The sequence below is a fragment of the Gilliamella sp. X-57 genome, from assembly GCF_057063565.1.
In genome coordinates, this window is sequence record NZ_JBXSQI010000015.1 from 1 (window position 1) to 57,671 (window position 57,671).

The 57,671-nt window shown below is 37.2% G+C and carries 64 protein-coding genes, 2 tRNA genes and 1 pseudogene; 27 read left to right on the top strand and 40 right to left on the bottom strand.

The genetic code is table 11. From position 1 onward, the window contains the following. A partial coding sequence (locus tag ACYIAL_RS08005) for an IS3 family transposase (protein ID WP_483751382.1) occupies nt 1-739 on the bottom strand: 739 nt, incomplete at its 3' end. 343 nt (nt 740-1,082) lie between these two features. Between ACYIAL_RS08005 and ACYIAL_RS08010 the strand changes: the two genes are divergently transcribed. The 13 genes from ACYIAL_RS08010 (at nt 1,083) to ACYIAL_RS08070 (ending at nt 13,052) form a co-directional block, all read left to right on the top strand. Further along, nucleotides 1,083-1,403, top strand: coding sequence for a hypothetical protein (locus ACYIAL_RS08010; protein WP_065591031.1), 321 nt, complete (start codon nt 1,083-1,085; stop codon nt 1,401-1,403). A gap of 701 nt (nt 1,404-2,104) precedes the next feature. After that, nucleotides 2,105-2,575, top strand: a complete 471-nt coding sequence (locus tag ACYIAL_RS08015) for a NanQ anomerase/TabA/YiaL family protein (protein WP_174796864.1) — start codon at nt 2,105-2,107, stop codon at nt 2,573-2,575. 25 nt (nt 2,576-2,600) lie between these two features. Next, complete coding sequence (gene kdgK, locus ACYIAL_RS08020) at nt 2,601-3,545, top strand: 2-dehydro-3-deoxygluconokinase (protein ID WP_483751383.1); 945 nt, start codon at nt 2,601-2,603, stop codon at nt 3,543-3,545. A 243-nt stretch (nt 3,546-3,788) separates the two neighbouring features. Beyond that, nucleotides 3,789-6,617 (top strand): excinuclease ABC subunit UvrA, encoded by a 2,829-nt coding sequence (gene uvrA, locus ACYIAL_RS08025; protein ID WP_174796997.1) that lies wholly within the window; start codon nt 3,789-3,791, stop codon nt 6,615-6,617. Nucleotides 6,618-6,797: 180 nt separating this feature from the next. Beyond that, nucleotides 6,798-7,388, top strand: coding sequence for a glycerol-3-phosphate 1-O-acyltransferase PlsY (plsY, locus tag ACYIAL_RS08030; protein ID WP_483747817.1), 591 nt, complete (start codon nt 6,798-6,800; stop codon nt 7,386-7,388). A gap of 208 nt (nt 7,389-7,596) precedes the next feature. Beyond that, entirely contained in the window at nt 7,597-8,202 is a 606-nt protein-coding gene (gene recR, locus ACYIAL_RS08035; protein ID WP_483747735.1) for a recombination mediator RecR, read from the top strand. A 66-nt stretch (nt 8,203-8,268) separates the two neighbouring features. Then, nucleotides 8,269-9,087 carry a pyridoxal phosphatase gene (locus tag ACYIAL_RS08040; RefSeq protein WP_483747736.1) on the top strand — a complete coding sequence of 273 codons (819 nt, stop codon included), beginning with the start codon at nt 8,269-8,271 and terminating at the stop codon, nt 9,085-9,087. A 22-nt stretch (nt 9,088-9,109) separates the two neighbouring features. Next, nucleotides 9,110-9,820, top strand: a complete 711-nt coding sequence (truC, locus tag ACYIAL_RS08045) for a tRNA pseudouridine(65) synthase TruC (RefSeq protein WP_483751384.1) — start codon at nt 9,110-9,112, stop codon at nt 9,818-9,820. 141 nt (nt 9,821-9,961) lie between these two features. After that, entirely contained in the window at nt 9,962-10,378 is a 417-nt protein-coding gene (locus tag ACYIAL_RS08050; protein ID WP_483747738.1) for a DUF4878 domain-containing protein, read from the top strand. Between the two features lie 72 nt (nt 10,379-10,450). Beyond that, a complete protein-coding gene (locus tag ACYIAL_RS08055) occupies nt 10,451-11,062 on the top strand; it encodes a C40 family peptidase (RefSeq protein WP_483747739.1) in 612 nt (203 codons plus the stop codon). A gap of 431 nt (nt 11,063-11,493) precedes the next feature. After that, nucleotides 11,494-11,567, top strand: a tRNA-Cys gene (locus ACYIAL_RS08060). 396 nt (nt 11,568-11,963) lie between these two features. Further along, nucleotides 11,964-12,161, top strand: coding sequence for a hypothetical protein (locus ACYIAL_RS08065; RefSeq protein ID WP_296301966.1), 198 nt, complete (start codon nt 11,964-11,966; stop codon nt 12,159-12,161). A 711-nt stretch (nt 12,162-12,872) separates the two neighbouring features. Then, nucleotides 12,873-13,052, top strand: coding sequence for a ribbon-helix-helix domain-containing protein (locus ACYIAL_RS08070; RefSeq protein ID WP_483751385.1), 180 nt, complete (start codon nt 12,873-12,875; stop codon nt 13,050-13,052). Between the two features lie 34 nt (nt 13,053-13,086). Here ACYIAL_RS08070 and ACYIAL_RS08075 read toward each other — a convergent pair whose 3' ends face one another. The 22 genes from ACYIAL_RS08075 to ACYIAL_RS08180 form a co-directional block, all read right to left on the bottom strand. After that, on the bottom strand, nt 13,087-14,781 hold the full coding sequence (locus tag ACYIAL_RS08075; RefSeq protein WP_483751386.1) for a hypothetical protein: 1,695 nt from the start codon (nt 14,779-14,781) through the stop codon (nt 13,087-13,089). A gap of 8 nt (nt 14,782-14,789) precedes the next feature. After that, the gene (locus tag ACYIAL_RS08080) at nt 14,790-15,374 is read right to left on the bottom strand and encodes a baseplate complex protein (RefSeq protein WP_483751387.1); all 585 of its coding nucleotides are present in this window, start codon (nt 15,372-15,374) and stop codon (nt 14,790-14,792) included. Further along, on the bottom strand, nt 15,352-16,011 hold the full coding sequence (locus ACYIAL_RS08085) for a hypothetical protein (protein ID WP_483751388.1): 660 nt from the start codon (nt 16,009-16,011) through the stop codon (nt 15,352-15,354). Before ACYIAL_RS08085 ends, ACYIAL_RS08080 begins: the two co-directional genes overlap by 23 nt. 6 nt (nt 16,012-16,017) lie before the next feature. Next, on the bottom strand, nt 16,018-16,359 hold the full coding sequence (locus ACYIAL_RS08090) for a tail fiber assembly protein (RefSeq protein WP_483751389.1): 342 nt from the start codon (nt 16,357-16,359) through the stop codon (nt 16,018-16,020). 4 nt (nt 16,360-16,363) lie between these two features. Further along, nucleotides 16,364-18,004 (bottom strand): phage tail-collar fiber domain-containing protein, encoded by a 1,641-nt coding sequence (locus ACYIAL_RS08095; protein ID WP_483751390.1) that lies wholly within the window; start codon nt 18,002-18,004, stop codon nt 16,364-16,366. Next, nucleotides 18,001-18,579, bottom strand: coding sequence for a phage tail protein (locus ACYIAL_RS08100; RefSeq protein ID WP_483751391.1), 579 nt, complete (start codon nt 18,577-18,579; stop codon nt 18,001-18,003). The genes ACYIAL_RS08095 and ACYIAL_RS08100 overlap by 4 nt, the downstream gene beginning before the upstream one ends. Before the next feature lie 26 nt (nt 18,580-18,605). Next, nucleotides 18,606-19,781, bottom strand: a complete 1,176-nt coding sequence (locus ACYIAL_RS08105) for a baseplate J/gp47 family protein (protein WP_483751392.1) — start codon at nt 19,779-19,781, stop codon at nt 18,606-18,608. Beyond that, nucleotides 19,774-20,100 (bottom strand): DUF2590 family protein, encoded by a 327-nt coding sequence (locus ACYIAL_RS08110; RefSeq protein WP_483751393.1) that lies wholly within the window; start codon nt 20,098-20,100, stop codon nt 19,774-19,776. The genes ACYIAL_RS08105 and ACYIAL_RS08110 overlap by 8 nt, the downstream gene beginning before the upstream one ends. Next, entirely contained in the window at nt 20,090-22,141 is a 2,052-nt protein-coding gene (locus tag ACYIAL_RS08115; RefSeq protein WP_483751394.1) for a phage tail tape measure protein, read from the bottom strand. Before ACYIAL_RS08115 ends, ACYIAL_RS08110 begins: the two co-directional genes overlap by 11 nt. A gap of 3 nt (nt 22,142-22,144) precedes the next feature. Further along, nucleotides 22,145-22,291: a DUF6890 family protein gene (locus ACYIAL_RS08120; RefSeq protein ID WP_483751395.1), complete on the bottom strand. Its 147-nt coding sequence runs from the start codon at nt 22,289-22,291 to the stop codon at nt 22,145-22,147. Between the two features lie 44 nt (nt 22,292-22,335). Beyond that, complete coding sequence (locus tag ACYIAL_RS08125) at nt 22,336-22,593, bottom strand: putative phage tail assembly chaperone (protein ID WP_065575933.1); 258 nt, start codon at nt 22,591-22,593, stop codon at nt 22,336-22,338. A gap of 128 nt (nt 22,594-22,721) precedes the next feature. Continuing rightward, nucleotides 22,722-23,069: a hypothetical protein gene (locus tag ACYIAL_RS08130; protein ID WP_483751396.1), complete on the bottom strand. Its 348-nt coding sequence runs from the start codon at nt 23,067-23,069 to the stop codon at nt 22,722-22,724. Continuing rightward, on the bottom strand, nt 23,062-23,421 hold the full coding sequence (locus tag ACYIAL_RS08135; RefSeq protein WP_483751440.1) for a D-Ala-D-Ala carboxypeptidase family metallohydrolase: 360 nt from the start codon (nt 23,419-23,421) through the stop codon (nt 23,062-23,064). Before ACYIAL_RS08135 ends, ACYIAL_RS08130 begins: the two co-directional genes overlap by 8 nt. 6 nt (nt 23,422-23,427) lie before the next feature. Further along, nucleotides 23,428-23,709, bottom strand: coding sequence for a phage holin family protein (locus ACYIAL_RS08140; protein WP_483751397.1), 282 nt, complete (start codon nt 23,707-23,709; stop codon nt 23,428-23,430). Nucleotides 23,710-23,721: 12 nt separating this feature from the next. Continuing rightward, nucleotides 23,722-24,180, bottom strand: coding sequence for a phage protein (locus tag ACYIAL_RS08145; protein WP_065581743.1), 459 nt, complete (start codon nt 24,178-24,180; stop codon nt 23,722-23,724). 10 nt (nt 24,181-24,190) lie between these two features. Further along, entirely contained in the window at nt 24,191-25,303 is a 1,113-nt protein-coding gene (locus ACYIAL_RS08150; RefSeq protein ID WP_483751398.1) for a DUF2586 domain-containing protein, read from the bottom strand. Beyond that, nucleotides 25,304-26,020: a hypothetical protein gene (locus ACYIAL_RS08155; RefSeq protein ID WP_483751399.1), complete on the bottom strand. Its 717-nt coding sequence runs from the start codon at nt 26,018-26,020 to the stop codon at nt 25,304-25,306. After that, nucleotides 26,010-26,486 (bottom strand): phage tail protein, encoded by a 477-nt coding sequence (locus ACYIAL_RS08160; RefSeq protein ID WP_483751400.1) that lies wholly within the window; start codon nt 26,484-26,486, stop codon nt 26,010-26,012. The genes ACYIAL_RS08155 and ACYIAL_RS08160 overlap by 11 nt, the downstream gene beginning before the upstream one ends. Continuing rightward, nucleotides 26,483-26,935 carry a head completion/stabilization protein gene (locus ACYIAL_RS08165; protein ID WP_483751401.1) on the bottom strand — a complete coding sequence of 151 codons (453 nt, stop codon included), beginning with the start codon at nt 26,933-26,935 and terminating at the stop codon, nt 26,483-26,485. Before ACYIAL_RS08165 ends, ACYIAL_RS08160 begins: the two co-directional genes overlap by 4 nt. 25 nt (nt 26,936-26,960) lie before the next feature. After that, nucleotides 26,961-27,728: a phage terminase small subunit gene (gene gpM, locus ACYIAL_RS08170; RefSeq protein WP_483751402.1), complete on the bottom strand. Its 768-nt coding sequence runs from the start codon at nt 27,726-27,728 to the stop codon at nt 26,961-26,963. Between the two features lie 14 nt (nt 27,729-27,742). Next, entirely contained in the window at nt 27,743-28,762 is a 1,020-nt protein-coding gene (locus tag ACYIAL_RS08175) for a phage major capsid protein, P2 family (protein ID WP_483751403.1), read from the bottom strand. A 62-nt stretch (nt 28,763-28,824) separates the two neighbouring features. After that, entirely contained in the window at nt 28,825-29,664 is an 840-nt protein-coding gene (locus ACYIAL_RS08180) for a GPO family capsid scaffolding protein (protein WP_483751404.1), read from the bottom strand. A 137-nt stretch (nt 29,665-29,801) separates the two neighbouring features. Between ACYIAL_RS08180 and ACYIAL_RS08185 the strand changes: the two genes are divergently transcribed. Genes ACYIAL_RS08185 through ACYIAL_RS08195 form a run of 3 tightly spaced genes read left to right on the top strand, consistent with a single transcriptional unit; the run spans nt 29,802 to nt 32,926 of the window. Continuing rightward, a complete protein-coding gene (locus tag ACYIAL_RS08185) occupies nt 29,802-31,565 on the top strand; it encodes a terminase large subunit domain-containing protein (RefSeq protein ID WP_483751405.1) in 1,764 nt (587 codons plus the stop codon). Between the two features lies 1 nt (nt 31,566). Next, nucleotides 31,567-32,625 (top strand): phage portal protein, encoded by a 1,059-nt coding sequence (locus ACYIAL_RS08190; protein ID WP_483747348.1) that lies wholly within the window; start codon nt 31,567-31,569, stop codon nt 32,623-32,625. Between the two features lie 49 nt (nt 32,626-32,674). Continuing rightward, nucleotides 32,675-32,926, top strand: a complete 252-nt coding sequence (locus tag ACYIAL_RS08195; protein WP_483557976.1) for an ogr/Delta-like zinc finger family protein — start codon at nt 32,675-32,677, stop codon at nt 32,924-32,926. On the opposite strand, the gene ACYIAL_RS08200 is transcribed toward ACYIAL_RS08195, so the two are convergent. From ACYIAL_RS08200 to ACYIAL_RS08255, 12 genes are all read right to left on the bottom strand, one after another. After that, on the bottom strand, nt 32,913-33,083 hold the full coding sequence (locus tag ACYIAL_RS08200) for a hypothetical protein (protein WP_483751406.1): 171 nt from the start codon (nt 33,081-33,083) through the stop codon (nt 32,913-32,915). The genes ACYIAL_RS08195 and ACYIAL_RS08200 overlap by 14 nt on opposite strands. Nucleotides 33,084-33,267: 184 nt before the next feature. Further along, on the bottom strand, nt 33,268-33,465 hold the full coding sequence (locus ACYIAL_RS08205; RefSeq protein WP_065581732.1) for a hypothetical protein: 198 nt from the start codon (nt 33,463-33,465) through the stop codon (nt 33,268-33,270). A 369-nt stretch (nt 33,466-33,834) separates the two neighbouring features. Then, on the bottom strand, nt 33,835-34,677 hold the full coding sequence (locus tag ACYIAL_RS08210; protein ID WP_483751407.1) for a protein kinase domain-containing protein: 843 nt from the start codon (nt 34,675-34,677) through the stop codon (nt 33,835-33,837). 1 nt (nt 34,678) lies between these two features. Continuing rightward, on the bottom strand, nt 34,679-36,928 hold the full coding sequence (locus tag ACYIAL_RS08215; protein WP_483751408.1) for a replication endonuclease: 2,250 nt from the start codon (nt 36,926-36,928) through the stop codon (nt 34,679-34,681). 4 nt (nt 36,929-36,932) lie between these two features. Then, entirely contained in the window at nt 36,933-37,118 is a 186-nt protein-coding gene (locus ACYIAL_RS08220) for a hypothetical protein (protein WP_483751409.1), read from the bottom strand. A 28-nt stretch (nt 37,119-37,146) separates the two neighbouring features. Further along, nucleotides 37,147-37,962 (bottom strand): DNA adenine methylase, encoded by an 816-nt coding sequence (locus ACYIAL_RS08225; RefSeq protein ID WP_483751410.1) that lies wholly within the window; start codon nt 37,960-37,962, stop codon nt 37,147-37,149. 50 nt (nt 37,963-38,012) lie between these two features. Then, nucleotides 38,013-38,438 carry a hypothetical protein gene (locus tag ACYIAL_RS08230; protein WP_483564189.1) on the bottom strand — a complete coding sequence of 142 codons (426 nt, stop codon included), beginning with the start codon at nt 38,436-38,438 and terminating at the stop codon, nt 38,013-38,015. Then, complete coding sequence (locus ACYIAL_RS08235) at nt 38,422-38,646, bottom strand: TraR/DksA C4-type zinc finger protein (protein WP_065585295.1); 225 nt, start codon at nt 38,644-38,646, stop codon at nt 38,422-38,424. The genes ACYIAL_RS08230 and ACYIAL_RS08235 overlap by 17 nt, the downstream gene beginning before the upstream one ends. Then, the gene (locus ACYIAL_RS08240) at nt 38,646-38,858 is read right to left on the bottom strand and encodes a DUF2732 family protein (protein ID WP_483751411.1); all 213 of its coding nucleotides are present in this window, start codon (nt 38,856-38,858) and stop codon (nt 38,646-38,648) included. The genes ACYIAL_RS08235 and ACYIAL_RS08240 overlap by 1 nt, the downstream gene beginning before the upstream one ends. A 2-nt stretch (nt 38,859-38,860) precedes the next feature. Beyond that, the gene (locus ACYIAL_RS08245; protein WP_483751412.1) at nt 38,861-39,205 is read right to left on the bottom strand and encodes a hypothetical protein; all 345 of its coding nucleotides are present in this window, start codon (nt 39,203-39,205) and stop codon (nt 38,861-38,863) included. Beyond that, on the bottom strand, nt 39,174-39,350 hold the full coding sequence (locus ACYIAL_RS08250) for a hypothetical protein (protein ID WP_483751413.1): 177 nt from the start codon (nt 39,348-39,350) through the stop codon (nt 39,174-39,176). Before ACYIAL_RS08250 ends, ACYIAL_RS08245 begins: the two co-directional genes overlap by 32 nt. A gap of 3 nt (nt 39,351-39,353) precedes the next feature. After that, nucleotides 39,354-39,599 carry a regulator gene (locus tag ACYIAL_RS08255; protein ID WP_483751414.1) on the bottom strand — a complete coding sequence of 82 codons (246 nt, stop codon included), beginning with the start codon at nt 39,597-39,599 and terminating at the stop codon, nt 39,354-39,356. Between the two features lie 142 nt (nt 39,600-39,741). On the opposite strand from ACYIAL_RS08255, the gene ACYIAL_RS08260 reads away from it, so the two are divergent. The 4 genes from ACYIAL_RS08260 (at nt 39,742) to trhP (ending at nt 44,549) form a co-directional block, all read left to right on the top strand. Continuing rightward, nucleotides 39,742-40,107: a helix-turn-helix transcriptional regulator gene (locus ACYIAL_RS08260; protein WP_483751415.1), complete on the top strand. Its 366-nt coding sequence runs from the start codon at nt 39,742-39,744 to the stop codon at nt 40,105-40,107. A 15-nt stretch (nt 40,108-40,122) separates the two neighbouring features. Next, nucleotides 40,123-41,199, top strand: coding sequence for an SHOCT domain-containing protein (locus ACYIAL_RS08265; protein WP_483751416.1), 1,077 nt, complete (start codon nt 40,123-40,125; stop codon nt 41,197-41,199). Continuing rightward, entirely contained in the window at nt 41,196-42,203 is a 1,008-nt protein-coding gene (locus tag ACYIAL_RS08270; protein ID WP_483751417.1) for a phage integrase, read from the top strand. Before ACYIAL_RS08265 ends, ACYIAL_RS08270 begins: the two co-directional genes overlap by 4 nt. Before the next feature lie 1,002 nt (nt 42,204-43,205). Then, entirely contained in the window at nt 43,206-44,549 is a 1,344-nt protein-coding gene (trhP, locus tag ACYIAL_RS08275) for a prephenate-dependent tRNA uridine(34) hydroxylase TrhP (protein WP_174796934.1), read from the top strand. 58 nt (nt 44,550-44,607) lie between these two features. Here the strand turns inward: trhP and proA are convergent, their stop codons facing one another. From proA to gpt, 4 genes are all read right to left on the bottom strand, one after another. Further along, nucleotides 44,608-45,861, bottom strand: a complete 1,254-nt coding sequence (gene proA / locus ACYIAL_RS08280) for a glutamate-5-semialdehyde dehydrogenase (RefSeq protein WP_483747809.1) — start codon at nt 45,859-45,861, stop codon at nt 44,608-44,610. 173 nt (nt 45,862-46,034) lie between these two features. Then, nucleotides 46,035-47,144, bottom strand: coding sequence for a glutamate 5-kinase (gene proB / locus ACYIAL_RS08285; protein WP_174796936.1), 1,110 nt, complete (start codon nt 47,142-47,144; stop codon nt 46,035-46,037). Between the two features lie 28 nt (nt 47,145-47,172). After that, nucleotides 47,173-48,429 (bottom strand): alpha/beta hydrolase, encoded by a 1,257-nt coding sequence (locus tag ACYIAL_RS08290; protein WP_483751418.1) that lies wholly within the window; start codon nt 48,427-48,429, stop codon nt 47,173-47,175. 23 nt (nt 48,430-48,452) lie between these two features. After that, complete coding sequence (gpt, locus tag ACYIAL_RS08295) at nt 48,453-48,989, bottom strand: xanthine phosphoribosyltransferase (RefSeq protein WP_174796938.1); 537 nt, start codon at nt 48,987-48,989, stop codon at nt 48,453-48,455. A gap of 146 nt (nt 48,990-49,135) precedes the next feature. Between gpt and ACYIAL_RS08300 the strand changes: the two genes are divergently transcribed. The 6 genes and pseudogenes from ACYIAL_RS08300 (at nt 49,136) to serC (ending at nt 56,843) form a co-directional block, all read left to right on the top strand. Continuing rightward, nucleotides 49,136-50,599 (top strand): aminoacyl-histidine dipeptidase, encoded by a 1,464-nt coding sequence (locus tag ACYIAL_RS08300; protein WP_483751419.1) that lies wholly within the window; start codon nt 49,136-49,138, stop codon nt 50,597-50,599. A 237-nt stretch (nt 50,600-50,836) separates the two neighbouring features. After that, complete coding sequence (argC, locus tag ACYIAL_RS08305) at nt 50,837-51,847, top strand: N-acetyl-gamma-glutamyl-phosphate reductase (protein ID WP_483751420.1); 1,011 nt, start codon at nt 50,837-50,839, stop codon at nt 51,845-51,847. A 76-nt stretch (nt 51,848-51,923) separates the two neighbouring features. Next, entirely contained in the window at nt 51,924-52,703 is a 780-nt protein-coding gene (gene argB, locus ACYIAL_RS08310; RefSeq protein ID WP_483751421.1) for an acetylglutamate kinase, read from the top strand. 88 nt (nt 52,704-52,791) lie between these two features. Continuing rightward, a pseudogene (locus tag ACYIAL_RS08315) lies at nt 52,792-54,009 on the top strand (argininosuccinate synthase); the annotation flags it as partial. 214 nt (nt 54,010-54,223) lie between these two features. Then, entirely contained in the window at nt 54,224-55,597 is a 1,374-nt protein-coding gene (gene argH / locus ACYIAL_RS08320; protein ID WP_483751422.1) for an argininosuccinate lyase, read from the top strand. Nucleotides 55,598-55,757: 160 nt separating this feature from the next. Then, a complete protein-coding gene (gene serC, locus ACYIAL_RS08325) occupies nt 55,758-56,843 on the top strand; it encodes a 3-phosphoserine/phosphohydroxythreonine transaminase (RefSeq protein ID WP_483747814.1) in 1,086 nt (361 codons plus the stop codon). Between the two features lie 75 nt (nt 56,844-56,918). On the opposite strand, the gene ACYIAL_RS08330 is transcribed toward serC, so the two are convergent. After that, complete coding sequence (locus ACYIAL_RS08330) at nt 56,919-57,278, bottom strand: DUF4156 domain-containing protein (protein WP_483751423.1); 360 nt, start codon at nt 57,276-57,278, stop codon at nt 56,919-56,921. Nucleotides 57,279-57,494: 216 nt separating this feature from the next. On the opposite strand from ACYIAL_RS08330, the gene ACYIAL_RS08335 reads away from it, so the two are divergent. Beyond that, nucleotides 57,495-57,571: transfer RNA gene (locus ACYIAL_RS08335), tRNA-Ile, on the top strand. Nucleotides 57,572-57,671: the final 100 nt, after the last annotated feature.

Here is a 57,671-nt window from a genome sequence, read left to right on the forward strand (position 1 = left end):
CATGCGGTCTTTCGGTATTATAAATCGTTAACCATTCTTCGGTTATTCTCCTTGCTTGTGCTAAGTTGTTAAAAAGATATAAATCGAGTACTTCAGTACGATAGGTACGATTAAATCGTTCAATATAGCCATTTTGATAAGGACTACCGGGCTGGATATAATCAATGGCTATATCATGTGATTTAGCCCAGTTTATAAAGGTTTTTCCTGTAAATTCTGGCCCATTATCGACCCGTATTTTTAATGGATACCCATGATATTCGGCCAGTTTATCTAAATAACGGGTAATTCTCCCTGCCGGTAAGCTTACTGCAATATCAATGCCTAGCGCCTCACGATTAAAGTCATCGATGACATTGAATGTCCTAAAGCGACGTTGATTACAACTACTGTCACTCATAAAATCCATTGACCAACATTCACCTTGTTTATTGGGTGCTGATAGCCTTTCTGGGTTTCGTGGAGGAATGCGTTTTTTACGCTTTACCCTGAGATTAAGCTTTAATTCACAATACACCCGATACACTCGTTTATGGTTCCATTTATAGCCGAGCTTTCTGATACGATTAAAGCATTTAGGAAAGCCCCAGCGTAAATGCCGGTCTGTGATAGCATTCAACACCGAAACAATCACCGAATCATCCAGTAACTTAGGTTGATAATAGTAAGCACAGAGGCTTAAGCCAACGATAGCACAGCTCATGGCAATAGTAACAGAATGACTTTCTTGCAATTGCACTGCCCAAGCTTTATTTTTGCTGTACTATTTTAGGGGATAGTTACAAAGTGATAACCAACAAAATCGTAAAGATATCGAGGGTTCTTGGGATAAAGGTACCTTTGATTCTCCAGAAGGCTCATTAAAATATCATTTCGATAAACACGGTAAAGAAGTTGGCGCTTTAACTCCTGAAGAATATTTACATAAAGCCAAAGTATTTTCCCAGAATTTAAAAAGTGCAAGAAAGGTAAAGATTAATACACCAACATATGGAGTGATCAGATATTATAAAAATGGAAGATATATCGATAAACTAGGTGATAAAATTATCTCATTTGGTAAACAATAAAGGAACTTAAATATGTGGCATGATTTAGTTATTGATAATGTGGTAAAAATTGAAAAAAATGTTGCAGAATTCGTTATTTGGATGCCTATTTTACCGTATGCAAAAATGAAAATTAAAATTTATGAAAGTCCCTCAAGACGATACACAGGTATGACTGATTTAGCTATAAAGCGTAAATTTGATGGATATCCTGAGAATGGCTTAGGAAGTGGGGATACAATTGAAGAAGCTTTAAAAAATACCATGAAAAATTTTAATGCAATGTTAACAGAAGATGGCTTCGAAGAGTTAACACCTGAAGATATTGAATATTCAGAGTGGTCTGATTTTTAGACCCCATCCTAGATTTTGTGTATTTTCAGTCAAAGGTGACAGTTAATTCTGTCACCAAATTCTATATTTAACACGCCCGATCTTGAAATCTCCTTTAACCGATTCATCTTGCGTACTTTCCAGCAAATAATCGCAGATGACATTCAATGATTAGTTATTCAATTTAGGATCTCACAAGATTATAAAACTATACCGTACTTTATTTGTTCCATCCCTCCTGTCAAGTGATAAGCCGTTATTGAATTCTAATAAAATGAAACGGTATAGAATCCTGAATTATTTTTACAAAACTAGTCACCTAAGTTAAAAAGCAAAAGGTAAAAAAGCGTGTCGGGGGAAAAATACGTTAGAATAACGAACTAAGGCAAAGTTATTTGTAACAAATTGATATATAATGAAAAATATTAAAACGGTCGGGCGCTGGATATAATACTGGAAAGGGAGCATATAGTACTAATAGCCTTGATTTTTTTCTAAGTTCATTACAAAAATCTTCAATCTGTTTACTTTTTTTTTGTAATGATCTCCAAGTTATATTATACCGATAAAAACATAAAAACTTATTAACAAATGATCTACAAAAACAGATTACTTAAGTATATACTCTTTATCAATTAAATTAGATTATCATGGTGTATGTTAGTCGTGGGTAATTTAATTGTCGGTATGTATTTTCGTCAATATTTTAAGGATCTTTTAGTATGATTTTAGGTAATATTAATCATTTAAGGTTAGTTCCTTATTTACCTTCCAAAATAAAACAATCTATTGAATATATTCAAGACAACGTTAATATTAATACACCTATAGGGCGCTATGATATTGATGGGGATAAGATGTTCTTTATGGTGTCTGATAGCCGAACGCGTCATATTTGTGATGCTAAGCCGGAATATCATGAAAAATATATCGATGTTCAGATTGTATTGGAAGGGCAAGAGGGGATGGCTGTGAGCACATTACCACCCTATACCAAAGTGTTAGACAATAAATTGGCAGAAAACGATATTGCTTTTGTTGAAACACCAAAAGAAGAAACCATGTTAATATTACAAGAAAATGATTTTATTGTGTTTTTACCCAATGAGGTACATAAGCCGCTTTGTGCAATTGATAGTAAGATTGCAACTGTCCGAAAAGTTGTGATAAAAATCGCATTGGATTATTTATAATCTGATTAAGGATAATAGTTATAATATGACAACTAAAATAGCGGTTATTGGTGAATGCATGATTGAACTGGCGATCAAACAAAATTCGACTGAGCGTAGTTTTGGCGGCGATACACTTAACACCGCTATTTATTTGTCACGTTTACTTAAAGATAATGATTTTGCAATTCATTATGTAACGGGAATTGGCACTGATCCTTTTAGCCAAGAGATGTTAGATAATTGGCAAAAAGAAAATATTCAAACTGATTTAGTGCAAAGAATGTCAGATAAGATGCCTGGTCTTTATACTATTGTGACCGATGAGCAGGGTGAGCGTTCTTTTTATTATTGGCGTAATGACGCTGCAGCTAAATTTTGGTTGCAAACAGCCGAAACAGATAAGATAACGCAGCAAATTGCTCAGTATGATTATGTGTATTTGAGTGGTATTAGTATCGCTATTTTAGATGCTGAAAGCATCCTTAAATTATTAGAACTTTTAAAATGTGTTAAGGCCAATGGTGGTAAAGTTATTTTTGATAATAACTTCCGTCCACGTTTATGGCGTAGCCTTGATTTGGCTCGTAGTGTTTATGCCGATATTCTTAGCCTTACTGATATTGCATTTTTGACGCTAGATGACGAAGATTTGTTATGGGGCAAATTGCCTTATGATCAAGTTATTGAACGTACAAAAAAATTTGGCGTAACTGAAATTATTATTAAACGAGGCAGTGATAGCTGTATTATTGATTCAGCTGAAGGTCGTTTTGACGTTCCGGCTAATAAAATAGCTAAAGACAAAGTGATTGATACTACCGCTGCAGGAGATTCTTTCAGTGCTGGCTATCTTGGTGCGCGTTTACATGGAAGCAGCCCATCACAATCAGCATTACAGGGTCACTTGGTGGCTGGTACGGTTATACAATATCGCGGTGCAATTATCCCTGTCGAAGCCACGCCGAAATTAATAGAATTAAGTCAATAGATTAAGTTTATTCAGCGAAAAACGGTTAGTCATGGCCGTTTTTTGTTCTAGTTTTAGAAACTAATATTTTCAGTTTATATTCTTGTCAAAAAGTTTCAGAAAAGACCATGTTTTAATATAAAATTGGTCAAGTAATAGATTCATTTATATAGTTGTATATTTCATCAAATGTTACTGGTATAATATACAGTTGATTTTCTATTCATTTAGTTTAAAAACACACATAAGAAGAGATCTATGTCAATCAAAGATATCGATATTCGTGGCGCTCGCACGCACAATCTAAAAAACATTAATGTAACCATTCCAAGAGATAAGTTAGTTGTTATCACCGGTCTTTCGGGATCAGGTAAATCTTCGTTAGCATTTGATACTCTCTATGCTGAAGGGCAACGACGTTATGTTGAATCGTTGTCGGCGTATGCTCGTCAGTTTTTATCATTGATGGAAAAACCTGATGTCGATCATATTGAAGGTTTATCGCCAGCTATTTCGATTGAGCAAAAATCGACTTCACATAATCCTCGCTCGACAGTTGGAACTATCACTGAAATTTATGATTACTTACGTTTGCTTTTTGCCCGAATTGGTGAACCTCGTTGCCCTAATCATCATTTACCATTAGCAGCACAAACGGTATCACAAATGGTCGATAGTATTATGGGATTACCTACTGAAAATCGTTATATGCTGCTAGCACCTGTGGTCACCGAACGTAAAGGTGAATTTGTTAAATTATTTGAGCAACTAGCAGCTAGTGGTTATATTCGGGTAAGAGTAGATGGTGATGTCTATGATCTTTCTGATCCACCCATTCTTGAACTGCAAAAAAAACATACCATTGAGGTTGTTGTTGACCGTTTCCGTATTCGTGATGATTTAAAGCTTCGTTTGGCCGAGTCGATTGAAACCGTGCTTTCGATCACTAATGGTATTGTTAAAGTGGCAAATTTGGATGATCCTCAAGCTGAAGAATATCTGTTTTCGGCTAATTTTGCCTGCCCAATTTGTGGTTATAGTATTTCAGAGTTAGAGCCTCGATTATTTTCGTTCAATAACCCAGCTGGCGCATGCCCTGAGTGTGATGGTTTGGGCGTGCAACAATATTTTGATCAAAAGCGTATCGTGCAAATGCCAGAAGTTTCGTTAGCTGCTGGTGCGATTAAAGGTTGGGATCGTCGTAACTTTTACTATTTCCAGATGCTAAAATCATTAGCGGAACATTATAAATTTGATATTGATAAACCCTATGAAAAATTACCTGAAAAGGTAAAAGATATTTTATTAAATGGTTCAGGTAATACCGAAATCCAATTTATCTACACCAATGATCGTGGTGATGTGGTTAAACGTAAACATCCGTTTGAAGGCATCATCAATAACTTAGCTCGTCGGTATAAAGAAACTGAATCACAAACTATTCGTGAAGATTTAGCCAAATATATTAGCCATCGACCTTGCCCTTGTTGTGGCGGTTCAAGGTTGTGTACAGCAGCAAGAAATGTATTTATTAATGATACTAATCTACCGGCCATTAGTGATTTAAGCACTCAAAAAGCGAAAGATTTTTTCGATCAGTTGTCATTAACAGGGCAACGAGCTCAAATTGCCGAAAAAATCTTAAAAGAGATCAACGACCGTTTACAATTTTTGATTAATGTTGGGCTTAACTATTTAACACTTTCACGCTCAGCTGAAACCTTATCAGGAGGAGAAGCGCAACGTATTCGATTAGCTAGCCAAATTGGTGCGGGGCTGGTTGGTGTGATGTATGTATTAGATGAGCCTTCTATCGGATTGCATCAGCGCGATAACACTCGTCTAATTGACACTTTAACGCATTTACGTGATTTAGGTAATACTGTCATTGTGGTTGAACATGATGAAGAAGCAATTATGGCTGCTGATTATGTGATTGATATTGGACCTGGAGCAGGGGTTCATGGTGGTGAAGTTGTTGCGCAAGGTACGCCTAAGCAGATTATGGCATGTAAAAAATCTTTAACAGGCCAATACTTATCTGGTAAAGAAAAGATTGAAATTCCAACTGCGCGCACTAAAGTTGATAAGAAAAAAATATTATCACTTATTGGCGCTACCGGAAATAACCTTAAAGATGTAACATTAAATATTCCGGTTGGATTATTTACTTGTATTACTGGTGTATCAGGTTCAGGTAAATCAACACTAATTAATGATACGTTATATCCTCTTGCACAAAATGAACTCAATGGTGCCGAAAAAACAGAAATAGCGCCATATCAAGCCATTAAAGGGCTTAACCATTTTGATAAGGTCATTGCGATCGACCAAAGTCCAATCGGGCGTACACCGCGTTCTAATCCTGCAACTTATACTGGATTTTTTACTTCTATCCGTGAACTTTATGCTGGTGTACCAGAATCCCGCGCACGAGGCTATAATCCTGGGCGATTTAGTTTTAATGTTAAGGGAGGACGATGTGAAGCTTGCCAAGGTGATGGTTTAATTAAAGTTGAAATGCACTTTTTGCCGGATATTTATGTTCCTTGTGATCAGTGTCATGGCGCTCGTTATAATCGTGAAACCTTAGAGATCAAATATAAAGGTAAGTCTATTAACGAGATTTTGAATTTGACAGTTGAAGAAGGGCGTGAATTTTTTGATGCAGTACCGATGATTGCTCGTAAATTACAAACCCTAATTGATGTAGGTCTTTCTTATATTACCATTGGGCAATCAGCAACAACATTATCAGGTGGTGAGGCACAACGTGTAAAACTTGCAAAAGAATTATCGAAGCGAGATACTGGACGCACTTTATATATATTAGATGAACCAACAACAGGTCTACATTTTGCTGATGTTAAACAATTACTAGCGCAATTGCATTCATTGCGAGATAAAGGCAATACAATTGTTGTGATTGAGCATAATTTGGATGTGGTTAAAACAGCTGATTGGATAGTTGATTTAGGTCCAGAAGGGGGTAATGGTGGGGGAGAGATTATTGCCGAAGGGACACCTGAAGAGGTTGCTAAATCTAAACATTCCTACACTGGAAAATATTTAAAACCGTTGTTGGAAAAATAATAAACTAAGTAGGATTGTATTATTACTACTTAGCGTAGATAGAACGGGCAAGGTATGACGTCTGTTCTATTATACTTTACCAGCAAGTAGAGTCAGATACAGGTTTTAAGGTGCTGATTAGCATTTAGCGTTCGATTATTAAAGGCGGCAAATGAAAGGAGTGATATTGTGGCATTTCAAATGGTATTAATGATCATAATGGCCTATTTTTTGGGATCGCTTTCTGGTGCAATGATTATTAGCCATATCATGCATTTGCCTAATCCTTCAGAACATGGTTCGCACAATCCAGGGGCAACCAATATTTTACGGCTTAATGGTAAATTACCCGCCATTTTTGTTTTAATTTTTGATATGCTAAAAGGTACGATTCCGGTTTATATTTCTTATCGACTTGATATTCCTCCTTTCTTTTTAGGTATTATAGGTATTTTTGCTTGTTTAGGTCATATGTTTCCCTGTTTTTTTCATTTTCGTGGTGGTAAAGGTGTTGCCACTGCGTTAGGTATGATGGTCCCCATAGGATTTGATTTTACAGGTTGCTTTATTTTAACTTGGTTACTTACATTATTTATCACTGGGTATTCTTCTGTTGCAGCAATAGTTGGTTTTCTTATGGCGCCATTTTATGTTTGGCTATTCAAACCTGAGCTTACTTTACCTGTTGCTATGCTTTCTTGTTTGATTATCATTCGTCATAATAGTAATATTATGCGCCTTTTAAAGGGTGAAGAACCGAAAAGTTACTATCATAGCAAGAGTAAACAATAGTCTAAAATTTATATGCAATCAGTATTAATTTAACGATTGTTTCTGAAAACAGTTGTCGCTATGCATTATTTTAACTATTAATTTTCTGTAAGTTTTTTTCAACTTTCATTATTATTAAATTAAACAACTAAAATAATTCTTGTTTGATAGATTATTGAAAAAAGGTATTATTAACTTAAAATTTAAATATGTGAGAATCAAATAATACATGCAAATAAGCCCATTATTAGAATCGCTTATAGAAGCACTGCGTTGTTTACCGGGCGTTGGTCCCAAATCGGCACAACGAATGGCCTTTCATTTATTGCAACGCAATCGACAAGGTGGAATAAAATTAGCTCATGAGCTACATGAAGCGATGATAAATATAGGTCATTGCAAAGAGTGTCGAACTTTTACCGAACAAGAAATCTGTGCTATTTGTGCAAATGTTCGTCGTCAAAATAGTGGGCAGCTTTGCGTTGTCGAAACTCCCGCAGATATAGTTGCCATAGAACAAACTGGACAATATAGTGGTCGTTATTTTGTATTGTTAGGCCATTTATCGCCATTAGACGGTATCGGTCCTAGCGATATTGGTCTTGATTTATTGAAAAACAAGTTAGCGTCAGAATCAATCAACGAAGTTATTTTAGCCACTAATCCCACCGTTGAAGGTGATGCAACCGCCAATTATATTGCGCAAATGTGTGTGCAGTTTAATGTGACAGCAACAAGAATCGCTCATGGTGTTCCAGTTGGTGGTGAACTTGAAATGGTGGATGGCACTACCTTATCGCATTCATTTGTTGGGCGTCAAAAAATTGAATTTTAAATTTATTGAAGTTCTAATACTCAGCTAATTTTTATAACAAAGATTAGAAATAAAAAAGGGGATTATATGAAGTATAAAGCGGTTGCTTTTGATATGGATGGCACGTTACTAGCCAGTAATCGTTTAGTTTTGCCAGAAACTGTCGAGATGATAAAAAAAATCAGTGCTAAAGGTGTGAAAGTCATTTTAGTATCAGGGCGTCACCATTCTGTAATTTATCCTTATTACTATCAACTCAAATTATCAACCCCCGCAATTTGTTGTAATGGATCTTATCTTTATAATTTTGAAAAACAAAATGCTTTTGCTGCTAAACCAATGACTAAAGATCAAGCAAGAATGCTATTAAAACTAGTTAACCAATATGGTATCCATACTTTAGTTTATACTGATCAAATGATGACTTATGAAGTGTTAGATGATCATCTAGAAGGCTTTTTTAAATGGGTCAAAACATTGCCCGATTTTTTACAGCCAGAAATCAAAAAAGTAGCGAGTTTTGAAAACGTGATTGATCAATCTGGTGCTATTTTTAAATTTGCAACCAGTAGCCATAACCTTCCTGCTCTACGACAATTCTCAAATGCGGTAGATGCATTAGATGTGTTCTCGTGTGAATGGTCTTGGTCAAATCGAGCAGATGTTGCGATTAAAGGTAATACTAAAGGAAATGGTTTAACGCATTGGGCTGAGCATGAAAATATTGATTTAAGCGAAATAGTCGCTTTTGGTGATAGTTATAATGATATTAGTATGTTATCTATTGCTGGATTAGGGATTGCTATGGGGAATGCCGATGATGGAGTAAAAGCAAAAGCAAGTTACGCTATTGGCGATAATAATAGCCCAAGTATAGCTGCTGAACTTGAAAGGCTATTTCTCTAATTGATTTTCAATAAAATAGACTATGTTTGAAATTCTCTATCATGATAATGCTTTAATTGCGATTAACAAACCATCGGGTTGGCTTGTGCATCGCAGTTGGTTAGATAAAAAAGAAACAGTTGTTGTTATGCAAACGTTACGAGATCAGATTGGCCAACATGTTTTTCCTGTGCATAGACTAGATAGGCCAACATCTGGTGTGTTGCTGTTTGCCCTTTCTAGTGATGTAGCAAGGCTCGTGTCAGAACAATTTGCCACAAAACAAATTGAGAAAACGTATCATGCTGTTGTGCGTGGTTATCTTGAGGGTGAATCTGCGATCGATTACCCTTTAGTTGAAGAATTAGATAAAATTGCTGACAAATTATCTGATAAAAATAAGCCAGCACAAGATGCAGTCACTTTTTATAAATCTATTAGCAAAATTGAAGTGCCGGTTAAGGTTGGTAAATTTGAAACAGCAAGATATAGTTTTGTTGAATTAAAACCACAAACAGGGCGTAAGCACCAATTGCGTCGTCATATGAAACATATCTTTCATCCTATTTTGGGAGACAGTAAGCATGGCGATCTTCATCAAAACCGTGCTTTTACCAACTATTTTGGCGTTAAACGCTTGATGTTACATGCGAGTAGGTTAGAGATTTCTCATCCTCTTAACCATAAACCAATCGCTATTGAAGCTAAATTAGATCAAAATTGGCAAGATATCCTTGTAAATTTTAAAAAGTAATGTTTCAAAATAAAGTTGCTTTGCGATTATCTTATTACATAGTATTATTTTACCTCTTTCCTTTGATGCTATCTGTATAATTTAATCGACAGGAAAGAATGTAAAATATTTTATAAATTAAATTTGATAATGGAAATAAAAATGAAATTACTAATGAAATTCTTAAGCGTTTTTTTATTGGCACTTATTGTTACAGCGTGTTCGACTGAAGATACTCCAGAAAAAGTATCTGAAAAATTTATCACAGCAATTTATAAAGGTGATACAGATACCGTTATGAATTTGATCAATTTCCCTAAAAATGATAATCACAAAGATATGGATATGGCAATGTTAGTGAAAAGCAAAATGCAAGAAGCGCTTCAACAAGGGAAAAAATTTGCTGATGAACATGGCGGCCTTGATAAAGTTGAGTCTGCTCCTGCAGAATATACTAATGATGAAAAAACCATGGCTAAAGTAAAAACGACTGTTTTTTTCAAAGATAATACTAAAAAAGATGAAAGTAGCCTATCAGTAATCAAAACTGATAACAAATGGATGATTAATCTTAAATAAAAGATAATATAGCAATGTTATATTAGAAAGGGTAGATACTAATTTATCCTTTCTAGTTAAGAATGAATTTTGATGAACTACTGTCGTTTTTTCTCGATTATTTTTATTATGCTGGCAACGGTTGTTTTTGCTAATGAGTCTATTTATTCTTCAAATTCAACCTCTAAATTGCCTTATTCAGTAAAAGTAGGGGATTGGATTTTTAGAAAAGGTATACAAACCGATAGCCTTATTGTTAAACAATTAGGTGGTGGTGATTTTTCACATATTGGCATGATTATATCGACTAATCCCGAAATTAAAATTATTCATGCGACCACGAGTGATGATGACAAATTTCCTAATCAAGTGATTGTATCGACCTTACCCGAGTTCATAGCTCCTGAATTAGCCGAAAAATATGCTATAGCAAGACCTAATTTTTTATCTGATGTACAACAACAGCAAATTGTTAGTGATCTTTTAACAAAGCAAGGTAAAGCCTTTGTCTTAGCTCCTCGTGAACAGCCACATCTTTATTGTACAACGTTACTTTTTGACTCCATCACTAAATTCTATCCCAATTTCAAAGTTGAATGGAAGTTTACTGACTTTCCATTATTAAGTGGTGTTTATTTATTCCCTAACGCATTTGCAAATTATCCAGATATTACTTGGATCTATAAATATCCAGAAGCACCGTAATAACTTCTTGTCATGAAAGCTATACGAGTTGATCTAGCATGAAATAAAATTTAACCGTATTTAGTGCGATATTTGTTCGTAGACAATGCTGTGTACCTAGGCTATAGTTAGATTTCAATATTATACGAGGTGTCTAGTAATAGGTTATAAAAGCATTTAATTTATTATTAAATATATTTAATAATAAATTGGTTAATAACAATAAAATTAGATTAATAAGATCTCGCTATAGAGTAAAAGACACCCTTATAGCGCCGATAGTTGCACTTTTCATTTATAATGTATTAAGTTTTTAAAACTTGTGTCCAAAGTAAATAGATTTTTAATAATCAAATAAAAAAAGAAGTGACTGCTGTAATTATAATCTATTTGAACTTGACGACTAATAAAGCCAATGCTAATATTTGCAACCTATTCAGATAGACCTGTACGGCGCGTTGGCAGAGTGGCCATGCTGCGGATTGCAAATCCGTCTACCTCGGTTCGACTCCGGGACGCGCCTCCATTAAAATCAATGACTTATCTAACAATTTCTTAAGTATATAACAATAAGTGGCGGTAAAATGGCGGTGCAATTTTTTTATAATCGTATATAATCCGTTTCCTACCATTTCAAAATAAAATTCATTGACATTGATATGCTCTTTCGATAGATTAGCTGTGTGCTAGCAAAATCTAGTGCCAAGTTTCGCAGCTTGTAACTCTATAAGGAGCATAACCGCTCAAAGCGGTATTTTTATGCTTAAAGCCTAGCTACGCCTTTTCAATGGTGGGCTAAGTGAGGAAGCCGAAAGGCTAGCCGTGTTCCTTGTAGAGCGGTACTGCGAACCTTGCTTAGTTCACCTCCAGATTTCGCAGATTTGGACGTGATTAATTATAATTAATCAACAAGGAAATAAGCATGAAAAAGAATGTTCCCCAACAAAAGTTTAACTCTATTGAAACATCAGAAATAAGTATTGATGGTTATTGCAAATTAGAGCAAGCCGAATTAATTACCCGCCTATCCATTAACGCAGATTTAGATAAAAATGAAACCAGGCTCGCAATGTGTTGTGTTTCGGATCTTTTATACGATGCCATTAATCAAGTACAATAATTAGCTTGGTTTTATAGAAAGTTAAATTATGTCATTTGCTTAAGATTTCAGTTTATAATATAAATATCTATATGATTTTTATATAGATATTTATTTTTGTTTTTATAAAAGTTGTTTGAAAATTTCACCTAAAATAAAAATATTGTTATTATTCATTATATTAGTTATTAGCTCCGATCTTTTTTATAAGTTAAAAACTGAAAAATATTGAAAAGTATTTCTTTTATTTCAGTTTTATACGATCCTTTAAGATCCTTTTTTTAATAAGCCTTTGAGCTTTGTTTTGTAATAAAATCCAACTGAAAAAAATTTCATGCAAAAACCCTGTAGGCGGGTGCGGTGTAGCACAGATTAGGTCACCCGATCGATTTTGTCCCCCGATTGTTTATTTTTAATAATTCAGATATGAAAATAGCCAATAGTTCAAGTGTGTTATTGATTTATTTTGGTTTTGTTTAAAAAATTTTGAGTAAAATGTTGACTTTGTAGGTAGGTGCATTTATAATTATAAACATCAGCGGGGTGCTGATGAAGCAAACCCCCAGCTTTCGATGGGGGCTTAAGGGAGAAAGAAGATGATTCGGATCTTAATTCTCTTGGTTCTATTAACGGTATCATTACCAGTTTACTAGTTCCAATCAAAGGCGAGGTCGCACCCTCGCCGGCGACCTTAATATAACAACTGATTGACAAAAAATCAAGGTGGAACACATGGCGTTATCAAGAGCTGAAATTCAAAAAAGAAGTGATGAAAAAAGAGGAGTAAAACCAAAAGGGTATAAATTGTCAATTAATACAATAGAAATGATTACAGAGTTAAGCAAAAGTACAGGCAAATCGCAAGGCATGATTATCGAAGAAGCAATAAAGCTATATAAAGATTCACTATAAAAAAGCCCACAGCTGTGGGCGAGGGCACAACGTATTATTTTGCTATGACGGGAGAGTATTTTTTATCTAGATTTATTGCGTCCGTTTTAACGCCAGTAATTGCGCCGGCATTGATTGGCGCGCTAGTGTTCGGGTGTGTATGCTGCGCTGTCAAATCGGCTAGCCGCTCAATAAGCTCTAACGTGTCTAACATCAATTGCGATACATTTATCTCACCACTACCGATCCAAACCTGCGGTGCTATAATCTCTTGTTTCACCCCCGCAATGCTTTGGCGAATTGTTTTAATCTGTTCTTTGATTTCGCTGGCCGTGATATCAATTTTATTTTTTACTGATATCGTTTGATTTCCGTTTATTGTTAATGAATAATTATTAGCAACAAACTGCACAAAATTCGAATTAGTCCCAATTGTATAATCTTTTAGTGCAAGCTGCGTTATAGTGTTCGCAGATAACCTATAATTACTGTACGTGTTGATAGTATAATTAGCGTTAACTGTTGTTATTTTCGTTGTTGTTTTTTCAGTTGATGAATCGCTATTTAAACAATAATCACGGGCGTTATCTGTCACAGTTTGATCGCTTTCACGTATCATATTACCGACATCGTCAATCTTGGTAAAAACCTCTGCACGTTGTTGCAATAAATGCTCATTTTTTTTTATGTTTGGCATTGTCTTATTGTTTGGGTAGATATTGCGTATAACTGGCTGATCGGGCTTACCGTTAATAAAGCCAATTTCGACTTCTGCACCCTCCTCCGGGTAGTGATATGAGCCACCCTCAGATCCGATATTTGTCACTGGCAACGGTACCGCTTTATAAACTGGCGTCGCTGACTCTTTACCGTTCTCGTCCAGCAATTGTACATTTACCGCATATTTGGGGCGAAATGGGGTAGAGATATCACCTAGATTGGTTTCGTCCGAAATTGCCACCACTTTCGCCATTTTTGACAGATGATAGCCGTCTGCCAGTTCTGGGAATTCTTTTTCAATTTGTCGCCGTGCTGCCGACTTTTTCCCCGCGACGTCATCAAAGGTTATTGTCATGTTATCGTTAATCAGATTGACAATAGAGACCTTTTTACCGTTGATTTTAACGCCCGGGCGAAGTTTTGGTACTAATGGAATTTCAACAATGTTAGATCCGGCGGTTGAAGATGCGATTTTATTTAAATTATCGCCGAGTTTGATATTTTTATCATTAAAATAGCTATCGTTATAGCTGCCACAGTAAATTTTACCGGTTGGCGTTTGAAAAAAGGTATATTCTGGGATATTGAAAGCACGTCCGATCTCTTGTAACAAATGATAGCCAGTTCCTGCGTGTTTAAAGTGTGGGATTTTTGTATTAACATAATCAGCGGCCGGCAAATTAAACTGCAACCCGTTTTTTGATGTTAGATATCCAGTAACCGTTTTTAGTGTCGGATGCTGAAATGAACAATCAATTGTTTGCTTATAACAACCGATTAATTCACGTATAAACAACTTTTTGGCGTTGTGTGCTGCTGTTTGTTCGCTTTCAACAAAACCCGTAAAAAATCTTTGCAAGTCATTACCGTACCCAAGATTAATTTTTATTACTTTGTTCTTAAGTGATGTTTTATCTTTTTCGGGAATAGTAATAAAACCGCGTCCGCAAGCGTTCAACTCTAACACAATGTTACAATCAATAATTTGAACACGTTCGTTATTGATAATTGCATATTTATTAATCTTCATATTTACCCCTACTGTAATGCATCATTAAACACCCCGAGAATTTGTTCAACTTTGCCAGTTTGGGCGTTTTCGTCCTGCTCGCCCGGCATTTCTTCAATTATTGCGCCGACGCTCTCGTCACCGTTTTCAACTGCTCGTTGTTGTGCCCGTGCTTCTCTTTTTTCAGGTACTGATTTACGCTCCGACAAGGTAAAGTTAACTTGCCATGCTAATAGCGTGGAATGAGGAGAAACCGAAACTTTGCCACTAAAAACCGCTTCACGTAAATTTATAACGTTAGCCGTTGCATTGGCTACACGATACAGCTTTTTAGCTCCGCCTTTTTCGGTTTGATATGACAACTCAATCAATCGACTTAAGCGATCCGGCGTTGAATATTCAATCAATCCATTAACGCTTAATTTTTTGGGTTTGATACCTTTTTCACTGCTGTTAGTCGATGACGACTGCCCGCTTTGGTCTTCTTCGGGCAAATCATACTCGGCAGAAATTGACGGGTTTTTTAATATAATGGATTCACCGTCTAACGCCAACACAATATTATCAACGCTTCCCGCAGATCCGCTATTGTTAATCGATGAGTTTTCTATCATGTACTAAATCCAATATTGGTTTTAAGTTGTTATCTGAAAACGCTAACAAAAATGTAAAAATATGTTCCTTATTCGGCAACTCTTTATAGAGATCACACGGCAAACCATAAAAAAATGTTATATCAATACTACCGCCAGTTAATGACGCCGCATTGCTCGCAACTTTGTTTAAAACCGCTTCTTTTTGCTGGGCAAACTGCTGTAATTCACTCATCACACTATTTATTGACGCCTTTACGTCTTTTTGTGCTGCTTTTAATGTTTGACTGTTAACAATTGCACGTGTATTGCTTGATGATAATTGCTTTACAACTTTACGATCAACCGGATTCGGTATAACCATTTTTGTTACATCTAAATCTTGCACTGTTTTAGCCGTTCTCAGTGCTCGATTGATTTCCGGCAAATCCCAGCATTGACTTAATGCCGTCAATTGACTGATAAACCCGGTTTCTGTTACAGATGATATCAATATAACAGCAACAGGCGTTATGCTGTCGATTTTGCTTTGCAGCGCTTTAATTGATTCTTCGGGTGATAAAAATTTGCTATTAGTGATTTTGTATGGCTCAATTGCTACAACCTCAAAATTCATCTGTTGATATTTTGCTAATGAAAATGTTTTATCACACCACACGATCGATTACTCCGGTTTTTCTGGCCACATTATTTTTGTTTGCGTTACATCAATATCATTCAACAAAATACGGTATTTTTTCCAGCGTTTCAGCTGTTCTTCTTCATTAGACTTCTGCATATCTAGCTCAATAATATCCTGTAGCAATGATATTTTTTTGCTCGCCTCATCAAACAATGAATTTTTAATTGATTGATTCTGATAGTGAATATCTGCCGGCCTCGGCTTAACTAATTTAAATGCTTCTTTTTCTGTTATCGCAATTTGATCCGGCGGAATAAATCCGTCTTGCGAACCATCTGCGCAGTACGCATAAACTTGATTACTATTATCTTTATAATATTTCATGATTTCACCTCAACTCAAACCATCTCGTTAAATCCCCGTATCCCGATACTTTATATGTACAACCCGCAGGGATCGGCATATACATAGTCACGGTTTTAGCGCTACCGCTGCCGGCGCCGCCCGCAGATGCAAAAAATTCCATTCCGTTAATTGACAGTGTCATATGAGTTTCAGTTCCGGACCAATTATGATACATTGAAATCATTACAAAAATAGGCCGCCCCGTTGTATTTGTATAAACTATATTTACTCCTCGTTGCCCCATTACGTTATACCAATTTTGCGGGGGAGGAGGGGCTGGCAAATAGGAATTAATATTTGCTGTTGTGATCTGTTCAACCCATGCCTCCCAGCGCCCGTCATTTGCTGTACCGCGGTAATTTCGAATAAATTGGCGCCCAGATCTATATAATGTATATATTTGCGCGCAGCCTTCGCCGCCGTCTCCCTCTGTCCTCAGAACAGTCAACGCGCCCGCGTCTAGCGTAGGATAACCATTTTCAAATGATGTTTTCTGGTTTGAATTTTGAAAATAAACGCCGTGAGACGTTGCACCTAAGTTGTTTAAATTTCGGTCACCCAGATTTCCGCGGAATGGAAATTCATCACCCCGCAGCACAGCAAGGTTTGCTGTGTTTTGTGCGGTATTTGATGTTGTTATTGCTGTGCTAGCTGTTCGTTTTGCATCTAATGCTAGATCACTGATTTTTTTAACTGCTAGCAATGTTGCAGCCTCGGTTTCTGATGTGCTGTTAATTTCTGAGCTGAGTTTAACGATGCCCGTTTTTTCAGTCGTTGCATGATCGTACGTTGTGATAAATGACTTCGGCTTAACAACAACTAACTTACCGCCCGCATCAACTGATGCTACACGTTCGACGTAGTGTTTAAATCCATTTTTTTCGTAATCACGTAAATTAGTGCCCGAAATCAAATTATAACTTACCGACCATTCACCGGTTACAGTACCGGTTAGCCAAGCATCAATATATAACGATTGATTGTTTTCAACTTTTATTGATGCTTGAGCTGTGTGATTAACTCGTAAACCGGCAACATATGCAAGCCCTGCAGATACTGTTAATTGATTATTATCCTGAGTTATTGTAAAACCGTTATGAACTGCTAATCGATTATATAAATCATAATTAGTTAATCGAATACGTTCATCTTCGCCAGCCAATCGTTTTGAATAATCGATCTGCCATGTCTGAGCATTGACCGTAATACCGGTCGATTCAGATGCATTATCAATTTCTAACCAAATCGACTCTGTTATCGTATTACCCTGACGTTGTCCGGCAGTTTTTATTTTTCGTGTTAAATCAGTATGCATCACCATGCATAGCGTGTTAGTTTCAGAGTTCGCCAGCCCGATGTAGTTAAACGAAAAATCACCGACACTAGTGTCTAGAATAACAGAATAAACAACTGTTCTATCGTTCAATAACCCAGACTGCGTTACCGGTGCTGTATGTACGATTTGACTTGCGTCAGGCATTGAACCGTTTAAATCGATTTCAGTGTCGCCATTAATTCCGCTAATATTTGCAAAAATCACTTGATCCAATTTTATCGGTTGTGACTCGCTTAACTGTTTTATAAAAAATTGCTCACCACTTTTTATTATTGCTGTTTTGCTCATTGCTGTACTCCATATTCTTTTACTTCACCAAATCCGCCCACTCTTAAAATTACCGTCGTCTGATGTATTCGTTTAAAATCAAATTTAGAACCGTTGTAATTTTGATTGTTATTAAACTCGCCGCACCTAAACTTTATCGGCTGCACGTGAACAATTTCAAAAAAATAACGCCGACAGGTTCGGCCGTATTGCCTGATAATTTCAGTTAACAAATCGCGGTTATTTGTTAACTGATTATCAGATAATCTCAAGATGATAACGTCCCAATCATAGCCGTACTGGCGTTCCAGTATTTGAACCGTGCCGATTTCTAGCCGCTCAAAAATGTTTTTGAAACCAGCAACGGATCCCGAATCTGCCGCATTGACGTATGCGTATTTAATACGTTTTCGATATAGTGCCAATGGCTCGTTATTTAGTCGTTTAACATCGCGTTGATATGCATATAAAAACAATAATCGCTCATCGCACGTTAATGGGTCGAACTGCATAATAGGGAACTTCAACCATTGATACATACGATCCCAGTACTTAACCGCCGCATTAGCCAGCTTTAACGGCTCGCCTCTATTCATCCACACCGGCAGCTTGATTTTTAGTTTCATTCTGCAACCTCAGTATTAATTGTTAGAGTTCGAAGTCTTGGCACTTCTAACTCGCTGACAATGTCGCCGATGTTAAATACAATCGAATGTAACTCGTTAAATTGTTCGTGTAATTCTTCGTTTAATTTTGAGATGCTAAAACGGGAATACGCATTTACCTGCGTTACGTTATAGTCGTTGTTTTGACGAAAGGCACAACGTATAAAATGCTCAACGTTTAATACGTATTGATTAATGTCGATCGGTTGTTGTTCACGTTCAAAATATAATGTAACAGCAATATCAATTTTCTTTTCAGGCACAGCAAAGCACCGCAGATCGTCGCCGTGCCCTCTGTAACCTTGCCCCATAATGTAGTTATTTACTTTGTCGATAAAATATTTTGAATCTACGCCGTCATTCAGTAACAAATATAAGTTAGCTGTACCCGGACCACGGGGCGCATCATGCACAAAATAGACTTGCTTTGTTGAAATACCTGTAATTGTTGTCACAATGCCACGATATACAGCATCTGTATGATAGTGGCCAACAAAGTTATACTGGTTTTTAGTTCTATCTCTTAAATCATCATCTGATTCAATGTTAGCACCCGGTGAGATCAACCAATTATCGTCATTAGTAACAGTTACACCGTCTATCTGTTCAACTAAAAAACGGTAATAACCTGCTGCAAGATTGTAGTTTTCACCGCTTCCGGCCGCTACTACCGGGATGCGTGCAGTTTCAACACCGACAGGTATGCTATATTCTTGGGTAGTTTGTAATTGATATGTAACGCCGTTAATTTCGGGCGAGCTGATCACAGTGCCTACAGGTATAACAACCGCCTGATTTTTATTTGCTTTAGTGAACAAAATTTCACCCGTCGCCAACGTTGCCGGCTTACGCTCTAAATTAACGGCGTTAGCAAACAGATCTAAAAACTGACCGCTTGCAGTCATTAAAAACATATTCATTAATACATTTTTGATAAATGCATCTTTTAGCCAAACATAAGGCTTTATAACGATAGCCGACATTAATCGCCAAAACGGAGAGTATTTCGATGTATTGGTGATTAACCCCTCTGCTTTTGTCAATTCTTCGAACTCTTTACGGGCAGCGTTTTCGTCAACTGGCATACCATGATCGTGCAGTATTTTTTCAAACATTTTTTGATAATCAGCCATTGATCGTTACTCCAATTTTTCCAAAATCATACGTGTCAGCAGTCAGATAAAGCCGTTCTGCGGTTTCTTCTTTGATGTGCGCCGTGCCCGGAACAATACGGCGGTCGCTTTCGACTAATAAAATAATTTTAGTGAAGACGTCGTAACGCATTGTTGGCGATCGTTCGGCAACTAATTCAGTAGCTAAACCGCTTTCAATAATTGCATGTTTAATATCTTGCCCGATGCTTTGCTGATTTTTTGCCAAGTTTGGCTCATAACCGTTATTCAACGAAAAATCACGATCGGTAATGAGCAAATCAAAATACTTATCCAGCATAAAGCTGCTCCCATTCTTGAAGTTGTGCAGGCGTCATCGGCTGCGAATTATAGATTGATACCGATTGAATATTATTACTATTATCAATATTTTGTGATTTACTGTTCTGAATCTCTTTTGATAAACCACCGTGATCGATATCACGAACAATAGTACTTGTAATCGGTGATTTTGTAGTGCTAACGGGAGATTGCTCGGGCGCGTCGATTTTTTCGTATTCAAGTAATTCAATATTGACGCCCGGGATATAATTTAAGCCGTCGATAATTGTATTAATAACAGCTATTCCCGTGTTTTTTACTGTTTTCCACGTATTAGTAAACATTTTTACTAACGCGTCGCCAATTTTTGAAAATGAATCGATAAATGAAAAATCGGTAAAAAATGCAATAAAGCTATCCCACGCATTTGTTAACCACTCAACCACATTAACAAACGCATTGCCAATACCTCTCCAGATACCACAAACAAAATCAAATAAAACTTGAAACCCCTTAATCAACGCTTGAATTATCCAAGTGTCCTTAATGCTATCCCAAAATTGCATTATCCAATTAATACACCACTTTATACCCGCCATTATTTCATCTCTGAAATACCAAACAATTGCAACAAGTGCGATTATCCCTAGTATAATTAAGCCCCATGGTGTAAATAACAACATGACCGCTTTTGATAGCTTTGTGAATATCCCGGTCATCATTTGTAAACCAATTAGCGCACTACGTACATATTTAACAGCAATAGATATACCAACTAATGTAAGTCTAAATAGTTTTAAAATTTGAATTGATGAAACCACGACAAATTTAAATAAATTAAAGACTGCAATTAGCATACTAATAGAGCCCGACAATATAGATATAACAGCAGAAATACCTGCAAATCCGAGCAATCCGACCACAACAATGCCGATCCATTTTGCGATGTTTGGGAACATTTCAAGCCAATGAGCAAACCGTTTAATCAATTGACTAATAGTATCCATAACAGGCATTAAAACCGGTAGCAACGCCCGCCCGATAGACTCTTTAATATTCATAAACTGTGCATTAATGCGCTCCAGCGGTTTAACATTACCCTGCGCCATTTTTTGCATCAGTTTAAAGTTTTGACCTTTTCCGATTTCTTTAACATGTTGATTTAATTCATCTGAGTTATTCGCCAAGGTTTTTACAATATCAGCACCGGCACCAAGGGCTTTATCTAATAACTCCTGCGCTTTAATGTTCTTTGATAAATCCTTGCCAAATTTACCTTGGATTTTTGCAATAATTTCAGGCATTGATAGCATTTTGCCGTTAGCATCAGCAAACGATAGTCCGAGTTCTTTTCCCGCTTTGCCTAAATTTTTGTACAGTGCGGCATATGACCCCGCCGCACCCGCACCAAGGCTTTTACTTGCCATGCTTAGAACGACGGCCTGCTCCGACATGCTTACGCCGTTGTTGGCGGCGGTACCTTTGGTTTTTTGCATCATGCTTTGCAGTTGCTGAGTTGACACGTTAAAATTATTTTTGGCATATGCAGCGATCCCGGCGGCGTGCCGGGCAAAATTTAACTGGCCAATTTTATTAACTGTTCCTTTGTAGCTAGCTGCCATTTGCTCAATGTATGCGGTTGATGTATCCACGCTTTCGCCGGTAGCTTTTGACAGCATATTCATAGCAGCTACGGCCTGAGGCACATCTGCCTCACTAATACCCGATAACGCCCCCTTGATTGATGATGCTGAGTTAACAAAATCAAGGGCACTTGTGCCATATTCAGCACGGAACTTCTTAGCTGCTATGCGCAGTTCATTAATTGACGAAACACCGCCCAAACTAGCGTTTTTTAATGCTCTATCCATCTCTTCGGCGGGCGAGAGTAAACCGGTAATACTTTTAGCAACGGCAAAAAGGGCAATGCTGCCGCCACCAATTTTTTTAAATGAGCTGGCAGCAGTCGCGTTAAATGACTTAAATTGCGATTGTACGCGTTTAAGCGGTGCTGTTACGCGATCAGTTAATTTAATTGTAAAATCTAATGATGATGACATTTATTACTTAACACCTTTAAAAGCTTTGCCGATACCGTTTGCCACTGCTGCCGCTTGCACCTCTGCTAAATGATTATCAAGCCATGCCGCACGGGCGAGATTTTCGCTACTATCATCTTCACCCGGCAGATAGTAGCGTCGTAAAATCAATAATTGTTCTAGCGAATTTTTCTCAATTCTACTTACTCGCCGATTTAGTTTTTTACTTCAATTTCCAAATCTGGCGCGTATTGTTTGATAACTTTTTCAATAATCTGTAATGCTGCCCCGACATGGTTTTCTAAAATTTCGTTTAACTTCTCTTTATCTTCTGCTAACACAGTACGACGTAAAAAGTTAGTTGCGGGTGCGATTTTGTCGTTCATCGTGATATCGTTGATATACGTGTTGTAAGCCAATTTTGTTGGTTCAAAAGTAATATCTGTGCCATTAATTGTTAGTGTGATTTTCATGTTGTACCTCTTTTATTGTTTCTACTAAAGTGTTATGCCTCAGCGCACAATCGATATAAATGCTGCGCCATTCAATTAATGCGTTTTGTATTGCCAAGGCTGTGTTGTTCTCAATTTTCGGCAATATTTCAACGCACTTCGTTAATGTGTTTTGTTGATAAAATTTGCTCGTAATCTGCTGTTTGTTTGTTGAACAGCTCGACAAAATCACGACTAATGCAATTGCTATTAACAGCATCGCTAATGGTCTGCGCTTTCTTGTTATTTTGTCGTTCATACGTTTTTACCTGCTGTAGTTTAGTTTCTAGCTCTTGCGATTTATTATTAATAACTGATTGTTGTCGCTTTGCCTCAAAATTCAGCTTGTTTATTTGTTTTAGTGATTTGCTATCATGTTGTAACGATGAAAAATAAATACCAAAACAAAAAATCAGTAATATAAATAAAGCAATAATCGCTAGCCTGTATTTACTCATTTAAACCCCAACGAGCTTTAACTACCCGGACGTCAATGTGGGTAAATGTGATATATCGACCAAGTCCGAACTTATCCGGGTATTTTGATTCTAAATAATCGGCCACAGCTTTCGGTTCAACACCTTTAACTTTGATATCAGCCGCATTACCTAGCACGTGCTGACTGTGCTGTTTTCCGCCTACTGCGTGATTGTGCTGCTTGCAACGGCAACCGCTACTAATAAAGACGGGTTCATCAAAATGATTTCTAACATCTTCCAAAACTTCAACAAGTAACGGATTGACATCATCAAAGCCGCAACCGCATTTACATGCAAATTCTGAGCGTTTAAAGTGTTCTGACAAGTTCATCAATTTTTATCCTTTTGTTTTCTTATCAATATAAGTAATAACTACCCACTCTATGAGCGAATGCCCCAAAATCCCTAGTAAAGCCGCAGCTCCAACAATAACAAGCTGAGAGGCTGCAGGGTGGGGGATCATGATTAACCCGGCTATCAGTGATGACCCCGTCCCAAGCAATGACCGGCCGATCACTTTGCGCCATGTAATCGCCTCATCACCAGCTAGCAGCTTAGCCATACCAAGCATAAAGCCCACTAGTCCAATTTTTACTAATAGTGAATCTTCATTAGTCATTGTAAAAATCCATTAATAATTTAATAAATTGCGCGTATCAGTTGCTGACAAATAAGGCACGCCGTTAATACTCACAAAATCCGGCGATGTCACCATATAATCGATAGTATGCGTAGTTTCATCATCCCCGCTTTTGTCTGCATTTAACAAATCCGAAATTTTTAGCTTGCAGCCGAACGCCTCTATTTTTTGTGATTCGTCGCCCGTATCTGCATAAAACATAAAATCAGATGCGGGCATAGCACGAAACGACCCAAAACTTCTAGCTATCGCTACCAACTTATTAAAATACTTACTAGTCAACGTGATAGAGCCTTCCGCTGTTACCGATCCTGCTATATGCCCATCTGGCACGCCGTTAGTTGACGCAACGGCGCTATTATCAGTGATAGTTAACGTCACACTTTTGACTTGAATTAATTCGCCACCAAAATTGACGTCAAACGATTTACCCGTAATTCTTGAACCCATTTAATTACTCCTATTGGTCTAATGACGCATCAAGCATTAAGCTGATGGTTATCTGCATCGGAATATCACGCGTGCGAACAACTACATAAATATCAACTGTTTTGGGTGTCTTCCACGTGATTACAATGTCGCCATCTTTTGGCTTTTTAACTTCACCCGGGAACTCGATGCCGTTTATTTGCGATGTGATAGACATTTCACGCATCGGCTTAGCAAAGTATTGCTGATGTACCGCTATCGAATTAGCCGAACTATTGAATGATGCATCTGCAATTTTAGCGATTGCTAATAATCGAATTTTACGGGCGACTTTATCGATAACGCGTACTGTCTCTGCTGATTGATAATCACCACCCTCAACGTCTAGCGTTCTATCATCAGCCCAATAAATACCGTCATAATCCGGATACCACATTGGCACGCTGTAACGGTTTGCGTTTAATGTTTGCAAGGTCGCTAATGGCAATTCAACACCGGCAGAATCAACGGGCAGGGTGTCACGCCCTAAATTACTTACAGCGCCAGTTTTAACGCGTGCCAGCGCATCGGCGATAGTTACCGATCGGTTACATGAACGGCCTGCATTAACAAAAGGCTCATTACCCCAGATCATTGGGATCAATGTAATTGCATATTCAGCGATACCGTTTTGCAATGTAGCTAATCGTGATTCATATTTTGCCCACGTTTCGTTAGCCTGTAGCCCCTCAATACCCAAAATAAATCGAACCCAACGTCCATATTTGGCAATTAAATTTTTACGCAACGTAATGGCTTTGTTGATTTCTGCTTTGGTATTGATATTTTCAGCATAAACAACAGCTTCAAACGATCCGATTTTTTGGGCTTGCATTACCGCATCAGTCCAATCTTGACCATCGTTTAAAATAGCAATACTGGCAAACCAATTTTGACCGGCATTTTCTAATGCAGCTAATACACCTTTTTTTAGTGCACTGTCATCATTGCCAAGTGCACTGTTAAAATCAGTCTGAGCATTAACCGATATAATTTGCCCTTTGTTTTTATTTGCATTGCCGATAAATAAAAATCGTCGCTCCACTTCATCTGTTTCACCTTGCAACAAATTAAGTTGATTAATTGTAATTGTTGGCCAAGTCATTTAATTTTTACCTCGTTTTATGTTTTGGGCTTTTACATCCCAGCCAAAGCTAATATTTTTAAGTTGCCGTTCTAATATTTTGGAAAATTCGTTATCAGTTATACCCATAAACGCACGGCTAGGGATTTTTACTGACCAAAATTGCTTAACTAGCTCATCGACCATTCTTTTTATTACTACGCCCGCCTGTGCCTTTGAATAATTTTCACGAAGCCATTTAACCGACGATTTAACTTCTTTTCCGTTTCTTGAGTGCGTATGTCCCAGTTCTCTTAACTTCTTGATTTGTTGTTTTGTAATCGAACCCTTTTTTTTGTTATTAGATTGCTTTTTAAACTGTTTAGCATTTTGTCGAATTGTTCGCCCATTTTGTTGCACATCAGCAACTACACCGATTGGGATATTTTTATCCGACGTGCTTTTATAATGTCCTTTAAAATAGAGTTTCACAGCTTCAATCGCCGGCATTTCTCTAACCACTATATGTTTAGCTATTTTTTTCAAAAGCGGTCTTTTACGCTTGCCTTTTCTCTCTTTAAAACCAGAACCGTTAAAGTCTTTCTGTTCTTTAATATTCCGTTTTATTGCCGGAATCATGCCCAACTTTGCTATACGCCACAAAAGACGTTGTTTTTTCTTGGGTGGCATCTCAAGCTTTTTAATAGCTTCTTGTAACTCTTTTAGTTGAGCTTTGTTTAATTCGCCACTAATTCGCATTAATATTCACCTGCTCCGGATGTGTCCAAACACTAGCAGCACCCAATTTATAACGCTTACCCTTATATGGTATTGATCCGCTTTCATCTTCGATCAACGTGATATCTTCTGATAAAGGTACAGCAATCATTAAGTAAGCGGTTTGTTCGTCATTTTCTGATACATCAATATCAGGATTAACATTATCGAATTGCGCATCGTCCCGGTTTTTACTTTCAAGCCAACACATGACTAACGCAAACACTAAGCACGGGTCGTATACCCGGTACGGGAATTCGTCAAATGTTATTACCGCGTCGTATTTCAGTTTTGCGCATAAAAGTTGCTCAGTCGGCTGTTTTGTTACTAATTTAAATACGCGATCAATTTCTAAATTGTCCATAAATGAGCTGAACGTCAAACCATTGTGACTGCGTGGTTTAAGGTTATCGACTAAGTGTTTGGTTAATTCCGTTAATAAACTCATATTAATTCCACCGAACTACGACGATAGCCCAAAATGGCTCTAATCGCTCTTGTACCCTCTGCTAACAATTTGCTTTCCATTTCGTTTTGATTTGCGTCAATTTGTTGTTTAACATTTGAAATCGCCACAAACTCACCGATTAAATCCGCCTTGGCTCGCGAATAAACTGCCTTTTTATACAGTGCCATAACACTATTTATACCGTCCGAACTAATTCCGTTAATGCCATTTACTGCATAGATGCCGTTGGCAATATGTTTGGTTTTAAATCGCTCTAACGAGATATTAACCTCGCTAATTGCTGTTAATAACGCATCTCTGATTAAATCCGCACTAATTGCCGCCGTAATACTGCGTGACTTTTGAAAGTCGGCAATATTGATATCTGGCCAAAAACCATCATTCTGGATAATGATTTCTTGGTAATCGATTTCTAAACCGTTAAACATGACTATCCTTAAAAAAAGCGCCCGTTCAGGATTTGAAAAGATGATTTAGAAAATCTCTTTTTTCATCCTGTGGGCGCTGGCTCGCTGTGTAGTCTGGATCGGGTAACGCCCGAATTCGGCTGGCAATGCTAGCTCGCATAGTTTTAACTTGTGCATGCACATGCATAGCTTCAGCCTGTGCCAATAATTGATCCGCTTTTTCCAATACTTCTATATCATCAACCGCCGTGGCGCGGGGTTGTCCGCTTTCGTCACGTAAAACAAACAGCCCGGCAAATTTAAACCATTTGCTTTTTATTTTTTCATGTATGCGCCATTCATAAGCTACTTTGTTAAAAATCATTGAAAAATACGGCTCAATAGCATTCCCTTGCTCCGCTTGCTGTTCTGCCCAAGCATAAATCTGATCGGCAACAAACGCAGGGAAATGGCTTTTTATATTGTCAGGGGTTGGTTGATTTTGTTTTATAGCAATAAATGCCCATTTGATTGCCAAATCAAACTCACCAACATCAAATAACCAGACAATGCAATAACTTAAAATTGGATTTCGATAAGCTTCCCCCTGCTCAATGTAGCTTTGAGCATAAGGTTGCCAACGCGGTAGTAGTACGTTGCGCTTTTCTTCAATCCGCTCTTTAATGGTTGGCAGCAATCGTAAATACTGGACATCTTTTTTTAGTGCTTCATTTAAAACATGCAAACTAAGTGATGACGAACAAACCGCCGCTTGTGGTTGCATTTCGTTTAATGTTTGCACTTTGGCTCGATGTCTTTGCATTGGTGATAACATGCCAACCCTCTTTTTTACAGCTGATTAACTTCCGCCGATTGCTCGCCCTCGATTGTGACAGCGTTTTCATCAATTGCGGCATACAGTTCAGGTATTTCTAGCGCATAGCCTTCCATTCGCCAGTATTTGCTTTCGAACGCCTCGCGATCTTGAACATCTTCGGCAGCACGTCGGCGAGTATTACGCTGCGTATAAATGTGTAAATTTTGTAATGTAGTGACAACCATACGCTTGCCTGGCATGAATGGCGGGATATATGCCGGCATGCCTGCTACAGAATCAGATAGTAACTGGGCGGCTATTTTTTCAGTTGGTTTATCAGCTTGCTGATATAGTCGGAATGATTCAGCAGCAACCAGATCCGTACCAACTAACACAACTAGGCGAGGATCAAAACGGAACTCTGGGCGAATGCTGTTTTTTAGATCTGACGCCATCGCATCTAATGATTTATAATCACCATTTTTACCTAAAGTGACAGATTCTGTCAGAACTTGCTTACCCTCTTGCCACTCTTTCGCAATTTGATGCCACCCCTTATTAACATCCTCCCCGTTAGGATGTTTATCAGGATCTGTTTCATCGGCAATGTGTGTACCGTTAAAGCCGATGCGTAGCATATCTAACCCAAAGGACTGCTCGATAAATGTTTGCACCAAGCGAAAGAATTCATTTTCAGCCCCCGAATTTCCCCACTGACTGAGTAGCTCCCAGGTCAGCACTGCGCAAGAATCCGTTTTTGATAATTTGTAGGTATTACCCTCAATGCCTACCTTACGACTAAAACGGGCATCTTTTTTACGGCCTGTGTATAATTGTGATACACCTGTTCGAACAACTTGCCCTACAATTTGATCGACATCTGCGCAGTAGATTTTTGATAAAAATTCAACCTGATGCATGATCGCTTGTCGTAGTCGTGTTTCTTGGGGCGGAGTTAATGAAAACAACTTCTTAACATCAGCACGGTTACTAGCTAATGAAAAATTATGTATATATTTTGCCAGCGCTTGCTCGGCATTTTGATTTAGCATATATAATCCTGTTTTACCTGTGATTGTGATACTTTATTGGATAAACCTGTTAAAACCGGCATTTAAACAAACATGTTTAAATCAGCGCCAACCGTAGGCTTTAGGTCTGGGGTTGGTGTTGAGCTAAATGTCATTGCTCGACTGAATTTTTTTTCTAAAGCATCGAATTTTTTTGTTAGCTCAATATTTGCTTTTTTTAAAGCGGTAAATTCCTCTTTAGATACTTCGCCGGTTACTTCTTCTGCGACGGTTTCGGCTTGTTTTGATGTTTCACTAGCCAAATCAGCTAATTCTTCGGCTATCTTTTCGGCCTTTTCCGTATTTTTTTCGGCTAATGAAGCTTCTAGCTCTTCAATTTTTTGAGCTTGAGCCGCTAGCTGTTCTTTTAGTTCTTGAATTTCTTCTTCTGTCATTGTGTTTGATCCCGTGTTTGGTTGTTCAGTAGATAAACTAAATTCGTGTAGTCCCGTGTGTGTGTTTCCGCGTTCCTTACTAAATTTCAGTTGTGATATTCCCGGTAATGCGGGCTGATCAGTAACAGCTAATCCAGTTAAATAAAACTGACCAACATCGGGAAAGTCGGATGTAATCTCAACGGAGCAAAATAGCTTTTGATTGTCGTCGTTTAATGCTAATAAAAATTTATTTGCCGCTAATTTTGCATACAGTTTTAGCTTACCGTCTTCTTCTTCGGTTTTCAGTTCTAGCACTAAACCTAGATTTGACTGGTACACACGTTCTAAGGGGTGGTTGTGCTCATTCCAAATGACCGCGCTATAAAAATCTGAGTTGTAATTTTGTGCAGCGCCGGCTAACCATTCTCGCATCATTTCCCGCCCATCTACTGAGCGCCCCTCTGTTGCGATACATAACCAATCACTTTCTTTTAATTCTTTTGCCATTGCTAGGATAACGTCAATTAATCTTATAGCTAGATTAAAATGATTTTAGTGTGTTTGCACGCTGACCATTTCGGATATAACCCTATAACCGAAATGGGCTTGATGCGAGTTTAGCGGATAACAACGACAATAACCGCATGAAACGATATAACCCTGAGATTAAACGAGCGGCGTATACGTTATATTTAAAACGTTATACACCCAAAGAGATAGCCAAAGCGTTAAATCTGCCGAATGCGCGGATCGTATACTACTGGGCTGAAAAGCACTGTTGGGCGTCAATGTTAAAAGAGGAGGCGGTCGAAGATGCTATAGATCGACGCCTTGCTTTGTTAATAGAGCGAGACAATAAAAATCAATTAGAATTAGATGAAATTGAACGATTAATTGAACAGCAATGTAAATTAATTCGAGCAAAACAAAAAACCGCACCGGTTTATCATGTTGATGAAACAAGCAACAGCGAACAGCAAAGTAATGGATCTGACAAGCAAACTAAAAAGCGCAAGAAACCTAAAAAGAATGATATTTCACATCTAACAAAAGATGATTTTAACAGGGTAGCTAGTGAAATTTTATATAAACATCAGCTATACGTTAGAGATAACCTTGGCGAAGCAAGGCGGCGATTTATTCTAAAAAGTCGGCAGATCGGATTTACCTTTTATTTTGCATTTGAAGCATTTGAAGACGCAGTATTAACAGGTAATAACCAAATATTTGTATCATCATCAAAACCGCAAGCCCGTGTTTTTGCTATGTACATAAAAAAAATAGCGGAGCAGTTTTTTGATGTGCAGTTAAAAGGCGGGGATCTAATTACACTAAGTAATCACGCTAATTTAATTTTATGCGCCAATAATGTGTCAACAGCACAAAGCTATGCCGGTAATGTCTATTTTGATGAGGTTTTTTGGATGTCTAAATTTTCCGATCTGTATACTGCTGCATCGGGAATGGCGACACAAAAACAATACCGGGAAACGCTATTTTCAACACCGAGCACAAAAACACATCCGGCATATAAAAAATGGGTAGGGGAAGAATGGAAAGATGGAGATCAAAAGCGTAAAGATATTGAATTTCCAAGTGATGAATCGTTACGCATGAATGGCACGGTTTGCCCTGATAAATTTTGGCGGTTACTGATTACATTAGAAGACGCAATAGCGCAAGGCTTTGATTTGGCTGATATTGATGATATACGTGAATCTAAAAGCGCCGAAGCGTTTAATATTCTATATTGCTGTAAATTTGCTGACAGTGGCAGAAGCGTATTTAATTTTGATAAATTACAAAAATGTGTTACTGATTCGGCGTTGTGGCAAGATTTCGATGCTAATGCCGATCGGCCATTCGGCAATAGGGAGGTTTGGGCAGGTTTTGACCCAAGCCGTACGCGAGATAATGCAACATTTGCCATTGTAGCGCCGCCATTGCATGAACTGGAAAAATTCAGAGTATTAGAAATTTATCAGTGGAAAGGTCTTAATTTTAAACACATGGCCAACAAAATAAAAGAAATTAAATCTAAGTACAGAATGACCTACATCGGGGTAGATATCACTGGGATCGGGTACGGTGTTTATGAGCATTTACAGACGTTTGCACTGCGTGAAACCGTACCCATTCATTACGATGTAAGAACAAAAAATCAATTGGTTTTAAAAATGATTGATGTTGTTGAAAGTGGGCGCATAGAGTGGGGCGAGGAACTAAACGCGTTAAATGCGTCCTTTTTATCTATTGAGCAAGTTGCAACACCAAAGTCAAACATGATCACTTACGCCGCTAGCCGTTCCGAATCAACAGGTCACGCCGACGATTTTTTTGCAATTGCCCACGCTGTTTATCGCGAACCGCTCAACACAAATAAAAAGCAATCAAAATGGATAATATAAAATGAAAAATTTTTTACAAAAATTCAAACGAACACCGAGCCAAACTAATACAAAAAAAATGAGTGTGATCACATTTGAGCAACCCGAGACGGTACTTACCGACTTAACTTATTATCAAAGTGTGCGCAATGAATACGAAAGCGAATGCTACACAACACCCGTAGATAGATTAGCATTATCACAATTACCCAGCATCAACTCGCAACACGGCGGCATTGTTTATGCTCGTCGAAACATGTTATTAAGTACCTTTATTGGTGGCGGACTCAGCTACCAACATGCGTTAGAGTGCTTTTTAAATCTGATTGTGTTTGGTGATTTACCATTATTAAAACGCCGCAATATTTTTGGCCAAGTTACCGAATTATACCCGCTCATGTCGCTTTACTTTAGAGTAAAAAAAGATGCTACTGAAACACAAATCGGCGGATATGTATTACCACAAAAAAACGGCTCAATTACATATGATCCAGGCGATGTAATTTATATTCGCCAACCAGACACTACCCAGCGCATTTATGGACTACCGGATTATATGGGTGGCGTAAATAGTGCAATGCTCAATAGCGAATCCACAATGTTCAGACGAAGATATTATAATAACGGCGCGCACATGGGTTACATTTTTTACGCAACTGATCCAAATTTAAGCGACGAACTGGAAGAAGAAATAAAAGAAAAAATTGCAAAAAGTAAAGGTGTTGGCAACTTCCGCAGTATGTTTATCAATATACCGAACGGCAGCCCAGACGGTGTAAAACTGATCCCGGTTGGCGACATGAGCGCAAAAGATGAATTTGCTAACATTAAGACGATTTCATCACAAGATTTATTAAATGCGCACAGATACCCGGCGGGGCTGGCTGGTGTTGTTGCTCAGAACGGTAGTAATAATGGTGATATTGATAAATTACGTAAAAATTACATGGCGACAGAGACGAAAGTACTGCAAGATCTAATTACTGAAACTATAAACCATGATGAAGATATCCAACGTTCACCATTTAAAGATAAATTGTTGTTAAAATTCGAAAAAATAGCACCATTAACAAGTGAGTAAATAGAAAATTATGATATAATAGGCTTGTGTGTAGATATGAGGTAATAACATGAGCCGAACCCCTTTATTACTTTGCCCCGAATGCGGCCAAAAAGCCGTAATTACAAAAACCGCAAGAACCCACAAATTGCTAAATTATCAATATTGTTCATGTTCAGATCCGGAATGTGGCTTGACGTTTAGAATTAAATCGGAATTTGATAGAGTGTTAAGTCCAAGCGCGAAAGGGCTAGATAGATTAAATGCGTATTTAGCCAGCCGAGGTAATCAACTGGCTTTTGATGTGATTAATCCTGCTTAGTTTTGGTTTTGTCAATATCTTTCATTTTTAATAATATTTCATGCAACAAACATAAGCCGATTTTCATATCATTTTTTGATAATTCAACATCAATCATTAATTTGTTTAAAAATTCGGCCTGTTCTAGCTTAATGCTATTTATTGTTATTTGATCCATTTTTTCATCCTTTAATAACTGTACATAAATACAGTATATTTATACAGCTATCACTTGGCAAGAAAAAATTAAAAAAATGTGATCAATGTCTAACTATCTGATTTTTATTACATAAAACCATATAAAGCATTTGGCGGTAAACTGAGCAAAATTGAGTTTACCACCAAAAAAAAATTCACTCAGTTTATTCATATTGTTCTATTACTGAATGCAACAAATCCGCAATACAGCAAATTATAACCATAAAATCGGTGGGGGTTGAATGTGCATTGATGCAATTACGGGCGATTGTTTCGGCTTGTTCGATTTTTGCAAAATTATTTAGATGGATGATAACGTTTTCTGATGTGTCAACTGTTGTAAGTTGGTTAAAGTTTTTCATGATTAATACCCTGTAAATTAAGTATATTGAATCACAACCAAACCCGCTAAAATTTGGAGGTGAACTAAGCAAGGTTAGCAGACCGCTTTACAGGGAAGACGGCGAGCCTTTCGGCTCCCTCACTTAGCCCACCATTGAAAAGGCGTAGCTAGGCTTTAAGCATAAAAATACCGCTTTGAGCGGTTATGCTCCCCATAAAGTTGCAAGCTGCTAAACTTGGCGCTAGATTTTGCTAGTGCGTTTTTACTATATATCGATTTTAGTTTTATTGTCAACATGTGTATTTATCCTGATTTATCCAAACGGTATACAATCCTGAAAGTTTTTTACAAAATGTAGCTTTGGTTTTATAAATGTAACGTAAAACTATTAATCTTTAATATTAAAAGCATTTTCTAAATCCAGTTTTAGCTCTAATGTGCTTGAATAATAATTATCACCAGAATATCCGCAGGCTTTAGCTATAATCCTTTTGATTTCAGGTGAGACATGATTTTGATAGCCAATGTAATTAATCAATTGTCCCGTTCTGACTAAATCAAGTAAATTATCGATAGGATTGATAATATCTAACCAATTTTCAAATTGATTGACACAGCGAAATAAAACAATTCCTATTGAATAAATATCGCTTAAATAATTACAAGGCGTTGGTGAGCAAAGAAATTCAGGCGGCTTATAAGATAGAAGCGCCTTTTGTTTATTTTTATCGTAAATAAATGGTGTAAATAATAAATGATAATCTGATAATTTTACCCGCTCATGGGAAAATAAAATATTATCTGTTGTGATATTTTTATGAATAATATTGTAATTATGGGTATGATTTAACCCTTGTAATGCCTTACAAAGAATTTTTATTGATTTTCTTACGGATATATTTTTTTGTGAAAAAGCATTTTCTAAGCTTTTTAATTCAACAAAATCATAGTCCATAACTAAATAAAGATACTTAGAAAATCCATAATATGTTGTACCAATCTCATCAATTTTTATAATATTTTTATGCTTTGTGACGATGTCAATTTTATTATCATAAAAATATTCCATTATGTTATCCACATTAAATTTTTCTAAGTTATAGAGAAGAATGGTTTTAGATGTTCCATCATCCCTATTTCTTGCAATAAAAATCTGATTGGCAGAGAAAATATTTTTTAAATAAGATATGAAATATTTTTCAAGATTAGGAAAAATAACAAATTCTTTCATATTAAAAACTCCTTTCAATATCGTTTGGAAAGAACATCGTTTTAGGTGTGGCTTTTAATAAAAGCTCAACAGCTAATACTTTGGAATGGGTTAAAACTTTGTTCAATAGTTTTTGTTCATCTATATCTAAAATCAAATTACGACTATTTTTACAAAGCATATTTTTTATTCTTGAACGTTTTATTTGAACTCCACAATGTTCGGATGTGTAAGCAGGTAGATCTACATAAATGAGCTCGTCATCTATTATTTTTATTAGTAAGTCCTCTCTAAAACTAACTATTTTTCCAGCCAAAATGGCATCAATATGAGGTGGTTTAAATAAAATATTCCTTTTTTGGAGTTCTTTTTTGATTTTTTGACGCCGATCGTACTCTGGTGATTTTTTAACCTGCGTACAGTTATTGACAGAACTCCAAGGAGCGCTGTCGCGCTTATTTTTAGAGACAATAGCCCACTTTATTAAACGAGTGCATATAAAAGAAGCCATGCCAATAATCGGGGAAAATACCCCTTTAATCTTTTTGACGTCCTCCTCAAATTGATTTTGCGCCTCTTCGTACGAAATCCTTACCCGTAAGTCTTTACGTTGCACCATAGCCCCGCCTTGTAACTGAGTGTAAGCAGCCCAATCGCCTGCATCGGCTGCGGCAAGCACTGGGTCGATTGTAGGGCTTTCGACTTTTTGACTGCCGAGCCTGCGGAGTTCACGCCACACAGTCACCGGCGCGCCGCCGATTTGCTGGAATTGACGAATACCCCAACGGCTAGCCCAAGCGGTCACATTTTTGGCCATTTCTTTTAAGTTTTGCCCGGTTTCGTCATCGACCTCGTCGTCAAGTTGATAACCGTCAATATTTTTAGAGATATATTTGGCAATGTAGCCCGTTGCCGAGCCTTTCTCTTTTTCGATATTTTCAAACTTAAAGCGAGCGTACTGCGCACCTTGTTCGCTGCCGTCTTCTTCTAATGCATAAGTTTGCATAATTTCATAAACTTGCTGTTTGTGTTCTGGTAGCATAAAAACCAAAATATGCCAATGCGGCGTGCCGTCATGATGCGGTTCGGCAACTCTAAACCCAAAAACTTTTATACGCTCTCTGTTCAGTTTTGCCCGGATTTTTGCCCATGCGCTACATAAATAACGCTGTGTGTCCCGTGGTGTGCAGCCGTTCCAGTTTTTGACAAACCCACCTTTGGCATGTACGGAGTGATATTTTGACGGCGCAGTCAATGTTATAAATGCTCCTTCATAGCCGAATTCATCCGCAATATCTTCAAACCCACGCATACGGACCATTAATTCGCAACGGCGAATAGCAGGGTTGGCATTGGATTTATCGACCTGTAAAACAAGTTCAAATTGCTCGCCTGTTTCAGTATTTTCTATACATTGATTTTTGAGCCATTCCCGATTTTTCCTTTTTTGCTCTTTCCATTCACCCACGCAAGTACGGCTTGCGTATGGACTAGCGTGCTTTTGCACTTGCCCAGCAGCAATGGCTAAATGCTCACGTTGAAAACCCCATTTCCGCTTTAATCTGCTTTGCCACCATTTGTTATCTGATAATTTTGCCAAAGCGATAACAATTTGCTGTTCGTTGATTTCACCTTTCTTATAATCGGCGTAGTAAGGTGCTGTAATTTTTAACGGTTTGAGTTGCTCTAATGCAAATTTATAGATAGCTAATTCGTGGCTATTTTCACCCGCACAACTTAACTTAAATTCGTCGGTTTCTAAAAACTTGATAATTAGATTGTGCATATAGCCGGCAATCTTTCCGGCAAGCTCTTCAACGTCGATTTTGTCTAAAGTTGGTAATATCGATAGCTGTTTATAGAATTCCTGTACAATCAGGCTTTTTCCTGCATTTTCGATTGCGTATTGCTGCTGCACTTCGGTGCAACGAATTAGCCCGCAGGTGCGTAAATAGGTATTAGCAACTTTTGAGCCTTTTTCTTGATATATTGTTAAGTATTTTCTAGCGAAGTACCTGCCAATAAACAAAGGGGAATCACTAAAATACGGGTGAAAATAATCATACTCATGCGGTATGTGCTCCCATAACGGGCGCTCAATAATAGTCAATTCTTTGGGTGGTCTGCGACTGGTTGCGTATTGCGATTTTGGCTGAATGTGCTTTGTTGGTAAAAACTTGCCGATCGTGTCGTAAAAATCACGCATAGCTAAAAACAGGGCAGATTTAGCCCTGTGATTTAATGTTGGTAGGTTTTGCGTGATTGTGGTCATGTTGCTAGCTACGTTTTTTATTACGATTTTTCCGTGCTACCCGGCGAGCTTTTGCTATACCTGTGGGCGTGTGTGCGGTTTTATTTTTGCCTTTGCCTTTTTTCAATTTCTGCGGTTGCATACCAACCGCTAAACGATCCTGGAATGAATTAGCTGAGCGTAATAAATATTTACGTATATAGTTCAACATTGTTATATCTCCAATTTGATGGTGGTTGTTAAATCATATCCGGCGTTAACACGCCAATAATTTCTTTTGCAGACTTTCGATTGCCATTTGCCGCAACTGACCGCGGGGCGTCGATTGAGTGAAGTTTAAAACGGTGGAATATGTCACGCGTGGCACTATTGTCGCAGTTTGAAATAATTGCGGTTGCGCCTCGTGAAACGGCATCATACAAACAGTTAGCCAATAGCTCGGTGTCTGAGTAACAAAAACCTGACGGCGTATAACCAACAAAGCTATCTTTATGTTTAGTTAGATATGGCGGATCGCAATAGATAACCGATCCGGCACCCGCCAGCCCAATCGTTTGCGTGAAATCACAGCAGAGTAAAGAGACATCGGAATAAAGTAATTTATTACTAAAATTAATCATTTCCGCACCCGGAAAATAAATATTTTTATGTTTTCCTTTCGGGACATTAAATTCCCCTTTTTTGTTATAACGGCACATCCCGTTAAATCCATGTCGATTTAAATAGATAAACTGAGCCGCTAACTTTACCGTCCCCCTAAATTTTGGGTGATTAAATTGATTTCGAATATCGTAAAAATCATTTTCTGTATCAAATAACTCTTTAGTCGTGTTATATAGCTTTGCTAAATCATATTTTAGCCACGAATATATATTGATTAAATCGTGACTACTATCAGCCAAAATATAGCTTTTAGCTGATACATTAATAAAAACATTGCCTGCGCCGACAAAAGGTTCAATGAATTGACAATCTTTTGGGAAGTGAGGCAATAACTTATCTATAATTCGGCCTTTACCTCCCGGCCATTTTAAAAAGGACTTTTCTACACACATTTTTTTGAACCTTAAAGATTTGGGGCTAATCGCCCCGATTGATTATTGATTTATTCTGCTTCGACTTCTTTGATTTCAAACTCAAGAATATCTGTGTAGTTATTAACCGCGGAATCATATAAACCGATTGCTTCACAAACAATCGCATCGCTACCGCTCGCAATAGCAAAGATTGTTGCACACTTTAATTCTTTTGCTCGCTCTTTAGAGATGCTCATTACTCGCACGCCATACCCCGCAATTAACTCAAACTGATGATCATCTATATTTATAACTTTAATTGTTTTGCAAGATTTATTTTCAAATTCACAAAGCATCTGCTTTTCTCCTTTATTTTTTGTTTTAAGTAGCGGTGTTTCACGCTGAAAACACCAAGATTTTTCAAAGTGATCCGCCAGTTCTTGCAGTTCCGCAAGTATGCGGACGTGCTGTGGGGTATAACCCATGGCGGATCGCAATTTATTTACTAACCCCATGCTTTACCTCGTGCTCTTCTTTTTGCTGACAATAAACACACAAACTACAACCCGGCACGGCGTCACGTCTTGCCTCCGGTATCGGCTCGCCACATTCACAGCAATAAAGTGATGATTTGCCGGTGTAAACCTTTGCACTTGCATTTTTCACAGCCGCGGCAGCAACTGTTTCAATGTGTGCTTGTGCGATATCTGCTAAATCTGCCATTAAATATTTTCCCGTTGTTGTGATCGAATGGCTTCGGCTTCTTGTTCTAGTAGCTCGGCAGATTCGGTCGGTGTTAAGTAGTTAGTGCGGATATGTGTAGCTAGTCGTTCCAGTTTTGCAGTGAATACATCACATAACCCGCTTTTAGTTTCGTCTTTAGCTTGCTTTAGGGCTTGCAATAATGCATCGTCTGATAATGTTGTCATGTCCATTTTTACCACCTGTATTTAGTTTCTTTTTTAAAATCTTCTTCTTCACATAGTGCGAATGCATCGATAATCGATTGCAACCTGCGCAAGCCTTTTTTTAAATCGTCGATCTCGTTATCTGTCAGATCGTCATATTGCATTTGCCACGCGTGAGTAAACTGACTATCTGCGTTGTAAATGGTTGTTGTACGCTGTTCGATGCCCGCTGCACTTAATAACAAACGCTTTTGACCCGGTTTTAAATTATTAAAAGCTGAACGGGCCAAGCTGCGCTTACCACTTAATATTTGGTGAAATTCACGCAAAAAACTGCGCGGCTCAATGGTTTGAGTGCTTTGTGCTACATTCATCTTCATCACCTATTAACGGCTGATGCAACTTAATTACTTGCCCGTTCGACTTTTCAACCCAGCCTTTTGGGTTGTGCATGTTGATTTGAATATCGACCGGGGTTGGTTGCTGCGTGGTCTGTTTTAAATAGAGTGAGTTAGCCATTGCTTAACCCTCAAAAATTAAATTGATTCTGGTTTTACTTTCAGATGCTGCACCCGCTGAGATATCAAACATATTGATCAGCGTTCGGGTGCGACTTGATTTTTCTGAAATAGGCTTCTTCTTGACCGGAAGTTCCCCTTTTTTGACATATTTTTTAACTGTTTCGACGGGTAAACCCGAAAGATCTGCATAGCGTTCGATAGTTACCCAAGGCCCAAATTTTAAAGTTATTGAAATTGGCTCGCTCATAGTGCATTATGTCCTTTTTTGGAATTATTGACCTTTATTGACCTTTATAAGTATCCGTTTCGGATTGTTTTATATATTACTATCCGAATTGGAGATATGTCAATACTCCGAATCGGATTTTTTTAAGTTTTACGGGTGATTTATGGATACTGAAAATGAATGCAAAAAAATAATAAATAGAATGGTTTTCGCCTATGGAGCAAAAACAGTTAAGTCACTAAGCGAACTACTTGGGACTACTGTCAGTGTTATAGGTAATAGAGTTGCAAGAAATTCGATTCCGTATGATTTAATAGTTAAATGCTCAATAGATACTGGTGCAGATTTGAAGTGGCTTTGCACGGGCGAGGGTGAACCAAATATCGACGGTATCAAAACGGAAAGAAAATCAATTGAACTATCAAGCGAAGCATTAGAAAAATTAGAACGAATTTCAGCACTTAAAAATAACGGTGCTATTACTGATGATGAGTATCAGTTATTGAAAGGTAGTATTTTTAAGAACTAAAGAGGAATGGAAAGCATGAAAAAAAAATTTACTTCTGGGCGTGTGCTTATCGCCAGTTTTTTAATTCTTATTTTTTGCGGAATGATGCCACACAAGAGTGATGGTCAACCTTATGCATTGGTTGCCCTGTTGATTGTTTCTTCTTTTTTGACCATGCTTACATCTTTTGTTCTATTTATCATAAAAATGGTGCGATTGGGTATAAAAAGAAATGATAAAAAATCAAACACTCAATCAACAATAACCAAAGTAGCCACAAAAAATAACGATTTAAAAATTTCTCAACCCTCAACATCGAACTCCAAGGGAGACATAAGCAATAACGAAGATGACGATCACTTATCAAGTGATTTGCCTTATAATATGAAAAATGGCATTGCACTGATTTGGCAAGGTATCACCAAGAAAGCATCTATTAAATTATATGACGAAACCAAAAGACGCAATGGCGTAATTACTCGACTAACCATTCATGATGACGGTGAATTCTATATTGATTTAACTGACGAAGATACTGGTGAGATACTCACAATAAAAGAAAAAGATATAACAACTCAGTTTGTAGTGGGATCTACAAGATATAATTTTATAGATTTATGTAGAAAAGTATTTAAATTAGATTTATCCGAAATGTTTGAGTATGTTAATGCGGTTAGAGAAGAAGCTAAACAACCAGAATTAATTACAACTTTTGACCCTGTTGTCATTACGTTTACTTATGAATCAAAGGAAAATGGCAAAACAAAACGAACGGTATCGGTAAGCAAGTATTATAAAAACAAATTGGGAGGGGATTACATAAGTGGTTATTGTCATCTTCGAAAAGAGGAACGCTTATTTAAAGCGAATAATATTAAGTCAAAAATATATACTGATGATGGTAAATCATACTTTTTCAACGAGTGGCTTGGAACTGTTTATAATTCAACTGAAGCACTAAAACAAAGCAAAGAACAAAGTGCAAATACCCAACAACCTGCCGCTAATAATAACGACCCGTTCGAACAATTAGAACGCTTAGCATCATTAAAAGAAAAGGGCATTATCACAGAAGAAGAATTCCAAGCACAAAAGGCTAAAATTCTGGGATGAGTGTACGTAAGCAATCTAACGGTAAGTGGCTGTTTGAAAAATATTTAGAGGGTGGCAGACGCATTCGTAAGACGTTCGCAACTAAAGGCGAAGCACTTGCCTATGAAAGCTATATCGAAGAACAAGCAGCCGCAAAGCCGTGGATTGCTGAAAAGCAGGATCGGCGGCGGTTGTCTGATTTGGTTAATACTTGGTATTTATCGCACGGCAAAACGTTAGAAGACGGTGAACGAGAAAAGCGAATACTTGATTTTATTTGTGAAAGCTTGGGCGATCCGCTTGCCGATAACTTTACTGCCAAGGACTTTACTAATTACCGACAAAAACGGTTAAATGGTGAAATATACCGAGTAAAGTCTAAGCAAGTTGTTTCAAAACGAACCTTAAACTTGGAACTAGTTTATTTCCGTTCTGTATTCAATGAATTAAAAAGACTTGGTGAGTGGAATAAGTCCAATCCTTTAGACAATATTAAGCAGTTTAAAACCCAAGAACAAGAAATGGCATACTTTACGTCCGATCAAATCGATGCCGTACTTGCCGAATCTGCATTAAGCACCGATAAAGAATTGCTGTTAAAAGTAAAAATCGGGCTATCAACTGGGGCGCGTTGGTCTGAAATATGCGATCTGACTGCATCACAAATAAAAGACGGTCGGATTACATTTATCAAAACAAAGGGACGGCGTAACCGTTCAGTACCGATCACACAAGAGCTATTAAACGAATTACCTAAAACAAAGGGCAAGCTATTTAAATGTACTATTAGTGATAAATACTTTCGTAAAATGATTGAGAAGTGCGGCATTGAATTGCCCGACGGTCAATTAACGCATGTACTGCGCCACACATTTGCCAGCCATTTTATGATGAACGGGGGCAACATCTTGGTACTACAAAAAATACTTGGGCATACTGATATTAAAGTCACAATGCGTTACGCTCACTTTGCACCCGATCACTTGGAGGAAGCGGCGGCATTAAATCCACTGATTAAACGCTAAAAATGGCGGTAAAATGGCGGTCGAGTTGCCCCTTATCGACCATTAAAGACCTTTATTGACATTGTAAAATATTGATTTATTTATAACTTGTTGTTTTTTAATATGTAAGTTAAGGATTGCAAATCCGTCTACCTCGGTTCGACTCCGGGACGCGCCTCCATTTAAATTAACCAATATTTTGTCATTTTTTGTAATCACATTTTTTCAATTTTGTAATCTAACTTTTCAATATTAACTATGAGCTATTTTAATTATCATGCAAAAGCGAAGAAGTTAATCAAGGATGGTTATCTTATCAGGTATGAGTTTGTAGATAATTGGAATGGTATCAAGCCTGCGTTAGTTTTATATTTTAGAGAGGCTAACCCCATGCCAATTAGAGAATATCGATGGAATGAATATTTACCATTGTTGAGTAATGGGGAGAGTTTATTAAAATAAGTAGCTTTGCTTAATAAAGCATTAGGCTGATATGTAAGTGCTAATGCTCAAATTACTGTCTCCATAATACTTTGTGTAGCATTAGTTGAAATAGATACTGTTCGAATTAAATTGCCACCACTAATAAATACTCTCAATTATTGCATCAAAAAATAACGAACAAACAGGATTATTTCTCGAAAAATATTGCAAAAAAATAATTCTATTAATTCACTGTGCCAAGTAATTAGTTTAATTTTTGAATTTTTTCCTTAATTTACTTCCATTTTGCTAAGTTATATCCAAATTCATTTTAGTATTGTAATAGGTATCGCGCCATGTGGCTTTGCCTAAAAAGAATGATTGAAAATTAAAAGAGTGAGAAACATTTGTAAATTTGTTCGAATCTAATCTAATCATATTGATTAATAAAACACTTTTTAATGAGTATAGTTTTGGCGTTATATAGCTTGACTATATAATAAATTTGCCAACTGATAGGCTAAAGCGTAAAATGCCCATCCTATTTTGCTTAATCTATTACTAATTAGTAATACTGACCTGAAATCAGAGGCATTTTTAATGACAAATTTATATGCAAAACCAGAATTACTTTCTCCTGCTGGTTCTTTAAAAAATATGCGCTATGCATTTGCATATGGTGCAGATGCAGTTTATGCAGGGCAACCCCGATATAGTTTGCGGGTTCGTAATAATGAATTTAATCATGAAAATTTAGCGATCGGCATTAACGAAGCTCATGCCCAAGGCAAAAAGTTTTATGTAGTGGTTAATATAGCACCGCATAACTCTAAGTTAAAAACTTTTATTCGCGATTTAGAACCAATTGTAAACATGAAACCCGATGCCTTTATCATGTCAGATCCAGGTTTAATTATGTTAGTACGCGAACACTTTCCTGATATGGAAATTCATTTATCGGTACAATCTAACGCAGTTAACTGGGCAACGGTAAAATTTTGGCATCAAATGGGGTTAACTCGAGTGGTATTATCGCGTGAATTATCACTGGATGAAATTACTGAAATCCGTGAAAAAGTGCCCGAAATGGAATTAGAAGTGTTTATTCACGGTGCGCTATGTATGGCATATTCTGGGCGCTGTTTGCTTTCTGGTTATATCAATAAGCGCGATTCAAATCAAGGTACATGTACTAACGCATGCCGTTGGGAATATAAAGTTGCTGAAGGTAAAGAAGACGAAGTAGGGCAAATTGTTCATAAATGTGAACCGATACCAGTACAACAAGTTGAGCCAACATTAGGTATTGGTCAAACAACCAATAAAGTATTCATGCTTGAAGAGTCAGGGCGTCCAGGCGAATATATGCAAGCTTTTGAAGATGAACATGGCACATATATTATGAACTCAAAAGATTTAAGAGCTGTGGAGTTAGTCGACGATTTAACTAAAATTGGCGTACATTCTCTCAAAATTGAAGGAAGAACCAAATCTTTTTATTATTGTGCAAGAACGGCGCAAGTGTATCGCCAAGCAATTGATGCGGCAAGTGAAGGTAAACCTTTTGATCCTCGTTTATTACAAGAACTTAATGCACTTGCTAATCGAGGCTATACCGAAGGATTTTTACGTCGCCATAAGCATGAAGAAATGCAAAATTACGAACATAGCCATTCGGTTTCAGAAAGGCAACAATTTGTTGGCGAGTTTAGCGGTGAGAGGCTCAATGGCTTAGCTGAAGTTATCGTAAAGAATAAATTTTCTGTTGGGGATAGTGTCGAAATGATGACTCCCAAAGGTAATCAAAACTTCATTATCGAACGTATGGAAAACAAAAAAGGACAACCCGTTCCAGCAGGACTGGGGGATGGTCATATTGTTTATATTCCAATACCTGAAGATATAGATCTTAATTATGCATTATTAATGCGTAATTTTGATTAGCGATTGAACAATAAAAACTGTTCGGGATAACCGAACAGTTATTTTAAATCTTACTTTGTTATTGGCGAATTAAATCATCGCCATAAGCAATCCACTTATATGTGGTTAAAGCTTCAAGACCCATTGGGCCTCGGGCATGTAATTTTTGTGTACTAACCGCTACTTCTGCGCCTAACCCAAATTGCCCACCATCGGTAAAGCGTGTTGAAGCATTGACATAAACCGCAGCAGAATCAACCAAATTGACGAATTGCTGGGCGTTAGTTAAATCACGCGTTAAAATTGCTTCGGAATGTCCACTACCATAGTCACGAATATGTTCCACTGCTAGTTCAAGGGAGTCGACAATCACCACATTCAAGTCTTTTGATAACCATTCTTGGCGTAACTCATCATCTTTTACTGCAAAAGTATTTGCTATACCGGATTTTAATATTTTATACGCATTTGGAGCAGCGTGTAATACCACATTATTATCAGCCATAATTTGGCTAAGTTTGGGTAAAAATGTATCGGCAATTTTTGTATGTACAAGTAGTGTTTCAAGTGTATTACAGGTACTTGGGCGCTGAGTTTTGGCGTTGACAATAATAGAAAGTGCTTTATCAAAATCAGCCGTTTCGTCGACAAAAGTATGGCAGACGCCAATACCACCGGTAATGACAGGGATTGTTGAATGTTCGCGACATAATGTATGTAAAGCTGACCCACCACGAGGAATAATCATATCGACATATTTGTCGAGTTTAAGTAATTCAGTGATGTATTTACGATCAGGATTATCAATATACTGTATAGTCGCTTCGGGTAATCCAACTTGAGATAAAGCCTGTTGAATAATCGAGATTGTGGCGGCATTGGTATGCATTGTTTCTTTACCACCTCGTAATATTGCTGCATTACCCGTTTTTAAGCAAAGTGCTGCAATATCAATCGTTACATTTGGTCTTGCTTCATAAATAACACCAATAACCCCCAAAGGAACTCTATGGCGTTGTAGCTTTAAACCACTATATAAGGTTGAACCATCAATAATCTGACCAATTGGATCAGTCAATGAAACTACTTTTCTTACGTCACTAGCGATAGAGACTAAGCGCTCAGGTGTTAATAATAAACGGTCTAAAATAGCAGCACTTATCCCTTGCGTTTTAGCCGCTTGGATATCTTGTTTATTCGCTTCAAGGATAATTTCACTATGCTGTTCTAATAACTCTGCAATTATGGTTAAAACTTGATTTTTGGTTGAAGTAGGGCATTGTGCTAATTGGTATGATGCAAGTTTTGCTGTTTTACCCATTTGTTGTAACATTGTTATCACCATTTATTTTATTAAGCGAAAAGAAAATATATTACTTCTTTGTGCTTAATGTCAGTTAACTTATATTTCTTTATCCTTTAAAATCCTGTGTAATGAATCTAAAAGCTCTTCCAATTGGCAATCGTACCCTAATAGCTTCCTATTATTTATTTCGTTTTTGTATGTTATTTTATTATCATATCATTACGATGAACGGCAACAGGACCATATTCATAGCCAATAATTTGACTAATTTCTTGCGAATGATGCCCAGCAATTTGCCTTAAAGCATCACTGTTATAACGACTAACACCTCGAGCAATATGTTTGCCTAAGCTATCACATATATCAATAACTTCACCGCGCGAAAAGTCCTTTTCAACTTTTAGAATACCTTTAGGTAATAGCGAACTGCCATTATTTAAAATCGCATTAACAGCACCATCATCTAATAACACTTTGCCTGCTTTGGGTGCGCCAAATAACCAATGTTTTCGATGTTCTAGTGGCGTTTTTTGAGGAAGAAATCGTGTGCCGACAGGGTGATTATTGATAATATCAATAATGACATTAGCTCTGTTTCCTGCTGCAATCACAACTTCAATACCCGCACTGCCAGCAACTTTTGCTGCTTGTAATTTTGTTGTCATACCACCAGTACCAAGTCCCGAAACACTATCACCAGCAATGCTTAGTAATTTATCATCAATATGATCGACTTCATGAATTAACTTGGCACTTTTATCTGATCTTGGATCGGCTGTATAGAGGCCTTCAATGTCGGTTAATAAAATCAGTTTATCAGCTTCGGCTAAAATTGCGGCTAGCGCTGATAGATTATCATTGTCTCCAACTTTTATTTCGGCAGTTGCAACCGCGTCATTTTCGTTAATAACTGGAATGATATGATTATCCAACATGGCTTTTAACACATCTTGGGCATTTAAAAATCGTTCACGATCTTCAAGGTCGGCACGGGTAAGTAACATTTGGCCAATATAGATTTTATAGATAGAAAACAGCTGTTCCCAAAGCTGTATTAATTTACTTTGGCCAACCGATGCGAGCAATTGTTTTGATGCAACAGTATTAGGTAGAGTAGGGAAGTTTAAGTATTCGCGACCTGCTGCAATTGCGCCAGAAGTAACAATAATAACTTTATGTCCATCTTTATGTAAACATGCACATTGTCTTATTAGCTCAACTATTCGTGCCCGATCGAGTTGTTTTGTGCCATCAGTTAACACACTGGTACCTAATTTAACAACAACAATTTGTTGTTTTTTATTGATCATAACATTGCTCTTATTTTTAAATCATGAATTATAAAATAGACTCCATCCATTGTACTGATTGAGTTAACGCTTGATGCAAACTTTTTTGTAACTGTTTTTTAGACACTGTTACTATTTTATTTTGCTTAATTGAATGAATCAATTTTGCTTCACAAAGATTGCTTAGCTTATCATCCTCAAAGATGATATTCATCACCGGTACATGGCAAGAATGAGTTAAAAGTCCTTGATTTTTTAGTGAAAAGTATTTCAATTCTGCCGCTAATTGCTGATTGGATATCGAAGGTAATGCCAAGCGACTTGCGAGCATATCTTTGTAGCTATTAGGTAGATTTTTTTGCAGCTCATTATCAACAAAAATTTGGTGAACAAATGGAGTGAAGTTAAACAATCCTTTTATTTTATTTGGCATTAAATAGGCCAAACGTGTAGCAATATGTGAACCAAAACGAAAGCCAGCAACAAAAACACGATGATCATCAACCCATGGCACAGAGGACAATTGCTCTAATATAGCTTGATGAATTAGGCTACTATTTTGTGTTAAAGCAAAGTTACGGCTATATCCAACAGTCGGTAAGTCAACGGTTAACATAGCAAATCCATGTGGGGCTAAAAACTCACTAAAATAACGATAGTAATCGATTTGCAAATTACCTAATGCATTACAGATTAGCACAACAGGGCACGCTTTTTCAGTTTTTGGTAGATGTAAAATTGCTTTGGCGCTACGATTATCAACCTTAAATTCAAGCTCTTTAATCAAAAACGGTGAAAAACCAAGTGCTTTTGTATAAGCTTGATAAGCACAAGTTTGGGCATACATTGCCAGTTCATCATTTTTAAAATGGGGATAACTGGCGATACTTGAAAATTCACTGGCAATAAGGTAATAATTGAGTAAATTATTTTTATCTTCATTGCTCAGATTCGTTCTATCTATCGACTCTGCTTTCGCTTGCCAGATTGCTGCTTGGTTTAAAAATTCATAAATCCAGTTACCAGATTGATAACCAACAACCGTATCTAGCCAGTTATCATTTGTATGATGTCTAGTTGAAGCGGCAATTTTGGATAAAACCGCTTCAGCTTCTAATTTAGGTAATCCACGCCAATGCCACAAAATGGGATTAATAATGCGATACCACCTCGAATCAATTTCCCCATCTAACGCGCTAATACTACTACCATCACTACTATCGATACGATTTATGAGTGTTGATGTTTCAGGATAATCAAATTGTGGTTTAAATATCTGTGCCGTTAGATTTTCGGTAGTTGCCATAACAACCTTAATTTCCTTATTGATTATTTATGATCACAAATTGGTTTAACGAACATGACGCCAGTATCCCAAGGTTGTTCGATCCAAGTATCTTGATCGATATCAATAACATAATCATCAACAAGTGGTTTACCTGCTGGTTTTGCAAAAATAGTAACAAAGTGTGCTTTTGGATACATTTCGCGGATAGTATGAGCTGTGTTACCTGTATCGACTAAATCGTCAACGACAATAAAGCCTTCACCATCGCCATTTGCCTGTTTTAATATTAGTTTTTCGCGTTGATGATCATGATCGTAACTTGAAATACAAACCGTATCGACATAACGAATACTTAATTCACGCGCTAAGATAGCTGCTGGAACTAATCCACCACGACTAACGGCAATAATACCTTTCCATTGGTTAGCAGGTAATAAACGTTCTGAGAGTTGACGCCCGTAGGATTGTAACATTTCCCAAGTGACATTGAATTTTTTCTTTTCAGCAATAAGTTCTGCTTTGTGTTGTTTTTTTGCTTGGATTTCTTCTTCTGTTAATAAAGTTTGTTCTGTTGACATGTGTAACCTGCAATTTTAATCGAATGTACGAATAAATAAATATTAATGGACTAAAAATAGTTGTAAAATTGCACCTTATTATAGAGTGATTAGTTAAAAAAAACCACTCATTAATTTATTACTTACTTAATAATTGAGGTTATATTATGCTTTCTACCTTAACACCTAAATTTGTTTGGCAGATTTTTAATGATATTTGTAAAATTCCCCACCCATCTCATCATGAGCAAATGATAACCAAATATATTGTTGATTTTGCCAATAGGAATCACATTGATTGCAAGCTTGATAAAGTAGGTAATATTTTATTAACCAAACCTGCTACTAAAGGGATGGAGACGTGCCCGTCGATTGCTTTGCAAGCCCATATGGATATGGTGCCTCAAAAAAATGAAGGCACTAGTCACGATTTTTTAACCGACCCAATTCAAGCTTATGTTGATGGTGAATGGGTAAAAGCCAAAGGTACAACATTAGGTGCAGATAACGGCGTTGGGCTTGCATCTGCGTTAGCTGTGTTAATTGATCCTACTGTTGAACATGGGCCGATTGAAGTGTTAATAACAGTATCAGAAGAAACTGGCATGCATGGTGCCTTTGGTTTACAACCAAATTGGTTAAAAAGCCACTATTTAATTAATACTGATTCTGAAGACGAAGGCGAAATATTTACTGGTTGCGCTGGCGGTGTTGACTTTACCACGACTTTTGCTATTACTTATGCAGTAATACCTGAAAAACATGATTGTTATATGAGCATTTCGCTTAAAGGGTTAAAAGGTGGGCATTCAGGTTGTGATATTCACCTTGGTCGTGGTAACGCAATTAAATTAATGGCTCGTTTTTTAGCGCAATATGCACAAGATATCTCGTTTAGATTAGCCGATATAAAAGGAGGATCATTGCGCAATGCTATTCCAAGAGAAGCCTTTGCTGAAATCACACTAAATAAACAAGATTTACCTAAATTAGAAGCTATTGTTAGACAATATCAAACTATTTTACACAGCGAATTAGGTCATGCAGAGCCTGCTATCGAAATAATTTTATCAGAGGTTGAATCCAATAAAGTAAAACGTGTATTAACCACTGAACATCAAAATAAGATCATTGATTGGTTAAATACAGCACCTAATGGTGTGGTTAGAATGAGTGATCAGCTTCATGGTGTGGTTGAAACATCACTCAATTTCGGTATTGTTAATATTGAAGATAACCAACTTAATGCCCATTTTTTAATTCGCTCTCAAGTTGATAGTGCTAAAGATGCCGTTGTATCGACATTGATATCTCTTAGTCAACTTGTGAATGCCAATTATGAAATAAGTGGTGGTTATTCAGGATGGGAACCTAATTTAGATTCACAATTACTTAAACTAGCTAAAGATAAATATCTCGAAATTTTTTCTCAGCAAGCAAAAATAATGGTGATTCATGCAGGGCTTGAATGTGGTTTATTTAAACAAAGTTATCCAAATATGGATATGATTTCAATTGGGCCAACGATTGTTTCGCCACATTCACCAGACGAAAAAGTAAACATACAAAGCGTTTACCGCTATTGGGAATTATTGATAGCGATATTAAAATCGGCAAGTTTTTTAAAATAATCTAACGTATACCTGCCGATTTTTATCGGTAGGTATTTGAAGTTGTTTGCTTGTATTTACTCAAGAAAATAAAATCATAAATTAGATTCACTTAAAATATTAGGACAAAATCCCCAAAAAAACAAAATGAAATTAAATTCATAAAAAGTGAATAAAAATTCATTTTGACGCTTGTAATAGCCTTATAAATAACCTACTATATACAAATTATTGTATAAAAAATAGATAAGGATAGGTATGTTAAAGGCCATTATTGTAGGAGCGAGTGGTTATGCTGGTGCAAAATTAGCTTATTATTTACATAAGCATCCGCATATAGAACTTATTGCTTTAATTGTATCAGAAAACAGCCAAGATGGTGGCAGGCTCATTTCTGATTACGATTTACATCCCCAGTTAAAAGGTGTTGTTGATTTACCGCTTATAGCCACTGCGGATTATTCCGCTTATATTAATGATGTCGATATCGTTTTTTTAGCTACTGAACATGCCGTTAGTCACACTATTGCCCCTTATTTCTTAGAACATGGCTGTACCGTTTTTGATTTATCTGGTGCGTTTAGAGTCAATTCCGCCACTTTTTATACTGATTATTATGGCTTCACCCATCAACATCCAAAATGGTTAGACAAAGCCGTTTATGGCTTAGCTGAATGGAATAGTGAACAGATCAAAAGAGCTCAACTTATTGCGGTACCAGGGTGTTATCCTACCGCTTCGCAATTACCACTAAAACCATTAATTAAAGAAGAACTACTAGACAGTTCACAATGGCCTGTTATTAATGCCGTCAGTGGTGTAAGTGGAGCAGGGCGAAAACCTTCGCATAATAATATATTTTGCGAAGTGAGCTTACATGCTTATGGGTTGTTTACTCATCGCCATCAACCCGAAATTGCGACACATTTAGGTCAAGAAGTGATCTTTATACCTCATTTAGGTAGTTTTAAACAAGGTATTCATGCCACTATAACTTGCCGAGTAAAAGAAGGCGTAACATCACAAGATATTCTTACGGCTTTGAATAAATATTACCAAAATAAACCTTTAATCAGAGTTTATCAAAAAGATTGGCCGGCATTAAAATCTGTCATTGGTTTGCCTTATTGTGATATTGGTTTTGTATTAAAAGATCGCCATTTAATATTAATTTCTGTTGAAGACAACTTATTAAAAGGTGCAGCAGCACAAGCAGTGCAGTGTATGAATATTCGATATGGTTTTGATGAAACCACATCATTATTATAAAAATGGATGAAATATTTAAATTCTGTAAAAAATTATTGAATAAATTAGCAGTAAGTTAAATTAATAGGAAACTAAAATGAAACCATTAATTATAAAGCTTGGTGGTGTATTACTTGATAACAAAGATGCCTTAAATAAATTATTTGTTGTTATTAGTGAATATAAAAAGAATTTTCAACGGCCATTAATTATTGTGCATGGTGGTGGTACAGTGGTCGATTCACTAATGGATAGACTCTCTTTACCCGTGGTACGTCGAAATGGGCTACGAGTCACCCCTGCTGACCAAATTGACGTTATTGTTGGTAGCCTTGCTGGCAGTGCCAATACCACTTTATTGTCAGAAGCTAAAAAACAGCAAATAGCCAGTGTGGGACTCTGCTTAGCTGATGGTAATAGTGTAGAAGTCAAGCAAATTTCGGAAGACCTTGGTTATGTTGGCGAAGCCAAAACCGGCGATCCTACATTAATAAACCTACTTATTAATGCCGGTTACTTACCAATTGTCAGCTCGATTGGTATCACTGAAGAAGGGCAAATGATGAATGTCAATGCCGATCACGCTGCGGTTGCGCTAGCTAAGATCTTAAATGCTGACTTGATATTGCTATCTGATGTGGTTGGCGTACTTGATGAAAATAAACAACGCATTGAATCACTAACGCAATCGCAAGCTGATCAATTGATTGCCAAAGGTATTATTACAGAGGGCATGGTCGTAAAAGTCAATTCCGCTTTCGAAGCTGCCAAAGCCTTAGGACGACCGATTGCAATTGCTAGTTGGAAAGAGTCTGACCAACTTATTAAATTATTTAATGGACAATCAGGTACAACAGGTACAAGAATTGTTGCTTAAATATTAAGCTGGTTAGCTATATTTAACAATTTAAAGTAAGGGTCTCTAACTCATTTTTTATAGTAAGTTAATTTAGAAAGGGTGTAGCATGAAAAAAAGTGGAACAAAAAAAGTTGTATTGGCTTATTCAGGTGGTTTGGATACATCGGCGATTATTCCTTGGTTAAAAGAAAATTATGGCGGGTGTGAAGTTTATGCATTCGTTGCTAATGTAGGTCAAGATCCAAAAGAATTAAAAGATGTAGAAAAAAAAGCCAAAGCATCGGGTGCAGTTGCTTGTAAGGTTGTTGATTTAAGAGAAGAATTTGTTAAAGACTATGTGTACCCTGTCTTAAAAACAGGGGCTTTATACGAAGGTACTTATTATCTTGGTACCTCGATGGCTCGTCCAATTATTGCTAAAGCACAAGTTGAGTATGCGCTAGAGGTTGGCGCTGATACATTATGCCATGGTGCGACAGGTAAAGGTAATGACCAAGTACGTTTTGAAACCACTTATACTGCACTCGCGCCACAACTTAAAGTGATTGCACCTTGGCGTGAATGGGATCTACGTTCACGTGAAGCACTGATTGATTATTTAAAAGTACGTAAAATTCCAACTACCGCAACTGTTGAAAAAATTTACAGCCGTGACGAAAACGCATGGCATATCTCAACCGAAGGCGGCGTGTTAGAAAGCACATGGAACCAAGCTAACGCTGATTGCTGGGCTTGGACTGTTTCGCCAGAAGAAGCGCCAGACAAACCAGAATTGGTAACCATTGGCATTGAAAAAGGTGAAGTGGTTTCAGTCAATGGTAAAAAATTATCGCCTTACAACTGTGTTGCAACATTAAATAAAATTGGTGCAAAACATGGTGTTGGACGAGTTGATATTATTGAAAACCGCCTAGTTGGCATTAAATCACGTGGTTGTTATGAAACGCCTGGTGGAACAATCATGATGACAGCATTACGCGGTTTAGAACAATTAATCTTAGATCGTGACAGCTTTAAATGGCGCGAACAACTTGGTTTAGAAATGGCTTACGTTGTTTATGATGGACGCTGGTTTGCTCCATATCGTCGATCAATTCAAGCCGCAGCTGAAGTTTTAGCGCAAGATATGACCGGTGAAGTAGTGGTTAAACTTTATAAAGGTAACGCGACTGCGGTACAAAAGCAATCACCAAATAGCTTATACAGCGAAGAGTTTGCCACATTTGGTGAAGATGAAGTTTATGATCATAGCCATGCTGGTGGGTTTATTCGTCTATTCTCGTTATCATCACGAATACGTGCATTAAATGAAGAAAAGCAAAAACAACCTGCAAAAAAAGCTAAAACAGCTAAATCTGTTAATAACACAAAAATAGCAGCTAAAAAATCAGCAACAAAAGCAAAAAAGTAAAAGCTAATGCGCAAATAAAATAGTGAGAATAATAAATATATACAGGTTAAACCCTGTATATATTATTTTTATTCTTGATAAAATTTAAATTATTTAAGCAATTATTAAAGATAATATTGAGGTAATTATGGCATTATGGGGAGGACGTTTTAGTCAAGCAGCAGATCAACGATTTAAGCATTTTAATGATTCATTGCGCTTTGACTATCGTCTTGCAGAGCAAGACATCATGGGTTCAATTGCTTGGTCAAAAGCATTGGTGACAGTTAACGTAATATCTTATGATGAACAAAAAAAATTAGAAAAAGCCTTAAATGAATTACTGATTTCGGTTCAACAAGATCCCAAACAGATTTTACAAAGTGATGCCGAAGATATACACAGTTGGGTCGAACAAAAACTGATCGAAAAAATTGGCGAATTAGGTAAAAAATTACATACAGGGCGAAGCCGTAACGACCAATCAACGACCGATTTAAAACTATGGTGTAAAGATCAAATCCCTTACTTAATTAGTGCGATTAATCACTTGCGACAATCTCTGGTTATAACTGCCGAACAGCATCAAAATGCCATTATGCCTGGTTACACCCACTTGCAACGAGCACAACCAATTACTTTTGCACAATGGTGCTTAGCCTATTTTGAAATGCTTAGCCGTGATGTCAGCCGCTTACAAGATACACTAAAACGCTTAGACGTTAGCCCATTAGGCTCAGGTGCATTAGCCGGAACCGCCTATCCAATGGACCGTGAGCAGTTGGCGCATTGGTTAGGGTTTGCTCAAGCAACTAATAACAGTTTAGATTCGGTGTCTGATCGTGATCATATTGTTGAATTATTAAATAACGCCTCAATAGGCATGGTACATCTATCGCGTTTTGCTGAAGATCTTATTATTTTCAACAGTGGCGAAGCCAACTTTGTTGAGTTATCAGATCGCGTTACGTCAGGCTCTTCACTCATGCCACAAAAAAAGAATCCCGATGCATTAGAACTGATTCGCGGCAAAGTAGGGCGGGTCACTGGCGCTTTAATGGGAACACTCATGACTATCAAAGGTTTACCTCTTGCTTATAATAAAGATCTACAAGAAGACAAAGAACACCTATTTGATGCGCTTGACACTTGGCAAGAATGTTTAGATATGGCCACACTAGTGTTAGAAGATATCAAAATTAACTATACAAACTGCCAAGAAGCCGCTAAACAAGGTTATTCAAATGCAACCGAACTTGCTGATTATTTAGTTGCCAAAGGCATACCATTCCGCGAAGCTCATCACATTGTTGGCGAAGCCGTTGTTGATGCGATAGCAAAGCAAAAAGCACTCGAAGAACTCTCGCTTGCCGAACTACAAAAGTTCAGCCCCGTTATCGATAGTGATGTCTATCCAATATTATCGTTAGAATCCTGTTTAGCTAAACGCTGTGCTAAAGGCGGCGTTGCACCACAGCAGGTAAAATCAGCGATTGAAGTTGCCAAGCAACAACTTTCATAATCACCTATATCAATCTAATTACAACCATGCCGGCATTCGCCGGTGTTTTTATACTAAAACACATAGTTTCCTGAAACTTTTTTACAAAAAATCTGATTGTATATCTGTCCATACAGTGTAAAAATAGAATCCTTTTTTGAATGGATTAAAGTGAATCGCAATGAATAAAAGTTATAACTTTAGTGCAGGTCCTGCAAAATTGCCTGCTGATGTATTAAAGCAAGTTCAAACTGAATTATTAAATTGGCGTAATACAGGCGCATCGGTCATGGAATTAAGCCATAGAGGCAAAGATTTTGATGCATGTGCTATTGAAGCCTCTAATGACCTGCGTGAAATTTTAAACATCCCTAATAATTACAAAATCCTCTATTGCCAAGGTGGTGCTAGAGCACAATTTGCCGCAGTTCCATTAAATATCTTAGGTAACAAAACCAGTGCAGACTATATTAACAGCGGTTATTGGAGCCAATGCGCAGCCAAAGAAGCCAGCAAATATTGCCAAATTAATGAACAAAATGTTGTTATCAAACAAAATGGACTAACAGCTATCAAACCTATGTCAGAATGGCAATTAAATGATAATTCTGCCTATGTACACTATTGCCCGAATGAAACAATAGATGGGATTCAAATCTTTGAAGCTCCCAACTTTGGCAATAAAACCGTGGTTGCAGACTTATCATCATGCATATTATCGCAACCTATTGATGTAAGCCGCTATGGCATTATTTATGCTGGTGCACAAAAAAATATTGGTCCATCAGGAATTACCATTGTTATTGTGCGTGAAGATCTTATTGGTTATGCGCAAAAAATCCTACCATCAGTATTAGATTACAAAATCTTATTAGATAACGATTCCATGTTTAATACGCCACCTACATTTGCATGGTATATGTCAGGCTTAGTGTTTAAATGGATAAAAAGCCTTGGTGGACTAAAAGCAATGCAGCAACGAAACCAAGCCAAAGCGCAATTACTATACCAATTTATCGATCAATCCGATTTTTATCGAAATACTGTCGCAACAGCGAATCGATCAATTATGAATGTCACTTTCTTATCGCCAAATGAAGAACTAGATAAAAAATTTGTAAGCGAAGCAACTCAAGCTAACATTATTGGCATCAAAGGTCACCGTATTGCAGGTGGAATGCGTGCATCCATTTATAACGCGATGGATCAAGAAGGAGTGAATTATTTAATTGACTTTATGCAGCAATTTGAAAAACAAAATGGTTAAATTAACTCAAGATATTACAATTCATTAATACCAATAAAAAAGGGAAGCAAAGCTCCCTTTCTTATTTAACTAGCCTTATTTACAACTATAAACATCACCAGCCATAACCGCATCTGTTGGCGCAATATCCGAAATATATTGCATAGAAGTATCTTGTGCGTTATAAATCACATTGCCCCCCATTGCAGCAGCCTTATTCATCAGCTCAGAAGCCGCATCGTGAATTAGCTCGCTATGCGTTTTAAGGCCAGAAAAGAAACTACTACGACGTCCTTCCGCTTTACCTAATAACTGACAAGAAGCTGCAGGCTTAGTATCAATAAACTGAACTTGACTACCAGCAGAAGTAGGTTGATATTTAGAACTACTACAAGCACCTAAAAACAAGGTTGCAAACATCGCAACACCAATAAATAATAATTTTTTGATAGACATAACATTCCCTCAACCAATAAAATAGCAAACAATAATAAGCCAAATTATTGTATCAGTTTAATTAAACAAAAAATATCAGTAATTAAACTTGCATAAAATCCAATAAATTAAAGTTTAATAAATAATCAAACTGACCTATTTTATTAATTAACTATAGCAAATTTGATTCAACTCTATTATAATCATAACCCTACTAACTCAGTAGCGCATCCAAATGGCCCCTTAGCTCAGTTGGTCAGAGCAGTCGACTCATAATCGATTGGTCACTGGTTCAAGTCCAGTAGGGGCCACCACTTTAAATCAATATAATCAAAAGTTTACATTTAAAAATCAGCCACTTTTATTAAGTGGCGGTAGTCAATCCAATAAGATTTGTAAGTATTTCTGTCAGCA

Bases quoted from the DNA above. Each gene is read 5' to 3' on its own strand.
- argH (WP_483751422.1), top strand. From the start codon at position 54,224: ATGGCATTATGGGGAGGACGTTTTAGTCAAGCAGCAGATCAACGATTT.
- ACYIAL_RS08185 (WP_483751405.1), top strand. From the start codon at position 29,802: ATGAAACGATATAACCCTGAGATTAAACGAGCGGCGTATACGTTATAT.
- proB (WP_174796936.1), bottom strand. From the start codon at position 47,144: ATGATCAATAAAAAACAACAAATTGTTGTTGTTAAATTAGGTACCAGT.
- ACYIAL_RS08265 (WP_483751416.1), top strand. From the start codon at position 40,123: ATGAAAAAAAAATTTACTTCTGGGCGTGTGCTTATCGCCAGTTTTTTA.
- ACYIAL_RS08200 (WP_483751406.1), bottom strand. From the start codon at position 33,083: ATGGATCAAATAACAATAAATAGCATTAAGCTAGAACAGGCCGAATTT.
- ACYIAL_RS08245 (WP_483751412.1), bottom strand. From the start codon at position 39,205: ATGAATGTAGCACAAAGCACTCAAACCATTGAGCCGCGCAGTTTTTTG.
- ACYIAL_RS08135 (WP_483751440.1), bottom strand. From the start codon at position 23,421: ATGAACTTGTCAGAACACTTTAAACGCTCAGAATTTGCATGTAAATGC.
- serC (WP_483747814.1), top strand. From the start codon at position 55,758: ATGAATAAAAGTTATAACTTTAGTGCAGGTCCTGCAAAATTGCCTGCT.
- ACYIAL_RS08160 (WP_483751400.1), bottom strand. From the start codon at position 26,486: ATGAGTTTATTAACGGAATTAACCAAACACTTAGTCGATAACCTTAAA.
- ACYIAL_RS08075 (WP_483751386.1), bottom strand. From the start codon at position 14,781: ATGAAGATTAATAAATATGCAATTATCAATAACGAACGTGTTCAAATT.
- ACYIAL_RS08140 (WP_483751397.1), bottom strand. From the start codon at position 23,709: ATGACTAATGAAGATTCACTATTAGTAAAAATTGGACTAGTGGGCTTT.
- truC (WP_483751384.1), top strand. From the start codon at position 9,110: ATGTTTGAAATTCTCTATCATGATAATGCTTTAATTGCGATTAACAAA.
- recR (WP_483747735.1), top strand. From the start codon at position 7,597: ATGCAAATAAGCCCATTATTAGAATCGCTTATAGAAGCACTGCGTTGT.
- trhP (WP_174796934.1), top strand. From the start codon at position 43,206: ATGACAAATTTATATGCAAAACCAGAATTACTTTCTCCTGCTGGTTCT.
- ACYIAL_RS08055 (WP_483747739.1), top strand. From the start codon at position 10,451: ATGAACTACTGTCGTTTTTTCTCGATTATTTTTATTATGCTGGCAACG.
- ACYIAL_RS08260 (WP_483751415.1), top strand. From the start codon at position 39,742: ATGGATACTGAAAATGAATGCAAAAAAATAATAAATAGAATGGTTTTC.
- gpt (WP_174796938.1), bottom strand. From the start codon at position 48,989: ATGTCAACAGAACAAACTTTATTAACAGAAGAAGAAATCCAAGCAAAA.
- ACYIAL_RS08330 (WP_483751423.1), bottom strand. From the start codon at position 57,278: ATGTCTATCAAAAAATTATTATTTATTGGTGTTGCGATGTTTGCAACC.
- ACYIAL_RS08065 (WP_296301966.1), top strand. From the start codon at position 11,964: ATGAAAAAGAATGTTCCCCAACAAAAGTTTAACTCTATTGAAACATCA.
- ACYIAL_RS08270 (WP_483751417.1), top strand. From the start codon at position 41,196: ATGAGTGTACGTAAGCAATCTAACGGTAAGTGGCTGTTTGAAAAATAT.
- ACYIAL_RS08145 (WP_065581743.1), bottom strand. From the start codon at position 24,180: ATGGGTTCAAGAATTACGGGTAAATCGTTTGACGTCAATTTTGGTGGC.
- ACYIAL_RS08040 (WP_483747736.1), top strand. From the start codon at position 8,269: ATGAAGTATAAAGCGGTTGCTTTTGATATGGATGGCACGTTACTAGCC.
- ACYIAL_RS08210 (WP_483751407.1), bottom strand. From the start codon at position 34,677: ATGAAAGAATTTGTTATTTTTCCTAATCTTGAAAAATATTTCATATCT.
- argC (WP_483751420.1), top strand. From the start codon at position 50,837: ATGTTAAAGGCCATTATTGTAGGAGCGAGTGGTTATGCTGGTGCAAAA.
- ACYIAL_RS08015 (WP_174796864.1), top strand. From the start codon at position 2,105: ATGATTTTAGGTAATATTAATCATTTAAGGTTAGTTCCTTATTTACCT.
- ACYIAL_RS08130 (WP_483751396.1), bottom strand. From the start codon at position 23,069: ATGAGTAAATACAGGCTAGCGATTATTGCTTTATTTATATTACTGATT.
- ACYIAL_RS08100 (WP_483751391.1), bottom strand. From the start codon at position 18,579: ATGAATAGAGGCGAGCCGTTAAAGCTGGCTAATGCGGCGGTTAAGTAC.
- ACYIAL_RS08115 (WP_483751394.1), bottom strand. From the start codon at position 22,141: ATGTCATCATCATTAGATTTTACAATTAAATTAACTGATCGCGTAACA.
- ACYIAL_RS08190 (WP_483747348.1), top strand. From the start codon at position 31,567: ATGAAAAATTTTTTACAAAAATTCAAACGAACACCGAGCCAAACTAAT.
- ACYIAL_RS08070 (WP_483751385.1), top strand. From the start codon at position 12,873: ATGGCGTTATCAAGAGCTGAAATTCAAAAAAGAAGTGATGAAAAAAGA.
- plsY (WP_483747817.1), top strand. From the start codon at position 6,798: ATGGTATTAATGATCATAATGGCCTATTTTTTGGGATCGCTTTCTGGT.
- ACYIAL_RS08205 (WP_065581732.1), bottom strand. From the start codon at position 33,465: ATGAAAAACTTTAACCAACTTACAACAGTTGACACATCAGAAAACGTT.
- argB (WP_483751421.1), top strand. From the start codon at position 51,924: ATGAAACCATTAATTATAAAGCTTGGTGGTGTATTACTTGATAACAAA.
- ACYIAL_RS08090 (WP_483751389.1), bottom strand. From the start codon at position 16,359: ATGAAATATTATAAAGATAATAGTAATCAAGTTTATGCGTACTGCGCA.
- ACYIAL_RS08095 (WP_483751390.1), bottom strand. From the start codon at position 18,004: ATGAGCAAAACAGCAATAATAAAAAGTGGTGAGCAATTTTTTATAAAA.
- ACYIAL_RS08125 (WP_065575933.1), bottom strand. From the start codon at position 22,593: ATGAAAATCACACTAACAATTAATGGCACAGATATTACTTTTGAACCA.
- ACYIAL_RS08010 (WP_065591031.1), top strand. From the start codon at position 1,083: ATGTGGCATGATTTAGTTATTGATAATGTGGTAAAAATTGAAAAAAAT.
- ACYIAL_RS08250 (WP_483751413.1), bottom strand. From the start codon at position 39,350: ATGGCTAACTCACTCTATTTAAAACAGACCACGCAGCAACCAACCCCG.
- ACYIAL_RS08255 (WP_483751414.1), bottom strand. From the start codon at position 39,599: ATGAGCGAGCCAATTTCAATAACTTTAAAATTTGGGCCTTGGGTAACT.
- ACYIAL_RS08225 (WP_483751410.1), bottom strand. From the start codon at position 37,962: ATGTGTGTAGAAAAGTCCTTTTTAAAATGGCCGGGAGGTAAAGGCCGA.
- ACYIAL_RS08175 (WP_483751403.1), bottom strand. From the start codon at position 28,762: ATGCTAAATCAAAATGCCGAGCAAGCGCTGGCAAAATATATACATAAT.
- ACYIAL_RS08165 (WP_483751401.1), bottom strand. From the start codon at position 26,935: ATGTTTAACGGTTTAGAAATCGATTACCAAGAAATCATTATCCAGAAT.
- ACYIAL_RS08215 (WP_483751408.1), bottom strand. From the start codon at position 36,928: ATGACCACAATCACGCAAAACCTACCAACATTAAATCACAGGGCTAAA.
- ACYIAL_RS08230 (WP_483564189.1), bottom strand. From the start codon at position 38,438: ATGGGGTTAGTAAATAAATTGCGATCCGCCATGGGTTATACCCCACAG.
- proA (WP_483747809.1), bottom strand. From the start codon at position 45,861: ATGTTACAACAAATGGGTAAAACAGCAAAACTTGCATCATACCAATTA.
- ACYIAL_RS08105 (WP_483751392.1), bottom strand. From the start codon at position 19,781: ATGGCTGATTATCAAAAAATGTTTGAAAAAATACTGCACGATCATGGT.
- kdgK (WP_483751383.1), top strand. From the start codon at position 2,601: ATGACAACTAAAATAGCGGTTATTGGTGAATGCATGATTGAACTGGCG.
- ACYIAL_RS08180 (WP_483751404.1), bottom strand. From the start codon at position 29,664: ATGGCAAAAGAATTAAAAGAAAGTGATTGGTTATGTATCGCAACAGAG.
- ACYIAL_RS08110 (WP_483751393.1), bottom strand. From the start codon at position 20,100: ATGCTGGATAAGTATTTTGATTTGCTCATTACCGATCGTGATTTTTCG.
- ACYIAL_RS08050 (WP_483747738.1), top strand. From the start codon at position 9,962: ATGAAATTACTAATGAAATTCTTAAGCGTTTTTTTATTGGCACTTATT.
- ACYIAL_RS08240 (WP_483751411.1), bottom strand. From the start codon at position 38,858: ATGGACATGACAACATTATCAGACGATGCATTATTGCAAGCCCTAAAG.
- ACYIAL_RS08220 (WP_483751409.1), bottom strand. From the start codon at position 37,118: ATGTTGAACTATATACGTAAATATTTATTACGCTCAGCTAATTCATTC.
- ACYIAL_RS08155 (WP_483751399.1), bottom strand. From the start codon at position 26,020: ATGCGAATTAGTGGCGAATTAAACAAAGCTCAACTAAAAGAGTTACAA.
- ACYIAL_RS08290 (WP_483751418.1), bottom strand. From the start codon at position 48,429: ATGGCAACTACCGAAAATCTAACGGCACAGATATTTAAACCACAATTT.
- ACYIAL_RS08150 (WP_483751398.1), bottom strand. From the start codon at position 25,303: ATGACTTGGCCAACAATTACAATTAATCAACTTAATTTGTTGCAAGGT.
- ACYIAL_RS08300 (WP_483751419.1), top strand. From the start codon at position 49,136: ATGCTTTCTACCTTAACACCTAAATTTGTTTGGCAGATTTTTAATGAT.
- ACYIAL_RS08235 (WP_065585295.1), bottom strand. From the start codon at position 38,646: ATGGCAGATTTAGCAGATATCGCACAAGCACACATTGAAACAGTTGCT.
- ACYIAL_RS08080 (WP_483751387.1), bottom strand. From the start codon at position 15,374: ATGATAGAAAACTCATCGATTAACAATAGCGGATCTGCGGGAAGCGTT.
- ACYIAL_RS08195 (WP_483557976.1), top strand. From the start codon at position 32,675: ATGAGCCGAACCCCTTTATTACTTTGCCCCGAATGCGGCCAAAAAGCC.
- gpM (WP_483751402.1), bottom strand. From the start codon at position 27,728: ATGTTATCACCAATGCAAAGACATCGAGCCAAAGTGCAAACATTAAAC.